Here is a 54,457-nt window from a genome sequence, read left to right as displayed (position 1 = left end):
CGGCGCCGGGCCCGCCGCCTTCGACGGGCGCCGCATCCGGCTCGCCCTCGCGATCTCCCTCGGCGCCGGGCTCGTCCAGTACGCCGCCCAGGACCTGCGCCCGCTCTCCCTGCTCCCCGGTCTGGCCGGCGCCGCGCTGCTCGTGCCCGCCGTGCTGGGGCTGCTCCCGCGCGGCACCTACCGGGCGGCGCGCGGCCTGCCGTCCGTCGTGCTGCTGCGCGGGCTGTCCGCGGGGTCGTACATCGCCGCCGAGTCCTTCGTCCCGCTGATGCTGGTCACCCAGCGCGGGCTGTCACCGACGCTCGCCGGGTTCTCGCTGGCCGCGGGCGGCGGCACCTGGGCGCTGGGCTCGTGGGTGCAGTCCCGGCCGCGCATGGCGCCGTACCGGGAGCGGCTGATGACGGTGGGGATGGTGCTGGTCGCCGCCGCGATCGCCGCCGCGCCCGCGGTGCTCGTGCCCGCCGTGCCGGTCTGGAGCACCGCCGTCGCCTGGGGTTTCGGCTGCTTCGGCATGGGCCTGGTGATCTCCTCCACCAGCGTGCTGCTGCTCCGGCTGTCCGCCCCCGAGGAGGCCGGCGCCAACTCCGCGGCCCTCCAGATCTCCGACGCGCTGTCCGACGCGGTCCTCCTCGCGGCCACCGGGGCGGCCTTCGAAGCGCTGGGCGGCGGCAGCGTGACGTCCGCCACGGCGGGCGCGGCCGGGCCGGCGGGCGGCGGCCATCCCGCGGCGTTCGCGGCCGTCTTCCTGCCCATGGCGGCGGTCGCCCTGGTGGGGGCCTGGGTGACCCGGCGGCTGCACGCCCGGTGAGCCCGTGCCCCGGCCGGCCGAGGGCGGGGACAGCTGCTGTGACGTGAGTCCCACCCGGGGGCGACCCGGGCTCGTTCGCGCGTCGACCGGGGCGGGCCGCCGGTAGGGTGGCCCGGTTGCCCTCCCATTCGACCCTCGTACGGAGACCGTGACTACCACCGCCGCCACCTCCACGCACTCCCACCACCTGTCGCCGGCCTTCCCGGGCCGGGCCCCCTGGGGCACCGCCAGCAAGCTGCGTGCCTGGCAGCAGGGAGCGCTCGAGAAGTACGTACAGGAGCAGCCGCGCGACTTCCTCGCCGTGGCCACGCCCGGCGCCGGCAAGACGACCTTCGCGCTGACCCTCGCCTCCTGGCTGCTGCACCACCATGTCGTGCAGCAGATCACCGTGGTCGCGCCCACCGAGCACCTGAAGAAGCAGTGGGCCGAGGCCGCCGCACGGATAGGGATCAAGCTCGATCCCGAGTACAGCGCCGGCCCGCTCGGCCGGGAGTACGACGGCGTCGCCGTCACCTACGCCGGTGTCGGCGTCCGGCCCATGCTGCACCGCAACCGTGTCGAGCAGCGCAAGACGCTCGTCATCCTCGACGAGATCCACCACGCCGGCGACTCCAAGTCCTGGGGCGAGGCCTGCCTGGAGGCGTTCGAGCCCGCCACCCGCCGGCTCGCCCTCACCGGTACGCCCTTCCGCTCCGACACCAACCCCATCCCCTTCGTGACGTACGAGGAGGACAACGCCGGCATCCGGCGGTCCGCCGCCGACTACACCTACGGGTACGGGTCCGCCCTGTCGGACGGGGTCGTCCGGCCGGTGATCTTCCTCAGCTACAGCGGCAACATGCGCTGGCGCACCAAGGCCGGCGACGAGATCGCCGCCCGGCTCGGCGAGCCGATGACCAAGGACGCGGTCAGCCAGGCCTGGCGGACCGCGCTCGATCCGCGCGGCCAGTGGATGCCGAGCGTGCTGCGCGCCGCCGACCAGCGGCTGACCGAGGTCCGCAAGGCGATCCCGGACGCGGGCGCGCTCGTCATCGCCTCCGACCAGGACTCCGCCCGCGCCTACGCCAAGCTGATCCGGGAGATCACCGGTGACCGGGCCACGCTGGTGCTGTCCGACGACGCCGGCGCCTCGAAGCGGATCGACGAGTTCAGCGCCTCGACGGACCGCTGGATGGTCGCGGTGCGCATGGTGTCCGAGGGCGTCGACGTGCCCCGGCTCGCGGTCGGCGTGTACGCCACCACCATCTCCACCCCGCTGTTCTTCGCACAGGCCGTCGGGCGTTTCGTGCGGTCCCGGCGGCGCGGCGAGACCGCGTCCGTGTTCCTGCCGACCGTGCCCGACCTGCTGACCTTCGCCAACGAGATGGAGAAGGAGCGGGACCACGCCCTCGACAAGCCGAAGAAGGAGGGCGAGGAGGACCCGTACGCCGAATCCGAGAAGGAGATGGAGGAGGCGAACAAGCAGCAGGACGAGGACACCGGCGAGCAGGACATGCTGCCCTTCGAGGCGCTGGAGTCCGACGCCGTCTTCGACCGGGTGCTCTACGACGGTGCCGAGTTCGGTATGCAGGCGCACCCGGGGAGCGAGGAGGAGCAGGACTACCTCGGCATCCCGGGGCTGCTGGAGCCGGAGCAGGTGCAGCTGCTGCTCCAGAAGCGGCAGGCCCGGCAGATCGCGCACAGCCGTAAGAAGCCGGACACCGAGGCGGATCTGCTGGAGCTGCCCGCCGAGCGGCGGCCGGTGGTCACGCACAAGGAGCTGATGGAGCTGCGCAAGCAGCTGAACACCATGGTCAGTGCGTACGTCCACCAGAGCGGCAAGCCGCACGGGGTGATCCACACCGAGCTGCGCCGGGTCTGCGGAGGGCCGCCCAGCGCCGAGGCCACGGCGGGGCAGCTGCGGCAGCGGATCGCCAAGGTGCAGGAGTGGGCCACGCGCATGCGGTGACAGGTGGGGAGTTCCTGGGGGGTGGCCGTATCCGGACGAAGTGCGGCAGGCCGGATATCGCCTTGCCCGGATTCTGGACGAACACTTCCGCTGAGCGAACTGCCTTCGCTACTGTCCCGCTACGCACACGCCCCGTGGCAGCGCCGCCGCGGAGCGCAGCCGTGAAGCGACTTGGTCCGGAGCCGCCGGGCCGTCCTGCCGATCGGCGGCCTCTGAAGCGCGTCGCCGACGGGACTCGGTGACGCATCGACCGCTCGGGGGTCGCCGGCCTCACCACCAAAGGAGTGGGCGTCGTGACCGCGGAGACCTCTCAGACGCTCGACCGGGGACTGCGCGTCCTCAAACTGCTGGCCGATACGGACCACGGGCTGACCGTCACCGAGTTGTCCAACAAACTGGGCGTGAACCGGACCGTCGTGTACCGGTTGCTCGCCACCCTGGAGCAGCACGCTCTCATCCGGCGCGACCTGGGCGGGCGAGCCCGGGTCGGGCTGGGGGTGCTGCGGCTGGGCCGCCAGGTGCATCCGCTGGTGCGCGAGGCCGCGCTGCCCGCCCTGCGCTCGCTGGCGGAGGACATCGGTGCGACGGCACACCTGACGCTGGTGGACGGCGCCGAGGCGCTGGCCGTGGCGGTCGTGGAGCCGACCTGGACCGACTACCACGTGGCCTACCGGGCCGGGTTCCGGCATCCGCTGGACCGGGGTGCCGCGGGCCGGGCGATCCTGTCCGCACGGCAGTCGCCGCCCGAGGGCCCGGGCTACACGCTGACCCACGGTGAGCTGGAGACCGGCGCCAGCGGGGCCGCCGCGCCGCTCGTCGGCGTCACCGGCGTCGAGGGCAGTGTGGGCGTGGTGATGCTGGCGGACACCGTCCCGGAGAAGGTGGGGCAGCGGGTGATGGAAGCGGCCCGCGAGGTCGCCGAGGCGCTGCGCTGAGCCGCTGCCCCCGGCTCCGGCCGGGGTGTCACGTAGATTGATCCCGTGCTCTCACGTCTCACGCGTTCCCAGGCCGTCGCCGTCTGCGCCGTACCCGTCGTGGCCCTGATCGCCACGGCGGTGTTCGCGCCGCTGCCGTTCTCGGTGGCGCAGCCCGGGATGACGGCGAACGTGCTCGGCGAGAACCAGGGCACCCCGGTGATCACCGTCTCGGGGACGCCGGCCCGGAAGACCAGCGGCCAGCTGCGGATGGTCACCATCGAGGCGACCGGGCCGGACACCCGGGTCTCCCTCGGTGACGTCCTCGGCAACTGGTTCCGCACCGACCGGGCCGTGATGCCCCATGACGCGGTCTACCCGAGCGGTCAGAACGTCAAGGAGATCGAGCAGCACAACGCGGCGCAGATGAAGCAGTCCCAGGACGCGGCGACCCAGGCGGCGCTGAAGTACCTCGGGCTGAGCCCCGACAAGGTCAAGGTCACGCTGAAACTCGCCGACGTGGGCGGGCCGAGCGCGGGCCTGCTGTTCACCCTGGGGATCATCGACAAGCTGGACGGCGACGGCAGCGGCGGCGATCTCACGGGCGGCCGGAACATCGCCGGTACCGGCACCATCGACGCCGACGGCAGGGTCGGCGCGGTCGGCGGGGTGGCCCTGAAGACACAGGCCGCCCGGCGGGACGGGGCCACCGTCTTCCTGGTGCCGAAGGCGGAGTGCTCCGACGCCCGCGCCGAGCTGCCGAAGGGCCTCCGGCTGATCCCGGTCACCACGCTGAAGAGCGCGGTCGACTCCCTGGTGGCCCTGGAAAAGGGCAAGGGCCCGCTCCCGAGCTGCTAAGCGGGCACCGCCGCCGCCGGCTGCTGCGCGGCCAGCCGCAGACCGAGTTCGACCAGGGTCCAGCCGACCCGGGTGCGCAGTTCGACAGCGGGCCGGGCCTCGGTGGCGAGCCGGTGGGCGGTGGCCTGTTCCCGCAGGCCGGCGGTGTGCTGCTGGGCGAGCCGGATCTGGGTGTGCATGGCTGAACCTCTCAGTCGGTGTCGATGGGGAACAGGTGCGTGTGGATCCGTACGTGCTCGGCTCCGGGGGCGTCCGGGTCCGTGAGGCGGTCCCGGTAGTCGTCGATCAGGGCGTGCAGCTTCCGGGTCAGCTCGGCGGCCAGCTCGGGGGTGAGCCGCAGCGTCATGTCGCTCATGTCGGCGCCGCGCGCCCAGGCGTCCCCCCAGCTGTCCCGTGAGCCGAGCCAGGTGGACAGCTCGCGGGTGTGCCGGCTCGCGATCTCCTGGAGGAACATCTCGGCCATTCCCCGGACTTCGGGGCCGGCGTCCTCGAAGTCCTCGGTGTCGAAGACGAGTCCCTGGTCCACCGCCCGCCACCAGCGCTCCCGGCCCTTGCCGTGCTCGGGGGCGTCCTCGACGAAGCCGTGGGCGGCCAGCTGACGCAGGTGGTAGCTGGTGGCGCCGCTGGACTCGCCCAGCCGCTCGGCCAGTCGGGAGGCCGTGGCGGGGCCGTGGTGGCGCAGGGTGTCCAGCAGCTGGATCCGCAGCGGATGGGCGAGCCCGCGCAGCGAACGGGCGTCCAGCCGGCGGTGCTTGCGGTCGTCGTGCTCCGTCATGCGTACAAAGATAGCTATGCAAAGACTCCTTTGCAACGTCTTCTTTGCATCGGGTTCTTTGCATCAGGCTTTTTGCATCGGCCCGCGGCAACTCCCGCCCGGCGCCCCTTACTTCACGAACCCCTCCTCCCGCATCCAGTTCAGCGCCACCTGGTGCGGGTCCTGGCCCGAGACGTCCACCTGGGCGTTCAGGGTGCGGGCCACCGTGTTGTCCAGCCTGGCGGTGATGGGGGCCAGGATCTGCGCGATGGCCGGCCACTTCTTCAGGGTTGCGGAGTTGATCTCGGGGGCCGCGTTGTAGTGGGGGAAGAACGTACGGTCGTCCTCCATCACCGCGAGGTTCATGGAGCTGATCCGCCCGTCGGTGGTGAAGACCTCCCCGTACGCGCAACTCCCCTTGCGCACCTGGGTGTAGATGATCCCGGTGTCCATCTGGGTGACGTTCCGCGCGGGCACGGCCATGCCGTACGCCTTCTCCATGCCGGGCAGCCCGTCCGCGCGGTTGGCGAACTCGCCCTCCACGCACAGGGTCACCGCGTCCGGCCGCTTCGCCGCCAGGTCCGCCACGGCCGACAGGGTCCGGGTGCCGTACTTCCGGAAGTTCGCCCGGTTCATGGCGAGCGCGTAGGTGTTGTCCAGCCGGGACGGCGGCAGCCAGGTCAGCCCGTTGCGCAGATCGGCCGCACGCACCGCCTCCCACTGCCGCCGCGGATCGGAGATCGGCTCGGCGTTGCCCTGGTAGGTGATCCAGGCGGTGCCCGTGTACTCGTACATGGCGTCCGCGTCCCCGTTCCGCACCGCCTCCCGCGGCCCGAACGACCCCTGGATCCCGGTCCGGTCCAGCACGTCCGCCCCGGCCGCCCGGAAGGCGATCCCCATCACCGCGCCCAGGATCAGGTTCTCGGTGAAGGACTTGGAGGTGACGGTGAGCCGGGCGCCGGCCAGCGGCCGGCCCGCGCCGACCGTGCCCGGCCGCACGTCGTCCGTCATCGGGGAGCCGCTGGTCAGCCCGCAGCCCCCGGCCGCCGGTACGAGGAGCAGCGCGGCCAGCAGAGCCGTCGTACGGCGGCTCATGTGCCCGCCTCCAGCCCCCGCGGCCGCAGCATCACCTCTGCCAGCGCGGCCAGCCAGTCCACCAGCAGCGCCAGCGCCACGGTGAGGACCGAGCCCAGCACCAGCACCGGCATGCGCTGGTTGGTGATGCCGGTGGTGATCAGCACGCCCAGGCCGCCGCCTCCGCCGAAGGCCGCCAGGGTCGCCGTACCGACGTTCAGGACCAGGGCCGTACGGACGCCCGCGAGGATCAGCGGGACGGCGAGGGGGAGTTCCACCCGGGTCAGCACGCCGAGCGGGGACATGCCGATGCCGCGGGCCGCCTCCAGCAGGGTCGGGTCGTTGGCCTTCAGGCCGGCGATGGTGTTGGCGAGGACCGGCAGGATCGCGTAGACGACGATGCCGATGAGGGCCGCCTTCATGCCCGTCCCCAGCCAGATCACCAGCAGCGCGAGCAGACCGATCGCCGGGGTCGCCTGGCCGGTGTTGGCGAGGGCCAGGGCCACCGGGGTGGCCCGGCGCAGCGGCCGCCGGGTGAGCAGCACGCCCAGCGGGATCGCGATGACCAGCACGAAGAAAGTGGAGATCACCGTCAGTTCGATGTGCTGCCAGAGCGCCTTGGAGACCTGGCCGCCGGACAGCGCGTTCCGCGAGATCGTGTCCAGGTCCGCCTGCCGGAACCACAGCCAGGTGGCGAGGAGCACGGCGGTCAGGAAGGCGGGCAGGACCGTGAGCCGCTGCCAGGTCAGCCGGCGGGCGGGCGGCCGCGGCCGCGGGGGCGGCGACGGGGCCCGCTGCTCCGCCTCACCCGGTCCCGCCTCGCCCTGTTCCGCCCCGCGGAGCGCAAGCGCCTCGGCTTCGTGCCCGTCCTCGGGCCGCAGGCCGGCGCTCACGCCCGCTCCTCCGCCGGCCCGTGCCCCTCCTGGTCGAAGTGGGTCTGCTGGGCGCGGGCCTCCTCCAGCCCGGCCTGTGCCTCCATGGCCTCCAGCCGGTCGGCCTCTAGCAGTTCGTGCACCGAGTTCATGAGCGTCTCCATGTCGACCACGCCGATGTACTCGCCGCGCCGCCCGGTCACCGCGACCCGGCCCGCGTTGTCGGTCAGCACCGCCTCCAGCGCGTCCCGCAGGGTCGCGTCCCGGGTCACCGTGTCGTGCACCAGCGTGCCTGCGCGGGCCAGCGAGCCGCGGGCCCGCATCAGATCGCCGCGCCGCAGCCACTTGTACGGCCGGCCGCGCGGGTCGAGCAGCAGGATCTCGTTGGTGCCGCCGGCGCGCAGCGACCCGAAGATCTGCTGGAGCGGAGTGTCCACCGTCACCGTCGGGTACTCCCGCATCTCCACGTCCCGCACCCGGGTCAGGTTCAGCCGCTTCAGGGCGGCGCCCGCGCCGACGAACCCGGAGACGAAGTCGTCGGCCGGGTTGGTGAGGATCGCCTCCGGGGTGTCGAACTGGGCGATCCGGGAGCGTTCGCGCAGGACGGCGATCCGGTCACCCAGCTTGATCGCCTCGTCGAAGTCGTGGGTGACGAACACGATCGTCTTGTGCAGCTCGTGCTGGAGCCGGATCAGCTCGTCCTGGAGATGGTCGCGGGTGATCGGGTCGACCGCGCCGAACGGCTCGTCCATCAGCAGCACCGGGGGGTCGGCGGCGAGCGCCCGGGCCACGCCGACCCGCTGCTGCTGGCCGCCGGAGAGCTGGCGCGGATAGCGGCCGTGGAACTCGCCCGGGTCCAGCCCGACGAGGTCGAGCATCTCCTCCACCCGCGCCCGGATCCGGGGTTTGGGCCAGCCGGTCATCCGGGGCACCAGGGCGATGTTCTGGGCGACGGTCAGATGCGGGAACAGGCCCGAGGACTGGATGGCGTACCCGACCTTGCGGCGCAGCCGTACCGGGTCGATGCCGGTGACGTCCTCGCCGCCGATCCGGATCCGGCCGCCGGTCGGCTCGATCAGCCGGTTGATCATCTTGAGGGTGGTGGACTTCCCGCAGCCGGACGGGCCGACGAAGACCACCGTCTCGCCCGCCTTGATCTCCATGCTCACGTTGTCCACGGCCGGCTGCTCGCTGCCCGGGTACCGCTTGGACAGGTTCTCCAGCTCGATGGTGGCTCCCGCGACGGAGGACGCCGGCTCAGCCACGGATCCCCCTCGGAATGGTCAGCCGTCCGATCAGGACGTAGACGGCGTCGAAGAGGAGCGCGAGGACGATGATCCCGAGGGTGCCCGCGAGCACCTGGTTCAGCGCGTTCCGGCTGCCCAGGGAGGCCAGTCCGCGGAAGATCTCGTTGCCGAGGCCCGGCCCGGAGGCGTACGCGGCGATCGCGGCGATGCCCATCAGCATCTGCGTGGCGACCCGGATGCCGGTCAGGATGGGCGGCCAGGCCAGCGGCAGCTCCACCCGCACCAGCCGCATCGGCCGGGACATCCCGATGCCCCGCGCCGCGTCCACCAGCGCGGGATCCACCCCGCGCAGCCCCACGATCGCGTTCCGCACGACCGGCAGCAGCCCGTACAGGGTCAGTGCGATCACGGTGGGCGGCACGCCCAGGCCGACGACCGGGACCAGCAGACCGATCATGGCGAGGGAGGGGACGGTGAGGATCGTCGCGGTGGCGGTGGTGGCGAGGCTGCCCGCCCAGTCGCTGCGGTAGGTGACGACCGCGAGCAGCACTCCGAGGAGGGTCGCCAGGACCATGCACTGGAAGACCGCGCTGGCGTGCTGGAAGGCGTCGGTGAGCAGCTGCTCGTGCCGGTCGGCCAGATACTCCCAGAAGGTCACCCGCGCTCACCTCCCGAGGGGTGCCGTCACGTCTCTGCCGCGTCCCGGGACGCCTGCTCCACCAGCGGGATGATCCGCAGCGGAACGGGGTTCTCCATGACGATCGCCGTGGAGGCCCGGACGATGCCATCAAAACCGACAACCCGGTCGATCACCCGTTGAAGATCGGCGTTGGAGCGGGCCACCAGCCGGCACAGCATGTCCCCGCTGCCGGTCGTGGTCAGCAGCTCCAGCACCTCCGGCACGGTCGCCAAGTGCGCCCGGACATCGGCCCCTTGGCCCTGCCGGATCTGGAGCGTGGCGAACGCGGTGACCGGGTAGCCGAGGGCCGCCGGGTCCACCTGCGGGCCGAACCCGCGGATGACTCCGTTCGACTGAAGCCGGTCCAGCCGGGCCTGCACGGTCCCCCGCGCGACCCCGAGCCGCCGGGACATCTCCAGCACTCCGATGCGCGGCTCCCGGGCCAGCAGCACGATGATCCGGCCGTCCAGATGATCGATCGCCATGAGCACCCCTGAGATGGTCATCCTGTACAGAAAGACCGCCGAGACGGCCGTAGCGCTGGTCAGATTGCCCAGCGATAACGCGAACTATTGCGCACCTTGCAGAGCGGAGTCACCCTTCCGCCATGACGCAGACCACACACCACACTCCCGACACCGCACGGCAGGCCGACCCCTTCCCGGTCAAGGGAATGGACGCGGTCGTCTTCGCCGTGGGCAACGCCAAGCAGGCGGCGCACTACTACTCCACCGCCTTCGGCATGCAGCTGGTCGCCTACTCCGGACCGGAGAACGGCAGCCGCGAGACCGCCAGTTACGTGCTCGAGAACGGCTCCGCCCGCTTCGTCCTCACCTCCGTGATCAAGGCGAGCAGCCCCTGGGGCCACTTCCTCGAACGGCATGTGGCGGAGCACGGCGACGGCGTCATCGACCTGGCCATCGAGGTGCCGGACGCCCGCGCCGCCTACGAGTACGCCCTGGAGCACGGCGCGCGCAGCGTCACCGAGCCGTACGAGCTGAAGGACGAGCACGGCACCGTCGTCCTCGCGGCCATCGCCACCTACGGCGAGACCCGCCACACCCTGGTCGAACGGACCGGTTACGACGGCCCCTACCTGCCCGGCTACGTCGCCGCCTCGCCGATCGTCGAGCCGCCCGCCCGGCGCACCTTCCAGGCCATCGACCACTGCGTCGGCAATGTCGAGCTGGGCCGGATGAACGAGTGGGTCGGCTTCTACAACAAGGTCATGGGCTTCACGAACATGAAGGAGTTCGTGGGCGACGACATCGCCACCGAGTACAGCGCGCTGATGTCGAAGGTCGTCGCGGACGGCACCCTGAAGGTGAAGTTCCCGATCAACGAGCCCGCGATCGCCAAGAAGAAGTCCCAGATCGACGAGTACCTGGAGTTCTACGGCGGCGCCGGCGTCCAGCACATCGCGCTGAACACCAACGACATCGTCGCGACGGTACGGGCCATGCGCGCGGCCGGCGTGCAGTTCCTCAACACCCCGGACTCCTACTACGACACCCTCGGCGAGTGGGTCGGCGACACCCGGGTGCCGATCGAGACCCTGCGCGAGCTGAAGATCCTCGCCGACCGCGACGAGGACGGCTATCTGCTCCAGATCTTCACCAAGCCGGTCCAGGACCGTCCGACGGTGTTCTTCGAACTCATCGAGCGGCACGGCTCCATGGGCTTCGGCAAGGGCAACTTCAAGGCCCTGTTCGAGGCGATCGAGCGCGAGCAGGCCAAGCGCGGCAACCTGTAGCCGCACTGTCGGGTTCAGCTGGGCGGCGGCTCCTCCGGGACGTCGCCCAGCTCCCGCAGCGCCGCCCGCGCCGCCGGCACCGCGAGCGGCGAGAAGTACGGGTTGATCCGCAGCGCCTCCGCCAGATGGCGGCGGGCCGGGGCGTACAGGTCCAGCTCCCGCTCGACCATGCCCCGGTGGAAGGCGTACAGCGCGCTGCGCACCCCGCCGCCCTTCGCCGTGTCCGTCGCCAGGACCGCGTAGCCGAGGGCCTCCTGGTCCTCGCCGGCCCGGTGCAGCGCCCAGCCGAGCGCGTCGGCCACCTCGATGCCCGGCTGGCGCCGCCACTCCGCCCGCAGCCGCCGCACCGCGTCCAGCGCGTCCCCGTGGTCCGCCTCGAACCGCCCGATCAGCAGCTCCTCGTCCACCCCGGCCGCCGTCCGCCGCCGTACCAGCGCCTTCAGCCGGTCGTACTGCGCGCCGGCCTCCCGGTCCCGGCCCAGCGACTCGTACAGCTCGCCCAGCTCGACCACGTCAGCCGGGTCCGCGGCCGTGCCCAGCGCCTGCCGGTAGGCGCCGACCGCCGCGCTCGTCCGGCCCTGCGCGGCCAGCACCCGGCCGCGCCCGGCCGCCGCCGCCCGCTGCTCCGGGTCCAGCCGTACGGCCGCCTCGAAGTGCCGCAGCGCGTCCGGCAGATCCCCGCGCTCCCACGCCAGCTGCCCCAGCCCGGTGAGATACGCGGCCTGCTCGGCCGGGGTGCCGGCGGCCGCCGCCGCGTCCGTCAGCTGCGCCACCGCGTCCTCGCGCCAGCCCCGGTCCCGGTACACCGCCGCGGCCCGCGCCATCACCGCCGGCCGCTCGGCCGCGCCGGTGTGCAGCGCCAGCAGCTTGTCCAGGCTCGCGCGGGCCGCCTTGTAGTCACCGAGCCCGGTGTAGGCGTCGATCAGCGGCGGATACGACTGCCAGCGCTTCGGCGCCGCCTTCAGCGCCTGCTCGCCGTACCGTTTCGCCGCCGGGAAGTCGCGGCGCGCGTCCGCCAGCGCGGTCAGCCCGTCCAGCGCCTCGGTGGTGTGCCGCCCGCGCACCCGCAGCGAGGCCCGGAGCGCCCGCTCGGCCCGCGGGAAGTCCGCCGGGTCCGCCGCCCGCCGCCCCCGCTCCACATACGCCGACCCCAGCACCGCCCACGCCCGCGCGTCCCGGGGCCGCTCCCGCACCCGCCGCTCCTGCTCGCCGATCAGCGCCGTCAGCTGCGGCAGCGCCGCCGGCACCCCGGCGGTCACCGCCGTCAGAACCTGTGCCTGTGCCTGTGCCTGTGCCTGCGGCCCCGGCGCGGGCGGTCCCGCCGCCTTCCGGTGCGGCTGCGGGGCGGGCACCAGCATCAGCACCGCGCCCGCCGCCACCCCGCCGCCCAGCGCGGCGACCAGCACCCGCCGCAGCACCCGCCGGCGCCTGCGCGGCACCGGCGGCCCGGCCGTCGCGGACGTGCCCAGTCGGTAGTCCATGGCGCTCACTGTGCGTCAGTACGACGAGCACACCCGGGTGGCCCCGGGGCGGGGCGGCCGGGTTCACACCGATGGCCGCGGGTGCGACCCTGTGATCATGAGCCGCACCGAAGACACTGTGCGAACCGGTAACCTCACCGACCGGCTCCTGGCCGGGCTGCCCGCCGAGGCCGTCCTCACCGACCCCGACGTCACCGCCTCCTACGCCCACGACATGGCGAGCTTCTGCCCGGCGGGCGCCCCCGCCGTGGTCGTGCTGCCGCGCACCGTCGAACAGGTCCAGCACGTCATGCGCACCGCCACCGAGCTGCGCGTCCCCGTCGTCCCGCAGGGCGCCCGCTCCGGCCTGTCCGGCGCCGCCAACGCCACCGACGGCTGCATCGTGCTGTCCCTCACCCGGATGGACCGCATCCTGGAGATCAGCCCGGTCGACCGGATCGCCGTCGTCGAACCGGGCGTCGTCAACGCCACCCTCTCGCACGCGGTCGAGGAACACGGCCTGTCCTACCCGCCGGACCCCTCCAGCTGGGAGATGTGCACCATCGGCGGCAACATCGGCACCGGCTCCGGCGGCCTGTGCTGCGTCAAGTACGGGGTGACCGCCGAGTACGTCCTCGGCCTGGACGTCGTCCTCGCCGACGGCCGGCTGCTGTCCACCGGCCGTCGCACCGCGAAGGGCGTCGCCGGGTACGACCTCACCCGGCTCTTCGTCGGCTCCGAGGGCTCGCTCGGCATCGTCGTACGGGCCGTGCTGGCGCTCAAGCCGAAGCCGCGACCGCAGCTCGTCCTCGCCGCCGAGTTCGGCTCCGCGGCCGCCGCCTGCGACGCGGTCTGCCGGATCATGGAGGGCGGTCATCTGCCCTCCCTCCTCGAACTGATGGACCGTACGACCGTCAAGGCCGTCAACGACCTCGCCCGTATGGGCCTCCCGGAGACCACCGAGGCCCTGCTCCTGGCCGCCTTCGACACCCCCGACCCGGCCGCCGACCTCGCCGCCGTCGGCGCCCTGTGCCGGGCCGCCGGCGCCACCGAGGTGGTCCCGGCGGAGGACGCCGCCGAGTCCGAACTCCTCCTGAAGGCCCGCCGGCTGTCGCTGACCGCGCTGGAGGCGGTCAAGGGCACCACGATGATCGACGACGTGTGCGTGCCGCGCTCCCGGCTCGGGGAGATGCTCGACGGGGTCGAGCGGATCGCCGAGAAGTACCGGCTCACCATCGGGGTCTGCGCCCACGCCGGGGACGGCAACACCCACCCCACCGTCTGCTTCGACGCCGCGGACCCCGAGGAGTCCCGGCGGGCCCGCGAGTCCTTCGACGAGATCATGGCGCTCGGCCTGGAGCTGGGCGGCACCATCACCGGCGAGCACGGCGTCGGGGTGCTGAAGAAGGAGTGGCTGGCCCGGGAGATCGGCCCGGTGGGCCTGGAGATGCAGCGGGCGGTCAAGCAGGTCTTCGACCCGCTGGGCATCCTCAACCCGGGCAAGCTGTTCTGACCGGGGCCGTCCGGCCCTCACCGGGCGAGCAGCTGGTCGAGCGCGTCGTCGATGCCCAGCTGCCCGCCCTCCGTCCCCGGCGGCACCGCCCGCAGCGTCCGCTCCAGCCAGGCCGACACCTGCGGGACCGGCGCCTCCAGCAGCGCGTCCCCGTCGGGCGAACTCAGCGCCATCAGGACGACACTGCGCCCCTCGGTCTTCGTCGGCCACACCCGCACGTCCCCGTGCCCGCACGGCCGGAACACCCCCTCCACCAGCAGGTCCCGGGCGAACGTCCAGTGCACCGGCTGCTCGGAGTTGATGTGGAAGGCGATGTGGACGGCGTACGGGTCGTCGGAGCGGTAGCCGAGCCGGGCCGGGACCGGGACGCTGTGCTCGGGCGACAGGATGAGCCGCAGCTCCAGCTCCCGCTCCACCACCGTGTGATGCATGACGTGTTCCTTTCTCGCCGGGGCCGCTCGGTACGGGCCCACGGCAGGGGAGAGGGGGCGGGGGGCGGCGCATTACGCGGGTTCGGAGAATTTTTTCGCCGGGCGCCGGGAACGGATGCGGCGTTGCCCGGAAAGGATGGGGTCCGGCAGGACTGGCGCTGTGGCATGCCCCGGTCTGATAGATGTGGATCCCCCCATCCCACCCCCGAGCAGATACGGGACGACGGACATGAGCGCCCCAACCCCGGCCCCAGGCGACGACCGGCCCCGCGAGGGCTACTACCCGGACCCGTCCATCCCCGGCTACGTCCGGTACTGGAACGGTGCCTCCTGGGTCCCCGGCACCAGCCGCCCCGCGCCGAAGGACGGCGAGCCGCTCATCCCACCCCCCGGCGTCCGCCCGGCGACCCCGCCCGCAAGCCCGGCGGCGACCCCGGCCGTGGAGGAGACGGGCCCGCACTTCTTCGACGAGGACCCGCAGCCGCAGGCCGCCGCGCCCTGGGGCACCGACCCGCGCGTGCCGGCGGACACCCCGGCCCAGCCCGCCTCCTCGGCCCCCTCCACCGAGGGCACCACGACCGTCCCGCCCGCCGAGAACGACGCCCCCGACCCGGGCACCTTCGTCTTCCGTCGTCCGATCCCCGGCCCGGCCCAGCCGGACAAGGGCACGATGACGTTCCGGCCGGTGCGGGAGAAGGACCAGCAGGGGGCGCCGGACCCCCGTACGGGCTCCCCCTCCGGGGCGTCCGGCGCGCCCGGCTTCGGAGCGCAGGGCCCGGTGGGGATGCCGGGTGCCGTGGGCGCGGCGAGCGGCCCGTATGTCGCGGGCGGGCCCGCCGGTTCCGGCTTCGCCGCGGGCCAGGCCGCCGCCCGCGCCGCCACGGAGCAGCAGCCGGGACAGGCGGCACAGCCGACACCGGCCCAGTCGCCGCAGGCGGCCCAAGGACCGCAGTCCGCCCCGGCCGCCCCCCTGCCGCAGCAACCGCACCCGCAGCAGCCCGGTCCCTACCAGGCCGCCTCCCCGCTCGGTGCTCAGGGCGCTCCCCTCGGCGCTCCCGCCGGGAACCCCCTCACCAGTGGCCCGGGCGGCGGTCAGGCCTCCTGGGCCCAGCAGGTGCACCAGCTGGCCGGCGGGGCGGACGAGCAGCCCGTGGCGCCGTGGAAGCCTCCGGTGGAGGACGTGTTCCAGGCGGCCGCGCGCCGCCAGGCCGCCGCCCGTCCCGCGGGGCTCGGCAAGCGGTTCGCCGCCCGGCTGATCGACACCCTGGTCACCGCCGCCGTCACCGCCGCCGCGGCGGTCCCGTTCGGCATCCAGGCGGCCGACCACATCCGGCAGAAGGTCGACGCGGCCGAGCAGTCGGGCCACACCGTCACCGTCTGGCTGCTCGACGGCACGACCGCCACCGGCCTCGGCGTCGTCCTCGCCGTCCTGCTCCTCTTCGGCGTGGTCTACGAGGTGCTGCCCACCGTCAAGTGGGGCCGTACCCTCGGCAAGAAGCTGTGCGGCCTGGAGGTGCGGGACATCGAGGCGCACGAGCCGCCCACCTTCGGCCCGGCGCTGCGCCGCTGGCTGGTCTACAGCGTGCCCGGGCTGCTCGGCGTCGGCATCGTCGGCGTGCTGTGGTGCCTGTTCGACCGGCCCTGGCACCAGTGCTGGCACGACAAGGCGGCGCACACCTTCGTCGCGGGCTGACGACTACTCCGTACGGCCGCGCGCCGGATGCGGAGCCGGGGCGTTCGGGTTCCACTCGGGCCATGAGCAGCGAACCGCCCCACGGCTCCGGAGAGCAGCCCCCCGAGGACGACCCGTTCAGGAAGCGGCCCCCGTCGGACCAGGGGCCCAGCTCGCCGTACGACGCCCCGTACGGCGGCGGCCCGCAAGGTCCCTACGGGGGCGGCCCCCAGGGTCCCTCCGGCGGCGGCCAGGGCCCCTCCGGCGGTGGTCCGTACGGCGGCGGTCCCTCCGGGCCCGGCGGTGGTGGCCCCTACGGCCCGCACGGCGGCGGCGGTTATCCCACCGACCCGCTGGCCGGGATGCCCCCGCTCGCCGACAGCGGCAAGCGGACGCTCGCGCGGATCATCGACATGCTCCTCGTCGGCGTCGTCGTCTGGCTGCTCACCTGGGCGTTCGGCGTGCGCGAGTACGACGTGAACGGCACGCACATCGAGGCCGGGCGATCCCTCGCGCAGTCCTTCGTCGCGGTCGTCCTCTATGTCGCCTACGACACCTTCATGATCAGCAAGTCGGGCCAGACCCTCGGCAAGCAGTGGCTCAACATGCGGGTGGCCAACCTGGACAACGGCGCCACGCCCTCGGTGCAGACCGCGCTGATCCGTGCCCTGGTCCTCTGGCTGCCGTTCGCCTTCTGCTGCTTCTGCTTCTGGACCGCGATCGCGGGCGGCTGGAGCTACTTCGACAAGCCGTACAAGCAGGGCCTGCACGACAAGGCGGCCAAGACGGTGGTGGTCAGCACCGACTGAGGCGCCGCCCGGCCGTGGCGCCGCCGGGGTCTCACAGGGACGTGGTCACCCGCTCCGCCTCGGCCGCCCGGGCCGGGGCGGCGGCCGTGCGCGGCTTCGGCAGCGGCACCGTCATGGCCACCAGCAGCCCGAGCGCGAGCGCCGCGAGCGCGATGACGACGATGCCGAGTGCCGAACTCGTCTGGGACAGCAGCAGCATGGCGAGCGTCGAGAAGATCACGGTGCACGAACCGTAGACGAGCTGTGCGGCGGTCGGACGAGGCATGGCAATCGTGTCCTCGGAAGTCGGCGGTGGTCGGCGGTAACCGGCCGAAGTCTGCGGGGGCCTGCGGACGTTCTGGGTGCGTGTCTCCTGGCGTGCATGCCCGAGCGGGACGCCCGGTAAGCGTGACCTAACCCACGGTACCGGTGCACGGGGGGCGCACAAGAAGCACGGTCGCTGTAAAGCCAAGGTCAACTTCGCATAGTGCACGCACACTGGCCAAGTCAAGATCTGTCTTTTCTGCTAAACCTCAAGTCAAATTACGTCACTTGAACACGCGCTTGTCATGCGCGCACGGATCCTCTCCATGACCCGGGAACCCCCCTGTCCGTGTGCGCGGCGCGGGGGAGGAACTCAAGTGACCAGCAGATCCTGGACGTTCAGAGCTGCCGCGATCGGGGTGACGCTCGCGGCGGCCTCCGCCACGTTCGCCACCTTCGCCGTCGCGGAGGCCAGCACCCAGACCCGGTCCGCCGCCACCAGCCGGCACGACCCGGCCCCGGTGAAGCAGCGCGCCCACGACCTCGACGGGCCGCTCAGCAAGACCCAGAAGGCCCAGCGCCAGGAGGCGCTGAACCAGCTCATAGCGGGCAAGGCCAAGGCCCAGGAGCGGCACGGCTCCAAGGTCGTCAAGCTCAAGAGCGCCAAGGGCGACGGCAAGTACGTCGAACTCAGCCGTGAGAAGACCGACAAGATCTTCACCATCCTGGTGGAGTTCGGGGACCAGACCGACCCCAAGTACGGCGGCAGCGCCGGTCCGCTGCACAACCGGATCGCCGCGCCGGACCGCACCAAGGACAACTCCACGGCCTGGCAGAGCGACTACAACCGGAAGCACTACCAGGACCTCTACTTCGGCACCGGCAAGAAGACCGAGTCGCTGAAGAAGTACTACGAGAAGCAGTCCTCGGGCCGCTACTCGGTCGACGGCGAGGTCTCCGACTGGGTCAAGGTGCCCTACAACGAGGCCCGTTACGGCAACAACGCCTGCGGCTCCACCAACTGCCCGAGCGTGTGGAACGTCGTCAAGGACGGCCTGAACGCGTGGGTGGCCCAGCAGAAGGCCGCGGGCCGCAGCGACGCCGACATCAAGGCGGACCTGGCCCAGTACGACCAGTGGGACCGCTACGACTACGACAACGACGGCGACTTCAACGAGCCCGACGGCTATGTCGACCACTTCCAGATCGTGCACGCGGGCGAGGACGAGTCCGCGGGCGGCGGCGCCCAGGGCACCGACGCGATCTGGGCCCACCGCTGGTACGCCTTCGGCACCGACGCCGGCGCCACCGGCCCCGCCAACAACAAGCTGGGCGGCGCGCAGGTCGGCGACACCGGGGTCTGGGTCGGCGACTACACCATCCAGCCGGAGAACGGCGGCCTCGGCGTCTTCGCCCACGAGTACGGCCACGACCTCGGCCTGCCGGACGAGTACGACACCAACGGCGGCGACAACTCCACCGGCTTCTGGACGCTGATGTCCTCCGGCTCCTGGCTCGGCACCGGCAAGGAGTCCATCGGCGACCTGCCCGGCGACCTGAACGCCTGGGACAAGCTCCAGCTGGGCTGGCTGAACTACGACACCGCCAAGGCGGGCGTCTCCTCCTGGCACAAGCTGGGCCTGTCCGAGTACAACACCAAGTACCGCCAGGCGGTGGTGGTCTCCCTGCCCGACAAGGAGGTCACGACCCAGATCGTCACCCCCGCGCAGGGCTCGGCCCAGTGGTGGAGCGGCAGCGGTGACAACCTGAAGAACACGCTGACCCGTTCCGTCGACCTCACCGGCAAGGCCTCGGCCGCACTCACCCTCGACGGCTGGTACGACATCGAGAACGGCTACGACTACCTCTACACCGAGGTGTCCACCGACGGCGGCGCCAACTGGACCGCCCTGGACGGCACGGTGAACGGCCAGGCCATCCCGCGCGACGGCTCCGGCAAGCCGGCCCTGACCGGCACGGTCGACGGCTACCGCAAGCTGTCGTACTCCCTGGACGCCTACGCGGGCAAGAAGATCGACCTCCGCTTCCGCTACCAGACCGACGGCGGGGTGGCCCAGAAGGGCTTCGCGGCGGACGAGATCGCGGTGACGGCCGACGGCACCCCGCTGTTCTCCGACAACGCGGAGTCGGCGGACCCCGCGTGGACCGCCTCCGGCTTCTCCCGCATCGGCGCGTCCTTCGCCAAGGACTACAAGCAGTACTACATCGCCGAGAACCGGCAGTACGCGTCGTACGACAAGACGCTCAAGACCGGCCCGTACAACTTCGGTTACACCAACACCGACCGTCCGGACTGGGTGGAGCACTACGCGTACCAGAACGGTCTGCTGATCTGGAAGTGGGACACCTCGCAGGCCGACGACAACACGGGTGCGAAGGACCACCCGGGTGCCGGTCTGATCCTGCCGGTCGACGCCCACCCGAAGGCGCTGCGGTGGTCCGACGGCACGCTGATGCGCAACCGGGTCCAGGCCTACGACTCCACCTTCACCCTGGAGCCGACGGACGCGATCACGCTGCACCAGTCGGGCAAGGCGACCACGATCCGGTCGCAGAAGGGGGTGCGGGTCTTCAACGACCACACCAGCACCTACTACGACCCGGCGAACCCGGCCGCGGGTGTGAAGGTCACTGACACCAACACCAAGATCGTGATCACCAAGGCGGCCAAGGACGGCTCGACGATCGAGCTGGAAGTCGGCCCCGCGATCAAGTAAGCGGTATTTCCGCAGGTCAGAAACGTATCGGCGGCAACCCTCTGGCGGGTTGCCGCCGATCGTGTTTAGGTGCGTCCTGTGACTCGCTTATTGACACCGACCGAAACGGGGATGTGACCGGATGGCCGCAGGAGGCTTCTGCAAGCTGCCGAACGGCATGGTCGTGGTGGCGCTGAACCTGCCCCACGGCGCCGTCGGCGTACGGGTACTCGTGCACGCCCGCAACCGGGCGCGGGCCCTGACCAGGCTCCGCAACCTGGGGCTGCGCGCGGTCTATCTGCGCGGCAACGCGGCACCGCCGACCCCGGACGAGATCACGGCGGTGCTGCACCACCCGGACGGCCTGATATGGCGGACCGACAACGGTGTCAACCCCGGGGAGCTGTGGCACCCGATCAGGGCGCTGCTCCGGGCACCGGTGGTTACGCGTTGACCACCGGCTTGCCGGTCAGCTCGATGCCCGCCTCGCGCATCTCCTCCAGGGCCCGCTCGGTGGTGGCCGGGGCCACCCCGGCCGTCAGGTCCAGCAGGACCTGGGTGCGGAAGCCCTCCCGGGCGGCGTCCAGGGCGGTGGCCCGCACGCAGTGGTCCGTGGCGATGCCCACCACGTCCACCTCGTCGATCTCCCGGGCCCGCAGCCACTCGGCCAGCGGGGTGCCGTTCTCGTCGGCGCCCTCGAAGCCGCTGTACGCCGCCGAGTAGGCCCCCTTGTCGAACACCGCGTCCACCGCGCCGGAGGCGACGGCGGGCGCGAAGTTCGGGTGGAAGCCGACGCCCTCCGTGCCGGCGACGCAGTGCGCCGGCCAGGAGTGGACGTAGTCGGGGTTGTCGGCGAAGTGGCCGCCGGGGGCGATGTGGTGGTCACGGGTGGCGACGATGTGCCGGTACCCGGTGCCGCCCGCCTGGGCGATCAGCTCGGTGATGGCGGCGGCCACGTCCGTACCACCGGCCACGGCGAGGCTGCCTCCCTCGCAGAAGTCGTTCTGCACATCTACGACGATCAACGCGCGGCGCATGGTGGTGTCCTTCGACTATTGGGTTAAGTGTCTGAGCCTAGAGACTTGCGGGCCGGTGCGGGAGGGGTGCGGAGGGGGCGGGCGTCGGTCCGGCTTCAGCTACCCGAGCGCGACGGCAGGTATTCCGTCGGGATGACGGCTTCTCCGCGGGAGAGCTGGGTCGCCGAGAGGGGGAGGTTCGCACGGGCGGCGATGTGCCGTTCCCGGGGCACGTCCAGCGGTTCGCGCGCCACGACCTCACCGCCCTTGACCAGCTCCACCAGCAGCTGGCGGTCGGCCAGCTCCGGCGGTACCGGACCGGTGCCGACGACCTCCGCCTCGGCCACCCCGTCCGCGTCCAGCCGGCGCGCCGCCCACTTGCGGCCCCCGACGGACGCCTTGCCCCCGCTGGACTTCTTCGCGACCGGCACCAGCGGGGCCCCGGGGTCGGCGGAGTCGGCGCGGGCGACCAGCTTGTAGACCATCGAGCAGGTGGGGTGCCCGGAGCCGGTCACCAGCTGGGTGCCGACGCCGTACGCGTCCACCGGCGCCGCGGCGAGCGAGGCGATGGCGTACTCGTCCAGGTCGGAGGTGACGACGATCTTGGTGTCGGTGGCGCCCAGCTCGTCCAGCTGCTGGCGCACCCGGTGCGCGACGAGCAGCAGGTCCCCGGAGTCGATGCGGACCGCGCCCAGCTCGGGCCCGGCCACCTCCACCGCCGTACGCACCGCCTCGGTGACGTCGTAGGTGTCGACGAGCAGGGTGGTGCCCCGGCCGAGGGTGTTCACCTGGGCCTGGAAGGCGTCGCGCTCCCGGTCGTGCAGCAGGGTGAAGGCGTGCGCGGAGGTGCCCACGGTCGGGATGCCGTAGCGGAAGCCGGCGGCCAGGTCGGAGGTGGTCGCGAAGCCGCCCACGTAGGCGGCGCGCGAGGCGGCGACGGCGGCCAGCTCGTGGGTGCGGCGGGCGCCCATCTCGATCAGCGGGCGGTCCCCGGCGGCCGAGGCCATGCGGGAGGCGGCGGCCGCGATCGCCGAGTCGTGGTTGAGGATGGAGAGGATCACGGTCTCCAGCAGCACGCACTCGGCGAAGCTGCCCTCGACGCGCATGATCGGGGAGCCCGGGAAGTAGACCTCGCCCTCGGGGTAGCCCCAGATGTCACCGGTGAACCGGTAGTCGGCGAGCCAGTTCAGGGTCTCCTCGTCGACGATCTTCCGTTCGCCCAGGAAGCCGAGGACGCCGGCGTCGAAGCGGAAGTTCTCCACCGCGTCCAGGACACGTCCGGTCCCGGCCACGACGCCGTAGCGGCGCCCCTCCGGCAGTCGCCGGGTGAAGACTTCGAACACGCTCCGCCGTTCGGCCGTACCGGCCTTCAACGCGGCCTGAAGCATGGTCAGCTCGTACTGGTCCGTGAAGAGCGCCGTCGAGGGAACATCCACCGGCAGCCCAAGGTCCGCTGTGTTCATGACCAAGGAGCATACTCCCTTTTCGTCGGTGTGACGATTTCGAAGCTCCGTGGCAGCATGGGCAGTGTGACGTCACCCGCGCCCCTGGAGATCGAACGCACCGAGTCGGCGGAGCAGGCATTCGCCGTTCCCGAACCCGACGTCCCGTGGGTGACGATCGTGCACAACGACCCGGTCAACCTGATGAGCTATGTGACGTACGTCTTCCAGACGTACTTCGGCTACACCAAGGACAAGGCCACCAAGCTCATGCTCGACGTCCACCACAAGGGCCGGGCGGTCGTCTCCAGCGGTACCCGCGAGGAGATGGAACGCGACGTGCAGGCGATGCACGGTTACGGCCTGTGGGCCACCCTCCAGCAAGACCGGAAGTAGCGAAGCCACTTACATGCCCGGACTTTTCGAACCGCTTTCCGGCGGCGGCGCGGCCGTCGCGCTCGACGACGTCGAGGTCTCCATCATCCGGTCGCTGGCCGTCCAGCTCCTGGAGCTGATCGGCCCCGGGCCGGGCGCCGACGCCTCCGAGGACCCGCTGGCCGAGCTGTTCGCCGAGGGGCCGAGCGAGCCGCCCGCCGACCCGGTGCTGCGCAGGCTCTTCCCGGACGCCTACAGCGACCCGGAGAAGGTGCCCGACTCGCCCGGCGAGATCGAGGAGCGGCGGGCCCGCTCCGCCGAGTTCCGCCGCTTCACCGAGAACGACCTCAGGGCCGGCAAGCGGGAGAACGCGCTGGCGGTGATCCGCACCCTGGACGCGCTCGCGCCGGTGGACGACAGCGGGGCGGTGCTGAAGCTGTCCCCGGCGGAGTCCCGGCAGTGGCTCGGTGCCCTCAACGACCTGCGGCTGGCGATCGGCGCCCGGCTGGAGATCACCGCCGAGGACGACACCGACCTGCTCTACCGGCTCCCGGACGAGGACCCGCGCAAGCCGATGGTCATGGCGTACCTGTGGCTCGGCGGCCTCCAGGAGACCCTGGTGGCGACTCTGCTGCCGTAAGGGCGGATACGGAACGGAATCTTCCGGTGCACGGATGTTCGCTCAGCGGACGCTCAAATCCGGATAACGATCCCGTCACCGTTGCGGCCTGGTTTGTCGCGTTCGGGCGTTCTTTGTCCGCTTTTCCCTGTGTGGTGTGTCACATCGCCTTTGTGTGATCAGTATTGCGGCCGTGATACATCTTCACGACCGCCCGGCCAACACCACCCACGTTCGGCCGGGTGCGCCACCGAGCCGACGACCGTCGGCCAGGCAACAGCTCCAGCAATCCGGGGGGATCGAGACCCGATCCGAGGCCGACGCAAAGGCCCGGGTCGGCATGGAGAAAGGCGCACCACACATGACCTCAGCGCAGGTCGACCGGCAACACGACGGCAATGAGGCCGTGCAGGTCACGGACGGCGAGGCGGGCGAGGGGTACCACCGCGGACTCGGGTCCCGGCAGATCCAGATGATCGCCATCGGCGGTGCCATCGGAACCGGCCTGTTCCTCGGCGCGGGCAAGGGCATCTCCAAGGCCGGACCCAGTCTGATCCTGGCGTACGCCATCGCGGGCGTCGTCATCTTCCTGATCATGCGCGCCCTCGGCGAGCTGCTGATGTACCGCCCGGTGTCGGGCTCCTTCTCGGAGTACGCGCGCGAGTTCATCGGCCCCTTCGCGGGCTTTGTCACCGGCTGGACGTACTGGCTGTTCTGGGTGGTCACCGGCATCACCGAGGTCACCGCCGCGGCCAAGTACATGACGTACTGGTTCGACATCCCGCAGTGGATCTCGGCCCTGGTCTTCACGATCGTCCTCTACGGCGCCAACCTGATCTCCGTGAAGCTCTTCGGTGAGCTGGAGTTCTGGTTCTCCATGGTCAAGGTCACCGCGATCATCGGCATGATCCTGATCTGCGCCGGCATCCTGACGATCGGCTTCTCCGACGCCGGCGACACCGCCTCCGTGGCCCACCTGTGGAACGACGGCGGCTTCTTCCCGCACGGCGTCGGCAACACGCTGATGACCCTCCAGATGGTCATGTTCGCCTTCCTCGCCGTCGAGCTGGTCGGGGTGACCGCGGGCGAGTCCAAGGACCCCGAGAAGGTGCTGCCCAAGGCGATCAACACCGTGCCCTGGCGGATCGCCGTGTTCTACGTCGGCGCGCTGATCATGATCCTGTCGGTCGTGCCGTGGACCAGCTTCCAGCCGGGCGTGAGCCCCTTCGTGGCCGCCTTCCAGAAGATGGGCCTGGCCGCCGGCGCCGGCATCGTCAACTTCGTCGTCCTGACGGCCGCGCTGTCCTCCTGCAACTCCGGCATGTACTCCACCGGCCGGATGCTGCGCGACCTCGCCCTCAACAACCAGGGCCCGCAGGTCTTCACCAAGCTCACCCGCAGCGGCACCCCGCTCGTCGGCACCAGCTTCTCCGCCGCGCTGATGCTGGTCGGCGTCTGGATCAACTACCAGTGGCCGGGCAAGGCGTTCGACTACGTCGTCTCCTTCGCGACCATCTCCGGCATGTGGGCCTGGATCGTCATCCTGCTCTGCCAGCTCCGCTACCGGGCCAAGGCCGACCGCGGCGAGCTGCCGCAGAGCAGGTTCCGGGCGCCCGGAGCGCCGTACACCAGCGTGTTCGCCCTGCTGTTCATCCTCATGGTGATCGTGCTCATGGGGATCGACAAGGACGCCCGGGTGTCGCTGTACTGTGCCCCGCTGTGGGGCGCGATCCTCGGCGTGGCGTACGCGGTGCTCAAGCGCCGCAACCCCGAGGCGGCGGCCTTCAGCAAGCGCTGAGCCGCATCGAGGCCACCGGAAAGGGACGTCCGGCCGGCGAGGATACTCGTGGCATCCTCGCCGGCCGCCGCTCAGGGCGTCCGGCATGTGGGCCGTCCCGTACCATCCCTCGGTACGGGACGGCCCCTTTGCTTATCCTGGCCGACATGCTGACCATCACCCAGGCCCTGCACGACCAGATCGTCGCCCACGCCCGCAAGGACCACCCCGACGAGGCGTGCGGCGTCGTCGCGGGGCCGGCGGGCTCGGACCGCCCGGAGCGCTTCATCCCGATGCTGAACGCGGCCATGTCGCCCACCTTCTACGAGTTCGACTCGGGCGACCTGCTCAAGCTCTACCGCGAGCTGGACGACCGCGACGAGGAGCCGGTGGTCATCTACCACTCGCACACCGCGACCGAGGCCTACCCCTCGCGCACCGACATCTCCTACGCCAACGAGCCCGGCGCGCACTACGTCCTGGTGTCCACCGCCGACACCGACGGCCTCGGCGAGTTCCAGTTCCGCTCGTTCCGGATCGTGGACGGAGAGGTGACCGAGGAGGAGGTCACCGTGGTGGAGGCCTACTGATCTCACCAGTCGGTCGGTTTTCGTCCGTCATGTGGGATCACACTCCGGGACCGGGTTCGGGAATCGATACGATGAGCCCATCGTTCTGTGACTGTGGTGCGTGCCCGCTGCTGACGTACCGAGCCCGCCGTTCCGACGACACCTTTGACAGGAGCCCGCGACCATGGCCATCGAGGTCCGCATCCCGACCATCCTCCGCACCTACACCGACGGTCAGAAGGCGGTGGAGGGCCAGGGGGACACCCTCGCCGAGCTGTTCGCCGACCTCGACACCCGGCATGCGGGCATCCAGGCCCGCATCGTGGACGGCGGCCAGCTGCGCCGCTTCGTGAACGTCTACCTGAACGACGAGGACGTCCGCTTCCTGGACGGCATCGAGACCAAGCTGTCCGACGGCGACAACGTGACCATCCTGCCGGCCGTCGCCGGCGGCATGCGCTGATCGGTCCACGGTCAGCGATGCGCTACGACTCCCCGCTGGCCGCGGTGGGCAACACCCCGCTGGTGCGCCTGCCGCGGCTCTCGCCGTCCGCCGACGTCCGGATCTGGGCGAAGCTGGAGGACCGCAATCCCACCGGCTCGGTCAAGGACCGCCCCGCGCTGCACATGATCGAGCAGGCGGAGAAGGACGGCCGGCTGACCCCGGGCTGCACCATCCTGGAGCCCACCTCCGGCAACACCGGCATCTCCCTGGCCATGGCCGCCAAGCTCAAGGGCTACCGCATGGTGTGCGTGATGCCGGAGAACACCTCCCAGGAGCGCCGCGACCTGCTCGGCATGTGGGGTGCCGAGATCATCCCCTCGCCGGCCGCGGGCGGCTCCAACACCGCCGTCCGCATGGCCAAGGAGCTGGCCGCCGAGCACCCCGACTGGGTGATGCTCTACCAGTACGGCAACCCGGACAACGCGGGCGCCCACTACGCCACGACCGGCCCGGAGATCCTCGCGGACCTGCCCTCCGTCACCCACTTCGTCGCGGGCCTCGGCACCACCGGCACGCTGATGGGCGTCGGCCGCTATCTGCGCGAGCACAAGCCGGACATCCAGATCGTCGCCGCCGAACCGCGCTACGACGACCTGGTCTACGGCCTGCGCAACCTCGACGAGGGCTTCGTCCCCGAGCTGTACGACGCCTCCGTGCTGACCAGCCGATTCTCGGTCGGCTCGGCCGACGCGGTCACCCGCACCCGGGACCTCCTCCAGCAGGAGGGCATCTTCGCGGGCGTCTCCACCGGCGCCGCCCTGCACGCGGCGATCGGCGTCGGGAAGAAGGCGGTCAAGGCCGGGCAGTCCGCCGACATCGTCTTCGTCGTGGCCGACGGCGGCTGGAAGTACCTCTCCACCGGCGTCTACACCGCGGCCACCACGGAAGAGGCCATCGAGACCCTCCAGGGCCAGCTCTGGGCCTAGCCGGCCCCGGACCGCCCCGCTTCAGCCCCCTCCTGGGATGCCTATGAGGGGGCTAAGTGCTTCCTATGGTGAAGCAAAGAAATGCTTTGGGCACTGCCGGTGAAGCCTGGGCCACGGATACGTTCCTGACCGCACCCTGACATGTCACGTTCACCGACATTCAGGGCGTCTGTGAGTGTCATGCTCATGACTGCGCGGTTCGCCGCCGCACGCGCGTCACGGGCCTGCCCACCCAGTGCGAGAAACCCCACTTCCCCATGGAGGCAGTACCCCATGCGTGAGTCACGCCCGCGCGGGCGCGGACAGAACCTGCGAAGAGCTCTGGCCGTCGCCTTCCCCGCGCTCGCCCTCACCGTCACCGGGCTCGTCGCGGCGCCGACCGCCGGCGCCCAGCCCGTCACGGCGCACCCGCACACCACCAAGGTCACGCAGAACGCCAAGGCCCTGACGGACCCGAAGCGGCAGACCTTCCACACCACCGGCAGGGCCGGCCAGAAGGTGCCCACCCAGCACCTGTGCGCCACCGCCGAGCCGGGCCACGCGTCCTGCTTCGCGCAGCGCCGCACCGACATCAAGCAGCGCCTGGCCAACGCCGTCGCGGCCGCCACGCCCTCCGGCCTCTCCCCGGCCAACCTGCACAGCGCCTACAACCTGCCCACCACGGCCGGTTCGGGCATGACGGTCGCCATCGTCGACGCGTTCAACGACCCGAACGCGGAGGCCGACCTGGCCACCTACCGCTCCACCTACGGCCTGTCCTCCTGCACCAAGGCCAACGGCTGCTTCAAGCAGGTCAGCCAGACCGGCTCCACCACCTCGCTGCCGACCAACGACACCGGCTGGGCCGGCGAGGAAGCGCTCGACCTCGACATGGTCAGCGCCACCTGCCCGAACTGCAACATCATCCTGGTCGAGGCCAACTCCGCCAACGACACCGACCTCGGCATCGCCGAGAACGAGGCCGTCGCGCTCGGCGCCAAGTTCGTCTCCAACAGCTGGGGCGGCTCCGAGTCCTCCACGCAGACCAGCGAGGACACCCAGTACTTCAAGCACCCGGGTGTCGCCATCACCGTCTCCGCGGGCGACTCCGCCTACGGCGCCGAGTACCCGGCGACCTCGCAGTACGTGACCGCCGTCGGCGGCACCGCGCTCACCCAGTCCTCGACCTCGCGCGGCTGGAGCGAGTCCGTCTGGCACACCAGCTCCACCGAGGGCACCGGCTCCGGCTGCTCCGCCTACGACCCGAAGCCGAGCTGGCAGACCGACACCGGCTGCTCCAAGCGGATGGAGGCCGACGTCTCCGCGGTCGCCGACCCGGCCACCGGTGTGGCGGTCTACGACACCTACGGCGGCTCCGGCTGGGCGGTCTACGGCGGCACCAGCGCCTCCGCCCCGATCATCGCCGGCGTCTACGCCCTCGCGGGGACCCCGGGCTCGACCGACTACCCGGCGAAGTACCCGTACCAGCACACCGGCAACCTGTACGACGTCACCAGCGGCTCCAACGGCTCCTGCTCCACGGCGTACTTCTGCACCGCCGAGACCGGCTACGACGGCCCGACCGGCTACGGCACCCCGAACGGCACCGCCGCCTTCACCTCCGGCACCAGCACCGGCAACACGGTGACGGTCACCAACCCGGGCAGCCAGTCCACCACGACCGGCGGCTCGGCCAGCCTCCAGATCAAGGCCACCGACAGCGCGGGCGCGGCCCTGACCTACAGCGCCACCGGCCTGCCGACCGGGCTGTCCATCAACAGCTCCACGGGTCTGATCTCCGGCACCGCCTCCACCGCGGGCACCTACCAGGTCACGGTCACCGCGAAGGACTCCACCGGCGCCACCGGCTCGACCTCCTTCACCTGGACCGTCGGCTCCTCCGGCTCCACCTGCTCGTCCTCGCAGTTGCTGGCCAACCCGGGCTTCGAGTCGGGCAGCACCGGCTGGACCGGATCCAGCGGCGTCATCACCAACGACACCGGTGAGGCGGCCCACGGCGGCTCGTACAAGGCCTGGCTGAACGGCTACGGCTCGGCCCACACCGACACGCTGTCCCAGTCGGTGACCATCCCGGCCGGCTGCAAGGCCACGCTGAGCTTCTACCTGCACATCGACACCGCCGAGACGGGCAGCACCGCGTACGACAAGCTGACCGTGACCGCCGGTTCGACCACCCTGGCGACGTACTCGAACGTCGACGCCGCCTCCGGTTACGTGCAGAAGACCTTCGACCTGTCCTCGCTGGCGGGCCAGACGGTCACCCTGAAGTTCAACGGCGTGGAGGACTCCTCCCTCCAGACCAGCTTCGTCGTGGACGACACCGCCCTGACGACCAGCTGAGCCATACGGAGCAGTGACCCGGTCCCGCACGCGGAAGGAAACCTTCCGCGTGCGGGATCCTTTTGCGCCGGTGGTACGTCACATCTGCACCAGGCGGCCGGTCGTCCGGCCACAGCAGAAAGGCAGAACCCCCATGCGCCGTACGACCCTCTGTGTCCTCGCCGGAGCAACGGCCCTGCTCCTCGCCGGCTGCGGCTCCCAGAGCGGCAAGGACACCGCGAGCAGCGGCAAGGTGCACTCCTCGCCGACCGCGAGCGGCACCGGCTGTGCCCACCAGGTGGAACTGAAGGCGGCCGACAGCGGCCGTACCGTCTGTGTGGCCAAGGGCGGCGAGGTGCGGATCACGCTGGACGGCACCAAGACCCGCCCGTGGAAGCCGGTCATGGCGAGCGGCACCGCGCTGAAGGCGATCAACACCGGGTTCGTCATCCAGCCGGGCGACGCCACGGCCGCCTACCAGGCGGTGGCCGCCGGCACGGAGAAACTGACCTCCACCCGCCCCCTGTGCCCCCAGTCCACCGACCCCGGCCAGGTCTCCTGCAAGGGCATCCAGTCCTGGACGGTGACGGTCGAGGTCCGCTAGCCGGCCAGGTGCCGTACCTGGTCCCACAGGACCGGGTCGACCACACCCACCCGGCGCCGGAAATCGCCGAACGGCACCTCGCGCAGCTCGTCCGTCTCCAGGAAGCTCGGCCGGCCCCCGGCGTCGCCGACCGCGCCGGGCGGCAGCGGGATGACCCCGGCCCGCTCGTCGCGGTACTTGCTGGTGATCTTCGCGACCGTGGCCCGGTCGCCCCGCACCGTCAGCACCAGGCAGGGCCGGTCCTTCAGCCCGGGCCGGTCCTCGTAGGGGACGTTCGCCCACCAGATGTCCCCGGGGGCCGGCCGCAGGGCGTGCGGCGCGCGGGTGCCCGGCCGGCCCGGCGGCCTGAGGTGCCGCGCGGCGGCCCGGCGGCCGCGGCCCCAGCCGTCGACGAGCGTGGCGACCAGGGCGAGCAGCACCACCGCCGCGAGCGCCAGCCACCAGGACGTGTCCATACACACGACGTTACCGGCGCGCGGCACGCCCCGCGCGCCCTCTGTCGAACCTGATGCGCCCCACGTCCAGCCGAACCGGTGACAGCACAGGTGAGTTCGCCCACAACGGCCCCTGGCAAAGGAGCGACCCGCGCTTTCCCGCCTTACGCTCGACGGACCGTACGACCACCGTCAGTCCGCACCCCCGCCCGCATCGTTTCCCGCCAACGGAGGTTTCTGCTTCATGAAGCTCACCGTCGTCGGCTGCTCGGGGTCGTTCCCGTCCGCGGATTCGGCCTGCTCGAGCTACCTCGTCGAGGCCGACGGCTTCCGGTTGCTGCTCGACCTGGGCAATGGCGCCCTCGGCGAGCTGCAACGCCACTGCGGTCTCTACGACCTCGACGCCATCTTCCTCAGCCATCTGCACGCCGATCACTGCATCGACATGCTCGCGTACTTCGTGGCGCGCTACTACCGCCATGACGGCGGCCGCTGCGCACCGATCCCCGTCTACGGCCCCGAGGGCACCGAGCACCGTCTGACCACGGCCTACGCCGACACCCCCTCCGCCTCCTCCATGAGCGAGGTCTTCGACTTCCGCACGGTCAAGCCGTCCACCTTCGAGATCGGACCGTTCACCGTGCACACCGAGCGGGTCCGGCACCCGGTGGAGGCGTACGGCATCCGGATCGAGCACGCGGGGAGGTCGCTGACGTACTCCGGCGACACGGGGGTCACCGAGGCGCTGGACCAGCTGGCCCGGGACACCGACCTGTTCCTGTGCGAGGCCGCGTTCACACACGGCAAGGAGAGCATCCCCGACCTGCACCTCAACGGGCGCGAGGCGGGGGAGACGGCGGCACGCGCGGGGGCGCGCCGTCTGCTGCTCACGCACATTCCGCCGTGGACCGATCCCGAGATCAACCTGCGGGACGCGCGCGAGGTGTACTCCGGGCCGGTGGATCTGGCCGTACCGCGGGCCAGCTACGAGATCTGAGCCGGCTACGAGGTGTGAAAGCGGGAATTCCCCGGGCCGCGCGGAGGCGGCCCGGGGAATTCCGGTGCTGGCGGGTTTGTCCGAGCGCCTTACTTGGCCTCGGCCTTCTGGAGCTCGGCGAGTTCCTCGTCCGACTCCCGGCCCGGCGTGGGCAGGTTGAACTTGGTGATCGCGAAGCGGAACACGACGTAGTAGACCGCGCCGAAGCAGAGGCCGACCAGGGCCAGGCCCCACGGGTTGTGCGCGATGCCCAGGTTCAGGAAGAAGTCGATCGCACCGGCGGAGAAGCCGAAGCCGTCCTTCATGCCCAGCGCCCAGGTCAGCGCCAGGGAGACACCGGTGAGCACCGCGTGGATGGCGTACAGGGCCGGCGCGATGAACATGAAGGTGAACTCGATCGGCTCGGTGACGCCGGTGACGAAGCTGGTCAGCGCGAGCGAGAGCATCATGCCGCCGACGACCTTGCGGCGCTCGGGGCGGGCGCAGTGCACGATGGCGAGGCAGGCGGCCGGCAGGCCGAACATCATGATCGGGAAGAAGCCGGTCATGAACTGGCCCGCGCTCGGGTCGCCGGCCAGGAAGCGCGCGATGTCACCGCTCTTGCCGTGGTACTCGCCCGCCTGGAGCCAGGGGAAGGAGTTCAGCAGGTGGTGCATGCCGATCGGGATCAGCGCACGGTTGGCGGCACCGAAGAGGCCGGCGCCGACGGCACCCGAACCGACCAGCCACTCGCCGAAGTTGTGCAGACCGGTACCGAGGAAGGGCCAGATGTAGCCGAAGACGATGCCGAGGACCAGGCCCGCGAAGGCCGACAGGATCGGCACCAGCCGGCGGCCGCCGAAGAAGCCCGCCCAGTCGGGCAGCTTGGTGCGGTAGAAGCGCTGGTAGATCAGGGCGACCGCGAGGCCCATCACCACGCCGCCGAGGACCTTGGCGTCCGCGGGGGCGTCGGCCATGACTATCTTGCCGTCGACGACCGTGGCCACCTTCGGCAGGCTCTTGTCGGTGAAGGTGCCCAGCACGTTCTTGAACACGAGGTAGCCGACGACCCCGGCGAGTGCGGTGGAGCCGTCCGACTTCTTCGCGAAGCCGATCGCGATGCCCACGGCGAACAGCAGCGCCATGTTGTTGAGGATCGCGTTGCCGCCGGCCGCCATGAACGACGCGATCTTCGTCAGGAAGGCCGGGAAGTCCGGGCGGCCCAGCATGTCGTCGTTGCCGAGGCGGACGAGGAGTGCGGCGGCCGGCAGCACGGCCACCGGCAGCATCAGGCTGCGGCCGATGCGCTGGAGCACCGCCATCACTCCGGCGCCCTTCTTCTTCTGGGCCGCGGGAGCGGCGGTCGCCGTGGTCACAAGTTCCTCCAAGGGCAAGGCGCCGCCCGGGAACCATGGAAGGGGACGGCAGCGTCTCTGGTCTACACCACCCAGTGGTGTAGACCTGTTGTAGCACGATGAAGGCGGGATAAGGAACCACGAAATCCGCGACGAAAGGGCTACGCGCCGTAGGCCCGGCGGAAGGCGGTGGAAGGCCTCAGACCTTGGTCACGTCCTCGACGTCCTCGGCCGGTTCCCGGCCCGGGGTCCTCAGGTCGAACCTGGTGATGGCGAAGCGGAACACGGCGTAGTAGACGGCCGCGAAGCACAGGCCGATCGGGACGATGGCCCAGGGCCGCGTCGCCAGCTGCCAGTTGATCACGTAGTCGATCAGACCGGCCGAGAAGCTGAAGCCGTCGTGCACCCCGAGCGCCCAGGTCACCGCCATCGACACACCCGTCAGCAGGGCGTGGACCGCGTACAGCGCCGGCGCGATGAACAGGAACGAGTACTCGATCGGCTCGGTGATGCCGGTGACGAACGAGGTCAGCGCGACCGACAGCATCAGACCGCCGACCTCCTTGCGCCGCTCGGGCCGGGCGGTGTGGGTGATCGCCAGTGCGGCGGCCGGCAGCGCGAACATCATGATCGGGAAGAAGCCCGAGGTGAACTGGCCCGCGTGCGGATCGCCCGCGAGGAACATGTTGATGTCGCCGTGCACCACCGTGCCGTCCGGCTTGGTGTAGCTGCCGAACTGGAACCAGATGGGCACGTTCAGGAACTGGTGCAGGCCCACCACCAGCAGCGCCCGGTTCGCCACCCCGAACAGCCCGGCGCCCCAGGAACCGGCGTCCCGAAGCCACCCGCTGAAGGTCTCCAGGGCGCTGCCGACCGGCGGCCAGACCCACAGGCACACCACGGCGAAGAGGATCGCCACGAACGCCATCAGGATCGGCACCAGCCGGCGGCCGTTGAAGAACCCGAGCCAGTCCACCAGCCGGGTGCGGTGGAACCGGGCCCAGAGGTAGGCCGCCAGCAGGCCCAGCACGATGCCGCCGAACACCCCCGGGTTCTGGAAGGTGAAGGCGCTCACCGTGCCGTCCGCCGCCTGGCAGCCCGTCTCCACGACCTTGGCTCCCGCCGGGCAGGTGTGCGGGAACTGGTGCAGTACGCCGTAGTAGACGAGGAAGCCCGCCACCGCCGCGAGCGCCGTGGAGCCGTCCGACTTCTTCGCCATGCCGATCGCGACCCCCACGCAGAACAGCAGCGGCAGCCCGATCGAACCGTCGAGCAGCGCGCCGCCCGCGCCGCTCATCACCCTCGACACATTGGTCCAGCCCAGGCCGTCCTTGCCGAACACGTCCGGCTGGCCGAGCCGGTTGAGGATGCCCGCGGCCGGCAGCACCGCGATGGGCAGCTGAAGACTGCGGCCCATCTTCTGCAACCCCTGGAACAGCCGGTTCCAGCGCTCCCGCGCCGGGCTCACCGTGCTCTCGGAGCTGCTGGCGCTCTCCGCGCTCATGGGCGCCTCCCGGCCACTCGACTCGGACGCGGTTTGGCGACCGTCCCCGGGGTGGTGTAGACCAGTTGGCGGACGGTTCCGCTGTCGTGATCGCCATCATTCGGCACGGACGGCATGACCGCTCGCGAAGATGGGCCAACTGTGGGTTACTGCGACAAAGCGGTTCGGATCAGGGAGAAGGAACATGGCCAGCAAGGCTGAGAAGATCGTCGCCGGCCTCGGCGGAATCGACAACATCGAGGAGATCGAGGGCTGCATCACCCGGCTGCGCACCGAGGTCTCCGACCCCTCGCTGGTCGACGAGACCGCCCTGAAGGCCGCGGGCGCCCACGGCGTCGTGAAGATGGGCACCGCCGTGCAGGTCGTCATCGGCACCGACGCGGACCCGATCGCCGCGGAGATCGAAGACATGATGTGAGCCGCTCCGGCTCACCCCGGGCCGCTGCGGCTCACCCCGGAGGGGGCTCTTCCCGATGCGGGAGGAGCCCCTTCCGTATAGGGGACTAGGCTCATGCGCATGTCTCGCATCGACGGCCGTACCCCCGAACAGCTCCGCCCGGTCACCATCGAACGCGGCTGGAGCAAGCACGCCGAGGGCTCCGTCCTCGTCTCCTTCGGCGACACCAAGGTCTTCTGCACCGCCTCCGTCACCGAAGGCGTCCCCCGCTGGCGCAAGGGCAGCGGCGAGGGCTGGGTCACCGCGGAGTACGCCATGCTGCCCCGCGCCACCAACACCCGCGGCGACCGCGAGTCCGTCAAGGGCAGGATCGGCGGCCGGACCCACGAGATCTCCCGCCTCATCGGCCGCTCCCTGCGCGCCGTCATCGACTACAAGGCGCTCGGCGAGAACACCGTCGTCCTCGACTGCGACGTCCTCCAGGCCGACGGCGGCACCCGCACCGCCGCGATCACCGGCGCCTACGTCGCCCTCGCCGACGCCGTCGCGTGGGCCCAGGGCAGGAAGCTGATCAAGGCCGGCCGGCAGCCGCTCACCGGCACCGTCAGCGCGGTCTCCGTGGGCATCGTCGGCGGCGTCCCGCTCCTCGACCTCTGCTACGAGGAGGACGTGCGCGCCGAGACCGACATGAACGTCGTCTGCACCGGCGACGGCCGCTTCGTCGAGGTCCAGGGCACCGCCGAGGCCGCGCCCTTCGCCCGCGACGAGCTGAACGCCCTGCTCGACCTCGCCGTCACCGGCTGCGCCGAGCTGACCGCCCTCCAGCGCACCGCCCTGGAGGCCACGCTCGCCAAGTAAGCGGGAGTGAAACAGGCGGGAGACCGGAAAGGAGCTGCGGCGGCGCAACCCCCGCACCCTTACCCGCGTCCTACCGGTACGGGCGTACGGCCCAGTGTCGTACGCCCGTTCTGCCGTCCAGGGGAGGGAACCACCATCATGGCCGCCAGCCGACGCCGGGGCCGCGTCACCGCCATCGCCGCGACCGTGGCCGTCGCCGTGCTGACCGCCGGGCTCACCACCGGCTGCGACGCCGTCGACAAGGCCCTGGACTGCGTGCAGACCGCCGACTCCGTCGCCGACAGCGTCACCGACCTCCAGCAGGCCGTGGAGAACGCCTCGAACGACCCGACCCAGGCCGACACCGCCCTCGACCAGATCGAGAAGGACCTGAAGAAGATCGGCGACAAGACCGACAACGCGGACGTCAACAAGGCGGTCGACGACCTGAACAAGGCCGTCGGCAACGTGCGGACGGCCCTCAAGAACGGCGACCGCACCCCGGACCTCAGCCCGGTGACCGACGCGGCCGGGGAACTGACCAAGGTCTGCACCAGCTGACCGGCCCGGCGCCCCGGCTCAGGGAGCCGCCTTCTCCGCGTACATCCGGGCGATGACCGCCTCGATGTCCGGTTCCCGGACCGACAGGTCCACCAGGGGGTACTCCGCCGCCAGTCGCGCCACGAGCGGGGCCGCCGACTGGCCGGCGGGGAACGCCAGCCACTGCCGCGGCCCCTCCACCCGTACCACCCGGGCCGACTCCACCTCGACCGGCGGCAACTCCCGCTCCAGGTCCACCACGAGCGTCCGCTCGCTCTCCCCGGCCTCGTGCAGCCCCTCCAGTGGGCCGTCGTACACCAGGCGCCCGTGGTCGATCACCATCACCCGCGAGCACAACTGCTCGATGTCGGTCAGGTCGTGCGTGGTCAGCAGCACGGTCGTGCCGCGCTCCGCGTTCAACTCCCGCAGAAAGCCCCGCACCTTGGCCTTGGACACCACGTCCAGGCCGATCGTCGGCTCGTCCAGGTACAGCACCTCGGGGTCGTGCAGCAGCGCCGCCGCGATGTCCCCGCGCATCCGCTGGCCCAGCGAGAGCTGGCGTACCGGCACGTCCAGCAGGGCGCCCAGCTCCAGGAGTTCGACGCACCGGTCCAGATTCTCCCGGTAACGGGCCTCCGGGATGCGGTACATGCGGTGCGCCAGCCGGTAGGAGTCGATCAGCGGCAGGTCCCACCAGAGCGTCGTACGCTGCCCGAACACCACCCCTATCCGGTGCGCGAGGCGGTGCCGCTCGCGCGAGGGATCGATGCCCGCCACCCGCAGCCGGCCGCCGCTCGGCGTCAGGATCCCGGTCAGCATCTTGATGGTGGTCGACTTCCCGGCGCCGTTCGGCCCGATGTACCCGACCATCTCCCCGCGCGCCACCGTGAAGGAGAGCGAGTCCACGGCCCGCACCTCGCGCCGCTCCCGTTTCAGGAACCCGGTCTTCCTGCGGACCTGGAAGACCTTCTCCAGCTGCTCCACCGTGATGAAGTCACTCATGCCACTCAGCTCCCCGTGCTCCGGTACGAACGAAGTCCCGCCCGCCAGGCCAGCCCCGCGAGCGCACAGCACCCCACCGCCACCGCCGGCGACAGGAACGCCGTCCACTGCGGCAGGCCCAGCGGACGCGGCCGGTCCAGCACATAGGCCGCGGGCAGCCAGTTGACGAAGGCCAGCGGCAGGACGAACGTCACCCCGCGAACCAGCTCCCGCGCGAACACCGTCGGCGGATACTGCAACAGCGTCGTACCGCCGTAGGTGAAGGCGTTCTGCACCTCGGAGGCGTCCTGCGCCAGGAACTGGAAGGCGGCACCCACCACGAACACGGCGCAGAAGATCCCGCAGCCGCTCACCAGCATCACCGGCAGCAGCAGCACCTTCAGCGGCGTCCAGTCCACCTCCAGCCGGGTCAGCGACCAGGCCAGCACCAGCGCGCCCTGCGTCACCCGGCCGAGCCGCCGCAGCGCGAACCGGTCGGCCGCCACCTGGGCCAGCACCGGCACCGGCCGCAGCAGCAGGGTGTCCAGCGTGCCGTCCCGCAGCCGCGCCCCCAGCTTCTCCATCGGCCCGATGACCAGGTCGGCCAGCCCGAACGCGGTCGCGGAGACGCCGTAGAGGAAGGCCACCTCCGGCAGCGACCAGCCGCCGAGGGCGTGCACCCGGGAGAACATCAGGACGATCGCGACGAAGTCCAGGAAGGTCGCGGCGAAGTTGCCGATGGTGGTCATCGCGAAGGAGGCCCGGTAGGCCATGGTGGACCTGACCCACATCGCGGCGATCAGCAGATAGGCCCGCAGCCCCTCCCGCGCCCGGCCGGTGACGTGCTCAGCCACCCTGGACCACCACCCTGCGCGTCGCCGCCGACTGGAGCAGCCGCCCGGCACCCAGCAGCACCACCGCCCAGGCCCCCTGGAACAGATAGGTGCCCAGCGGGTCCGCGTGCCCCAGCAGGATCTGCGCCGGCGCCTGGAGCAGCGAGGACCAGGGCAGCAGCCGTACGACCTCGCCGAGCGTCCCCGGGAAGATGTTCAGCGGCAGCAGCATGCCCGAGCAGAAGTAGCCCAGCAGCCAGGACATCTGCGTCACCCCCATGCCGTCCATCAGCCAGAACGCGCTGAGTGCCACCAGGTACCTCAGGCCGAACCCGACGATCATGGCGAGCAGTACGGCGACGAGGAAGGCGATCCAGGTGCCGGCGTCCCTCGGTAAGTACATCGGGAAGCACAGGGCGCCGAAGAGGAAGGGGACGACACCCCGCCCCAGCAGCTGGAAGAGCGCCCGGCCCAGGTCGGTGGCGAGCCACCACAGCTGAAGATCGGCCGGCCGGTACAGGTCGATCGCCACGTCCCCCGTACGGATGCGTTCCATCAGCTCCCCCTCGACGCCCCCGCCGCCGATCGCGAGCGTCGACAGGAACGCCTGTCCCAGCCACACGTACGTCACGACCTGTGCCTGGTCCCACCCGCCGAGGTGCGGCCGCTGGTCCCACACCGCGCGGTAGGTGTAGACGAGGATCAGCCCGAAGACGGTGTTGGTGAAGACCCCTGCCGCAGTGGCGGCGCGATACGTCGCGTACCGTCGGAATCCCCCCGCCGCGACGGCCGCGTACAACCGTCCCGCACCCATGTCAGTCGACCTCCCCGGACAGCTCGACACCGAAGCGCAGGAGCCTAGTCCGGAGGCCCGGCGGCCGGCCACGCATTTTGTGCCCGAAGTGTGCCGGGATCCGGGAACGGAACGCCAGGTGCGAGAGTCTTCACACCAGGGGGCGCAGAAGCGTACGAGGCGTACGGGAACGTACGACGCGAAACAGGAGTCCGTGCACGACATGAGCGACGAGCCGCAGCCGCAGCAGCCGAAGGAAGGCGCCGCGCCGGAAAAGCCGCTGCCGGCTGAGGGGCCCGGAAACCCCGGGGGCCGCGAGGAGACGGCCCCCGACAAGGCGGAGGGGGCTGCACAGCCGAGCGAGCCGAAGAACGCAGACGGGCCGAAGAGCACCGGCAAGCCGTCCGGTGCTTCTGCCGGGAAGGGGAAGGCGCCGGACGCCGGAGAGGACCGGGACGGCGAGCGGACGGCTGCCCAGGACCGTACGGCCTCCATCGCGCGCGCCCGCCAGGCCGCTCGCGGCGGCAAGGGTGCGGGTGCCGACGCTGCTTCCGGTGGCAAGGGTGCGGATGCTCGCGCTGCTTCCGGTTCCGGTGAGCCGGGCGCCCCGGCGACCCCGCGCGACTCCGAGCAGCCGCCGTCGGCCGAGAGCACCCAGGTGCTGCGCCGCATCACGCCGCCCGGCGAGACCCGGGCACCGGGTCAGGGCAAGGGCCAGGGCAAGGGTGAGGGCCAGGGCCAGACCCCGGGCAAGGCGCAGGGCAAGAGCCCGGCCCCGTCGCCCGGCCAGGCCCCCGAGACGACCCAGGTGCTGCGCCGCGTCAACGCGCCCCGCTCCGCGGGCTCCGGCGCCGCGTCCGCCGCGGCGAAGGGTGCCGCTGCTGGTGCCGGTGCGGCCGCAGCCAAGGGTGCCGCGGGAGCGGCCGGAGCCGCGGCGGCCGCCGCGGGTGCTGCCGGTGCTGCCAAGGGTGCCGCCGGAGCCGCAGCAGCGGGTGCCGCGGGCGCCGCCGCCTTCGGTGCCTCCGGCACCCCCCGCCCGACCGGCACCCCCCGCCCGACCGGCACCACCCGCCCGACCGGCACCACCCGCCCGACCGGCGCCACCGGCGCCACCGGCTCGACCGGTAAGCCGAGCGCCCCCGGCACCCCCGGAGGCCCCGGCACCCCCGCCGCCCCCGGATCCACCCCTGCCCCCGAGCCCGAGATCGCCGTGCTCAGCGGCGCCGCCGACGGGGAGGGCAAGAAGGGGAAGAAGGGCAAGAAGCCCAAGCGGACCGGATGGCGGCGGCTCATCCCGACCTGGAAGATGGTGCTCGGCACCTTCCTCGTCGGCATACTGCTGATCATCGGCGTCTTCTTCATCGGCTACTCGATGGTCCAGATCCCGCCGGCCAATGCCCTCGCCACCAAGCAGAGCAACGTCTATCTCTACGCCGACGGCTCCCAGCTGGCCCGCGACGGCCAGATCAACCGCGAGAACGTGAGCCTCGCGCAGGTCTCCAAGGCCGCCCAGCACGCCGTACTGGCCGCCGAGGACCGCGACTTCTACAGCGAGTCCGCCGTCGACCCCAAGGCGATGCTCCGCGCCGCCTGGAACACCGCGACCGGCAAGGGCAAGCAGTCCGGCTCGACGATCACCCAGCAGTACGTGAAGAACTACTACCTGGCCCAGGAACAGACGGTCACCCGTAAGGCCAAGGAGTTCTTCATCTCGATCAAGCTGGACCAGCAGAAGACCAAGGACCAGATCTTCGAGGGCTACCTCAACACCAGCTTCTTCGGCCGCAACGCCTACGGCATCCAGGCCGCCGCCCAGGCGTACTACGGCGTGGACGCCGAGAACCTCGACCCGGCCCGCGCCGCCTACCTCGCCGCGCTCGTCAACGCGCCCAGCGAGTACGACGTCGTCGCCCACCCGGAGAACAAGTCCGCGGCCCTCGCCCGCTGGAACTACGTCCTGGACGGCATGGTCAAGAAGGGCTGGCTCAGCCAGTCCGAGCGCACCGGCCTGAAGTTCCCGATGCCGAAGGAGCAGACGGTCTCCACCGGCCTGTCCGGCCAGCGCGGCTACCTCGTCGAGGCGGTCAAGCACTACCTGACCACGAACAACATCATCGACCCCGACAAGCTCGCGCTCGGCGGCTACCGGATCACCACCACGATCCAGAAGAACAAGCAGAACGCCTTCGTGAAGGCGGTGAACGACCAGCTGATCTCCCAGCTGGACAAGAAGAACCGCAAGGTGGACAGCTACGTCCGCGCGGGCGGTGCCTCCGTCGACCCGAAGACCGGCAAGGTCGTCGCGATGTACGGCGGCATCGACTACGTGAAGCAGTACACCAACGGCGCGACCCGCGGTGACTTCCAGGTCGGCTCCACCTTCAAGCCCTTCGTGTTCACCTCGGCGGTGCAGAACGGCTCGACCACCCAGGACGGCCGCACCATCACGCCGAACACCATGTACGACGGCACCAACGAGCGCCCCGTGCAGGGCTGGAGCGGCGGCGGCTACGCCCCGCAGAACGAGGACCAGAAGTCGTACGGCCAGATCACCGTCACCAAGGCGACGGACCTGTCCGTGAACTCGGTGTACGCGCAGATGGCCGTCGACGTCGGCCCGTCCAAGGTCAAGCAGACCGCGACCGACCTCGGCATCCCCGCCGACACCCCGGACCTCCAGCCGTACCCGTCCATCGCGCTCGGCACCGCCACCGCCAGCGTCCTGGACATGGCGGAGGCGTACGCCACCCTCGCCAACCACGGCAAGCACGGCACGTACACCCTGATCGAGAAGATCACCAAGGACGGCACGGAGGACGTCACGCTGCCCGACGAGCCGGCCAAGCAGGCCGTCAGCCGGGAGGCCGCCGACACCACCACCTCGGTGCTCCAGAGCGTGGTCGACCACGGCACCGCCACCGCCGCGCTCCAGGCGGGCCGCCCGGCGGCCGGCAAGACCGGCACCGCGGAGAACGACACCGCCGCCTGGTTCGCCGGCTACACCCCGGACCTGGCCACCGTGGTCTCCGTGATGGGCCAGGACCCGGTGACGGCCAAGCACATGCCGCTGTACGGCGCGCTCGGCCAGGTGCGGATGAACGGCGGTGGCCCGCCCACCCAGATCTGGGCGCAGTACACGCGTGACGCGCTCAAGGGCAAGGCGGCCGCCGACTTCGACCTCCAGCTGGAACAGGGCGCCGACCAGCCGCAGGCGCCCGGCTCCACCGCCCCGTCCGCGCCGGCCGCCACCGGTGCCCAGGACAACGGCGGCACCACCGGCACGCCCAGCGACGGCGCCAGCACCCCGGGCACCGACGGCACCACCACCGGCACCCCGGGCACCGACGGCACGACCACGGACGGCACCACGACCGGCGGCGGGACGACGACCGGCGGGACCACCACGGGCGGTGGCGGGACCACCGGCACGGACACCACCGGCGGCACCACCGGCACGACGGGGACGACCACCGGCCCCAGCACCACCGGCGGGTCCACGACGACCGGCGGCGGAGGCACCGGTGGCGGCGGCGGTACGGGCGGTGGCACCGGCGGCGGCACGGGCGGCGGCGCGGGCGGCCCCGGAGGAGGTCCGGGAGGTCTCTGATCTCCGAGCCGTGACGGGCGGCCCTGACGGTTCAGTGACCGCTGGTCGCCTTCAGACCCACGACGGCGACCAGCAGCAGGACCACGAAGAACACCCGGGCGGCGGTGACCGGCTCACCCAGCACCACCATGCCGAGCACCGCCGCCCCGGCCGCGCCGATGCCCACCCACACGCCGTACGCGGTACCGATGGGCAGGGTCTTCGCGGCGTACGACAGCAGCACCATGCTCGCGACGATGCCGGCGCCGGTGAACAGACTCGGGACCAGCCGGGTGAACCCCTCGCTGTACTTCATCCCGATCGACCAGCCGACCTCGAGCAGACCGGCGACGAGCAGCAGAACCCAGGCCATGACAGGCACCTTCCGAGACGGGAGACGACTCTTCTTCGGTGCGTCGTCTTTGCCTGCATCCCGGTACGGCGCGTCTCGTCGGGCTCCCTTACGAAGCTAGCAAAGGGAACGCGGAAGGGGCCGGTGACAACCGTCACCGGCCCCTTCCGTCGTCAGGCCCCTACAGGTACAGGCCGGTCGAGTCCTCCGAGCCCTCGAACCGGTCCGCGGCCACGGCGTGCAGATCCCGCTCGCGCATCAGTACGTACGCGACGCCCCGCACCTCGACCTCGGCCCGGTCCTCCGGGTCGTACAGGACCCGGTCGCCCGGCTCCACGGTCCGCACGTTCTGGCCGACCGCGACGACCTCGGCCCAGGCCAGCCGCCGGCCGACCGCCGCGGTCGCGGGGATCAGGATGCCGCCCCCCGACCGCCGCTCGCCCTCGCCGGACTCCTGCTTGACCAGGACCCGGTCGTGCAGCATCCGGATGGGCAGCTTGTCGTGCTGAGGGGTGCTCTGCTCGTTTCTGTTGGCGCTCACGCCTTGAACCTACCTGCCTTCGTCCCGCCCGTCGGCGTCCGGGTCAGTTCCTGCGTCCGTCCTTGCGTCGGTTCCCGGGTCAGTTTTTGCGGCGCCGGGAGCCCAGGGCGAAGAGCCCCACGACACCGACGGCGAGCAGCGCGACCGGTACGACCCGCTCCACGCGCAGCGTGCCGGTCTCGTCCACGAACTGCGCCCGTACCTCGCTCACCACACGGTTGACCTGGACGTACGCCCGGCCGGCGGTGTGATCCACATGCGCGGCGAGCTTGGCCTTGGCATCCCCGACGATGGTCTTCGGGTGCACCCGCACCCCGATCTCGTCCAGCGTCTCGGCCAGCACTTCGCGGCGGCGCCTGATGTCCGCCTCGATCTGCGCCGGGGTTCTGGTGTCCGACGTGTCCGCCACCGTACGGCCTCCGAAGTCTTCTGATGCTGTCCCGAACAGTCTGTCAGCTTCTGCTGCCAGCGCACCGCAAGGCCCCCCGGTTACCCTGGCCCGATGAGCGAGCGACTCCAGCCGGGGGACGTGGCCCCCGCCTTCACCCTCCCCGACGCCGACGGCAACCAGGTCTCCCTTGCGGACCACAAGGGCCGCAAGGTCGTCGTCTACTTCTACCCGGCCGCACTGACCCCGGGGTGCACCAAGCAGGCCTGCGACTTCACCGACAACCTGGAGGTGCTGGCCGCCGCCGGCTACGACGTCATCGGCATCAGCCCCGACAAGCCGGAGAAGCTCGCCAAGTTCCGCGAGCAGGAGTCCCTCAAGGTGACCCTCCTCGCCGACCCGGACAAGCAGGTCCTGGAGGCCTACGGCGCCTTCGGCGAGAAGAAGCTCTACGGCAAGACGGTCGTCGGCGTCATCCGCTCCACGGTGATCGTGGACGAGGAGGGCAAGGTCGAACGCGCCCTGTACAACGTGAAGGCCACCGGCCACGTGGCCAAGATCATCAAGGATCTGGGCATCTGAACGCGCCGCCCGGCCGCTAGCATGGCCGGGCAGCACCAGGCGGCCGTGGTGGAACTGGCAGTCACGCTGGGTTTAGGTCCCAGTGGGGTAACTCCCGTGAGGGTTCGAGTCCCTCCGGCCGCACCGCAGTAAGCCCTAGCCGAGCAGCTCCCGCACCACCGGCACCAGGGCGCGGAACGCCTTGCCACGGTGGCTGATCGCGTTCTTCTCGGCCGGGCTCAGCTCGGCGCAGGTCCGGTTCTCGCCCTCGGGCTGGAGGATCGGGTCGTAGCCGAAGCCGTTCGTGCCCGCGGGCGCGTGCCGCAGGGTTCCGCGCAGCTGCCCCTCGACCACCCGTTCCCGGCCGTCCGGCAGGGCGAGCGCCGCCGCACACGCGAAGTGGGCGCCGCGGTGCTCCTCCGCGATGTCGGCGAGCTGGGCCAGCAGCAGCTCCAGGTTGGCCCGGTCGTCGCCGTGCCGCCCGGCCCAGCGGGCGGAGAAGATCCCGGGGGCGCCGTGCAGCACGTCCACGCAGAGCCCGGAGTCGTCGGCGACGGCCGGCAGACCGGTGGCCTGAGCGAGAGCGTGCGCCTTGAGCAGGGCGTTCTCGGCGAAGGTGACGCCGGTCTCCTTGACGTCGGGGACATCCGGGAAGGCGTCCGCGCCGACGAGTTCGTGCGGCAGTCCGGCCTCGGTGAGGATCGCCCTCAGCTCGGTGATCTTTCCGGCGTTACGGGTGGCGAGGATCAAGCGACTCATGCGCCCCAGTATTCCCCGCCCCACCCCGACAGCTCCGGCCCGCCCCGCTACAGCTCCGCCCTCCTGGTTCCGGCTCCGCCCGGGCCGGCCCCGGTGCCCGTCCCGCTATGGCTCCGCCCTCCCGGCCCCGCCGTCGCCTCACCAGGCTGGTTGTGCCGGCCGTCCCCGGCTCTCGCCGCCCCGCTACGGCCCCGGCTCGCGCGGTGCGCTACAGCTCCGCCTGGCCGGCGTTCTTCAGGAGGTTCAGGTTGAAGACCTGGGCCATTGTGGCGAAGCCCAGGTCGCTGGGGTGGAGGTGGTCGCCGGAGTCGTAGGCGGGGCGGAGCCGGTGGGGGGCGTAGGGGTCGCGGAGGGCCTGGTCGAAGTCGACGACCGCGTCGTACACCCCGCCGGCCCGTATCTCCGCGTTGACCTGCTGCCGTACCGCCTCCTTGGCCGGGGTCCAGCCGCGGTGGCCCTCGACGGGCATCAGGGTGGCGCCCACGACCTTCAGCCCGCGGGCGTGCGCCTCGCGGACCAGGGTGCGCAGACCGGCGGTGACGCGGTCCGGGGCGGGGGGTGTGCGGTGGCGCAGGATGTCGTTGACGCCGAGGTCGACGACGACGACCCGGACGCCGGTCCGGGAGAGCACGTCGCGGCCGAAGCGGCCGAGCCCGCTCTGGTTCTCGGCGGGCCTGCCGAGTCCGTCGGTGAGCACCTCGTTGCCGCTGATGCCCTCGTTCACCACGCTGTAGCGCGGCAGCCGCCACCCGCCGCGGAGCGCGCCGCGCAGCCGCCCGGCGAGGACGTCGGTCCAGCGGTGGTTGGCGCCGATGGTGGAGGTGATGCCGTCGGTGATGGAGTCGCCGAAGACGACGACGGTGCCGTCGGCCTCCTCGCCGAACACGTCCAGCGCGGTCACATAGCGCCAGTACGGCGTCCGCCCGGTGTACGGCAGCCCGGTGGAGTCCTCGGTACGGTCCCCGGCGGCGACGTACGAGATCTGCCGGGCGTGCGGATGGAAGGTCACCGGGCCGGACGCGACGGGGGAGTAGGTGGTGACCAGCACATCGCTGCCGGCCGGGACGGCGAGGCGCACCGAGTCGCTGACGACCTCGTGGCCGGCGGGGATGGTGACGCCGGTGGCGCCGTCGAAGGTGAGGCGCCGCATGCTCTCCGTGTCGGCCGCGGCGGTGCCGTCGCCGGCGGAGAGCGCGAGCGTGGCGTGCGTGATCGTCAGCGGCGACTGGCCGTACAGGTTGGACAGCGTGATCCGGGCACTCGTACCGCCGATGGCCGCGTGCACGACGTTGCGCACCGAGCGCCCCGCCAGCCCGGCCGCCTCGGTGCCGGGTTCGCCGCCGACCGGCGCGGTGGACCAGGCGGTGGCCCAGCTGCCGGTGGAGGCGGGCGCGGCGGAGGAGCCGCGGTGCGGGCGGTTGTCGGCGAGGCTGCCGCCGACGGGGCCGCTGTCACCGGCAGCCGCGATGAGCCAGATCGCGCTGCACAGTGCGATGACGAGCGCGCCGAGCGCACTCAGTACGGCATAACCCTGACGCTTGGTCACGCTGGTGTCGTTCTCCTCGGGAGACGGGAGTCCGTTCTCCTCGGGAGAGGGGACTCCGAGGCTCCGACCTTGATGGGTCCATGATGCGACAGGGGCCGGGGAGAGCTGACAGGGCCCTGTCCAAACCCCCGTTCCGACAGACGCCGGGAACTCCTGTTCCGTTCCGGGAGTCGGTCAGGAAGGGACAATTGTGTGCGGGATCACCGACGGGTGGAGCTGATGGAACCGACCGAGACCGAGACAGCGCCGGGGCGGGGAGTGTCGTACCGGACCATGACGGCCTTCACCCCGGCCGACGAGGAGCGCCGGCGCGGGGTGCGGCGCATGAAGCTCACGGCGACCGGCATGCTGCTGTTCGTCGCGGTGGTCTACGTCCTGGCCAGGCTGGCCGGGCACGAGGGCGCCGGCCCCTGGGCGGGCTATGTGGCGGCCGCCGCCGAGGCGGGCATGGTCGGCGCGCTGGCCGACTGGTTCGCGGTGACGGCCCTGTTCCGGCACCCGCTCGGCCTGCCCATCCCGCACACCGCGATCATTCCCACCAAGAAGGACCAGCTGGGTATCTCGCTGGGCGAGTTCGTCGGGGAGAACTTCCTCTCCCAGGACGTCGTACGACAGCGGCTGCGCGCCGTCGGCATCGGCAGCCGGTTGGGCGCCTGGCTCGCCGAACCGGCCCACGCCGACCGGGTCACGGCCGAACTCGCGACGGCCCTGCGGGGCGCGCTGACCGTGCTGCGGGACACCGACGTGCGGGCGGTGGTGAGCGAGGCGATCACCCGGCGGGCGGACGCCCAGGAGATCGCACCGGGCCTCGGCAAGCTGCTGGACCGGATCGTCGCCGACGGCGGGCACCGGCGGGTGGTCGACCTGGTGGTGGGCCGCGCGCACGACTGGCTGGTGCTGCACCGCGCCGATGTGATGGACGCCGTGGAGGGCGGCGCGCCCGGCTGGACCCCGCGGTTCGTGGACAAGAGGGTCGGCGAGCGGGTCTACAAGGAGCTGCTGCGGTTCGTCACCGAGATGCGGGACATGCCCTCGCACCCCGCGCGCGGCGCCCTGGACCGCTTCCTCACCGACTTCGCCTCCGACCTCCAGTCCGACACCGACACGCGCGCGCGGGTGGAGCGGCTCAAGGGCGAGGTGCTGGGCCGGGGCGAGGTGCAGGACCTGATCGGCTCCACCTGGTCGGCCGTACGCTCGATGATCGTCGCGGCGGCCGAGGACGAGCGCAGCGAGCTGCGGATGCGGGTGCGGGCCGCGCTGCTCTCGCTGGGTGCGCGGATGGCGCGCGAGCCGAAGGTGCAGGGCAAGGTCGACAGCTGGGTGGAGGGTGTCGCGGTGCACATCGTGACCACGTACCGCCGCGAGATCACCTCGCTGATCACGGACACCGTGGCCGGCTGGGACGCCGAGCACACCACCCGGAAGATCGAGGCGCACATCGGCCGCGATCTGCAATTCATCCGGATCAATGGCACGGTGGTGGGATCCCTGGCGGGACTGCTGATCTACACGGTGTCGCGGATGGTGGGCGGCTGACGCACCGGGGGGCCGGGTGGCTGACGTGCGGGGCGCGCCGGGCGCCGGGCGCCTGAAACCGCGCAAGGCGGGCACTTGTTCCGCTGTCCTTCACAGGGACGTCCTTCAAGGAGGAGGGAGCCCATGGCCGCAGCCGAGACACCGACGCCGTACTCCGGACAGCCCGCAGACACCGGTCGGACGATCACCACCGACATCCCCGCCCGCCTCGACCGGCTGCCCTGGTCGCGCTGGCACTGGACGATCGTGATCGGCCTCGGCACCGTCTGGATCCTGGACGGCCTGGAGGTCACGGTCGTCGGCAACATCGCGAGCCGGCTGGCGGAGCCCGGCAGCGGTCTGTCGATCACCTCGGGCCAGATCACCGGCACCGCGGCCGCGCTCTATGTGGCCGGCGCCTGCTCCGGAGCCCTCTTCTGGGGCCGGCTCACCGACCGCTTCGGCCGCCGGAAGCTCTTCATGATCACCCTGGCGGTCTATCTCGCCGCGACGGCGCTCACCGCGGTCTCCTGGGAGGCCTGGTGGTTCTTCCTCTTCCGCTTCCTCACCGGCTTCGGCATCGGCGGTGAGTACGCGGCGATCAACTCCGCGATCGACGAGCTGATCCCGGCCGACTACCGCGGCCGGGTCGACCTGATCATCAACGGCAGCTTCTGGCTGGGCGCGGTGGGCGGCTCCCTGCTGTCGATCGTCGCCCTCGACACCTCCCTGCTGCCCGCGGACGTCGGCTGGCGCCTGACCTTCGCCCTCGGCGCCGTCCTCGCCCTGGTCATCCTGCTCGTACGACGGCATGTCCCGGAGAGTCCGCGCTGGCTGCTGATCCACGGCCGGGACCGGGAGGCGGCGGAGATCGTCACCGACATCGAACGCCGGGTGGCCGAGGAGAAGGGCGTACGGCTGCCCGAGCCGGAGGGCCGGCTGGAGATCCACCAGCGCCGCAGCATCACCTTCCGGGAGATCGCCCGCACGGTCTTCGGCCAGTACCGCCGGCGGGCCGTCCTCGGCTTCTCCCTCTTCATCGGCCAGGCGTTCCTCTACAACGCGATCACCTTCGGCTTCGGCGCGATCCTCACCAAGTTCTTCGACGTGCCGGCCGACCGCACCGGCTACTACTTCGCGGTGATCGCGGTCGGCAACTTCTGCGGCCCGCTGCTGCTCGGCCACCTCTTCGACACGGTCGGCCGGCGCGTCATGATCTCCTCCACCTATCTCCTGTCGGGCCTGCTGCTCTTCGGCACGGCCTGGCTGTTCGGCCGGGGCGTGCTCGGTGCGGGCACCCTGACGGCCTGCTGGTGCGCGGTGCTCTTCTTCGCCTCGGCGGGCGCCTCCAGCGCGTACCTCACCGTCTCCGAGATCTTCCCGATGGAGACCAGGGCGATGTCCATCGCCTTCTTCTACGCCCTCGGCACCGCCGCCGGCGGCATCAGCGGTCCGCTCCTCTTCGCCGACCTCACCGGCACCGGCCGGGTCGGCGACACGGTCCTCGCTTTCCAGATCGGGGCGGCCCTGATGTGCGTGGCCGGTCTGGTCGCCGCCGCGCTGGCGGTACCGGCGGAACGCCGCTCCCTGGAGGACATCGCCCGCCCGCTGACGGCTGCGGCGAGCCGGACAACCCCGGCACCCCAGGGCTTTTCGGCAGAGTGACGAGAAGCCCCTGAAGATCGGCTAGAGTATCCGCCCGTGGCACCCGGCCCACGGGCGGTCCCGCGTCGGCGTGCCCCTGTTTGACGGATCTTCGGGGGAGTCTCGGCGCTCATGAATCCACTGTCCGGTTTCGGCGATTTCTTCAGGTGGCTGAACAGTCTGGCCCGCCACGAGGACCGCGTGTCGGACCCGCTCATCTCGGGCCTCCAGGCCTTCCGTACGACGCTGGGGCTGGCGGCCACGGTGTGGCTGCTGGTGGCGTACCCGCTGGCGGAGAACTCGGAGGAGTTCGTCCTCGGCAAGGCGCAGGACCTGGCCATCAGCGGCGGGCTCACCCTCGCCGTCGCCGTTGTCGCGATGACCGCGTTCATCGCCGCGGCCCGCGCACCGCTGAGCGGGCGCTACGCCGCCCGGCTGGTCGGTCCGGCCCGCTCGCTGGGCCTGATCGTGCTGGGCGCGGGGCTGGTGTGGCTGCTGGTGGAGCTGATGATGGGCAATATCGTTTCGCCGTATGACTTCGGGCACCACGGCATTGCGCTCAGCCTGCTGATACTGGCGGCCTTCGGCATCGGCTGGGTGGTGTGCCTGATCTGGCTGGTCTGCGCGGTGGTGGCCACGCTCCTCGTGCTGATCCAGGGCGTGAACTCCTGCTTCGCCCTCGGCGAGGTGCACGAGATACTGCCGGCCCTGGTCTCCCCGCTGCTGGTCTGGACCCTGCTGGCCATCAACCTCTTCGAGGGCCCGGACGTGGCGGCCCCGCCCTCGGTCCTCTACACCTTCCTGCTCGGCGGCCCGGTCTCGGTGACGCTGCTGTCGGTGTGGGAGATACGCCGGCTGCGCACCCGGCACGGGGTGACGCTGCGGGTGGCGCTGGGCCGGTAGAGCCGGGCTCGGCGCCCGGATTGCCGTGGGCGCCGCAGCCCAGGCTTTGTGAAGTCGGGGCCGGTGCCTCAGCCGCGCCGGTCCGCCACGGCCCAGGAGGCGAGGGCGACGGCGCCGGCCACACCGAGGACGGACGGCCAGGCCCCGATCTTCTTGGCCAGCGGATGCGACCCGGCGAACGCACCGACGTACGCGGCGGTCAGCGCACCGGCGGCCACCCCGCCCGCCTGCCGGCGCCACTGCTGCGCGGCGGCGACCCCGGCGACGGCGAGGACGGCACCGCCCAGCTGACGCTTCTTCGTCCAGCGGGCGACGCCGTACCCACCGACGAGTCCGCTCGCGGCGACGACCGCGCTGGGGACCTTGGCCATACCTGCCTCCTCGATCTCTGATCTCTCTCCGCTCAAGGCTCTTGAGGCTAACGCGCACACCGACAGCCGCCCGGCCATGAGCCCAGCCTTGTCAACTTTCCAGCTGCGAGCTATATAAGAACGCGAGGGACAAGAACCCGTAGGGCATCGCACCCGGTAATTCCTGAGGAGAGGAGTGACTGTGATGCTCATGCGCACCGACCCCTTCCGCGATCTCGACCGGCTCGCGCAACAGGTCCTCGGCACCAACGCCCGGCCGTCCGCGATGCCGATGGACGCCTACCGCAGCGGCGAGGACTTCCTGGTCCACTTCGACCTGCCCGGCGTCGACCCCGAGACGATCGAACTGGACGTCGAGCGCAACGTCCTCAACGTCCGCGCCGAGCGCCGCAGCCCCGCCCCCGAGGAGGCGGAGATGCTGGTCGCCGAACAGCCCACGGGCACCTTCACCCGCCAGCTGTTCCTGGGCGACACCCTGGACACGGACCGCATCGACGCGTCGTACGACGCAGGCGTTCTGACCCTGCGCATCCCCATGGCCGAACAGGCCAAGCCGCGCCGCATCCAGATCTCGGGCGGCGCGGGCGACCGCAAGCAGATCAGCGGCTGATCCCGGCCGGCCCCGCGGGACGGCCCGCCCGCGGGGCCGGCGGCACCGGAGCCGAGCCGCGCCCCCATGTACCCACCCCGACGCGCCCCCCGGAGGAGGAGCCAGCACGATGACCGTGACGACCGCCCAGGCGCAGACGAGGCCCGCCGAATCCGCCTTGTCCCCCGATGCCGCCCGCTGGGAGCAGCTGACCGAGGCGGTGCGTGAGGCGGGCCGTTACCCGACGAGAGCGGAAGCGGAGCGGGTGACCCGGATCGTCCTGTCGGCACTCGGCGGCCATGTGACCGGCGAGGAGCGCGTGGCCCTCGCCCAGGCCCTGCCCCGCGAGGCGGGCCGGCTGATCGCGTCCCAGATCCCGGCCACCCGCCCCCTGACGGCCAGGGAGTTCGTGGAGTCGGTGGCGGCCCGTATCGAGGGCGCCACGTCCGCGACGGCCCGCTGGGACGTCAGCTCGGTCCTGAGCGTGCTGGCGGAACAGGCGGGCGAGCCCCTGACAACCCGCCTCCTGGCCCAACTCTCGCACGGTTACGCCCTGTTGTTCGGCCGAGTGGACCTGGCCCCGGCCCTCTGACCGCGTCCCCGCCAGGGCGCCGCACGCCCTGTCCCGCTGCGGCCCCCTGGCGGAGACCCGCGAAGCACTGGCCCCTCGCCTCACACCCGCTCGAGCGGCCGCTGCTCCCCTTCCGGAAGCTCGACCCGTATGACATCACCGGGCCGCACCGCACCCCCGCGCAGCACGACCCCCATGATCCCGCCGCGGTACTGGACCTCGCCATCCTCGCCACGCCGTACGACCTGCTTCAGCAGCCCCTGCTGGAAGTTGTCGATCTGCGCACAGGGATTCCGCAGCCCGGTCACCTCCACGACGGCCTCCTCCCCGATCAGCAGCCGCGCCCCCGTGGGCAACCCGTGCAGATCGAGCCCCCGGGTGGTGATGTTCTCCCCCAACTCCCCGGCCCGCACTTGGAACCCGGCCTCGGCGACCTCGGCGAACAACTCCTCGTGCATGAGGTGCACCTGCCGCAGATTGGGCCGCGTCGGATCCTGCCTCACCCGCGACCGGTGCTTGACCGTCACCCCGGCATGCACATCCCCCTCCACCCCAAGCCCGGCCAGCAGATTGATGCTCTGCCGGTTCGGCTTGGTGAAGGAGTAGTCGTTGTTGCTGCTTACGGCGACGACGAATCCGTCCATGACGCCGCCCCCCTTTCTTCGAAGACTCGTACGATCCGAGATCGGTGCCGAGCCTAACGAGTGCTGACCTGCGCCGGCAGAGCCCACCTTCAGTCGGCTGCCAGGCGCCCGGGACGTCACCCCAGTGCTGCCCGCAGCAGGGCGCCGGCGTCGTCTGCCGCACCTTCCTCGTGCAGTTCCAGGGCCACCGCCATAACGTCCTGCTGAGGATCTCAGGTGGATGTCCGGGAGTTCCTGAAGCCTGGCGGTATTCCCAACCCCGGGATTAAAAGAGGGGATCTGAGCCTGCTGGCGGGTGGTGTGCCGTGCCCGCCTTTCTCGCTGGCGGGCAAGCGGCTGGGGAAGGATGATGAGCGCGATCTTTTCCCGGATGCTCTGAGGATTATCGATGAGCTGATGCCGGAGGCGGTCATGATCGAGAATGTCCGGGGAATTCTGGAGCCCCCGGAGGTTTTCATCGACTACCGCAGGGACATTTTGCGTGAGCTGCGCGAACTTGGATACGCGGTTCCGGAAATCAAGAGCAGCTGGTCAGCCGCGAAGCAGGACCGTGTCATGCGGAAGGTCTGGCGTAGGATCGATGCCAGCAATTACGGTGTCCCCCAGCTGCGTCCCCGGGCCATCCTGGTGGTGATTCGCCAGGATGTGCTTGAAAGGTCCGGTACGGAATTTGTGTGGCCGTCCAAGATTAAGGGCAAGCAGGCGACGGTAGTCGAGGAGCTTTCCGTCAGCATGGAAGAGCGCTGCCAAAAGTACTGGACGAAAAACAAGTACGGAGAGCAGGCGGAGCCCGGCGAGCGTACCGGAAAAGACGTCTACCAGGAATGGCTCGACAAGGCCACCAAAGCGGCCGAGCTGGGCAGGGGTGTCGCTCCGACCCTGGTGGGAGGTTCGAGGAAGCATGGCGGGGTCGACCTCGGACCCACTAGGGCTAAGCGGGCCTGGGCAGCTCTGGGTGTCGACGGTATGGGTGTTGCCAACGACCCTGAGAAGTGCGACCCCGAGCGGGATCTCTTCCGTCCGGCAGGTCCCATGCTCACTGTAGAGCAGGCGGCGATCATCCAGGGATTCCCGCAGGGATGGAAGTTCCAAGGCCGGAAGACGGCGCAGTACCGGCAGGTCGGAAACGCGTTTCCGCCGCCTGTTGCCGAAGCGATTGGACGCGCTATTGCCGCGGTCCTTCGTCCCGAGTGCCGTGACGAGATCCTTCGTGATTACGAACCGGACGGCGAACACTCTGCCGCAGAACCGCCACAGCAAGAGCAGATGGAGATCCCGGTTTCAGTCAGGCCGGATGTCGATGCCGCGTCGCTTCCTCACGACCCTAGCGATCTTATCGGCGCAGGCGCCTGATGATTCGTGCTCCCAGAAGCGGAGCACGAGCCATCCTGCTTCCATGAGGCGCTGGTCGGTGTCACGGTCACGTGCCATGTTGCGCAGGACTTTGTCCGACCAGTATCCCGAGTTGGTTTTCGGCGGGACATAATGCTCCGGGCAGCCGTGCCAGTAGCAGCCGTCAATGAGCGTTTTCAGCGTTGTCTCTCCAGGGTGAGGACAGCTTTGGTGATGACGGTCATGCGGTTGGGGCTGATCCGGGACCTGCGGAAGATCTGCCAGGACTTCAGCCGTGCCATGCCGCGTTCGACTGGTGCTCTCGCCGCGGCCAGGGCCCGATTGACGGCGCGCTGGGTGAGGGTGAGTTCACCTCCCGGTGGCCGTTTGAGTCCGGTGGTGACCCAGGGGCCGGCGCCTTGGTAGGCGCGGTCGGCGAGGATGGGGACGCCCTGGCGTTCGCAGATCCGGATGATGCGGTGGGTGCGGGCTGCGGTCAGGTCGTGGGTGCGCCCCGGTAGCGCGGGCGAGATCCACAGGACCTCACCGGCGGGATCGGTGACGACCTGGACGTTCACGCCGTGGCGGCGGTGCTTGGCCG

The 54,457-nt window shown here is 71.1% G+C and carries 56 protein-coding genes, 1 tRNA gene, 1 pseudogene and 1 riboswitch (1 of these 59 cut by a window edge); of the genes and pseudogenes, 31 read left to right on the top strand and 27 right to left on the bottom strand.

What is annotated here, in order from left to right; genetic code table 11:
• The 4 genes from ACWCV9_RS35845 to ACWCV9_RS35830 form a co-directional block, all read left to right on the top strand.
• Positions 1 to 808, top strand: partial view of an MFS transporter gene (locus ACWCV9_RS35845; RefSeq protein WP_450792981.1) — the 3' portion only. It extends 641 nt beyond the left edge of the window; the window shows 808 of its 1,449 coding nt (coding positions 642-1,449); its start codon lies off the left edge, out of view; the stop codon is at positions 806 to 808.
• A gap of 148 nt (positions 809 to 956) precedes the next feature.
• Positions 957 to 2,756 (top strand): DEAD/DEAH box helicase, encoded by a 1,800-nt coding sequence (locus ACWCV9_RS35840; RefSeq protein WP_450792979.1) that lies wholly within the window; start codon positions 957 to 959, stop codon positions 2,754 to 2,756.
• A gap of 293 nt (positions 2,757 to 3,049) precedes the next feature.
• Positions 3,050 to 3,691, top strand: a complete 642-nt coding sequence (locus ACWCV9_RS35835; RefSeq protein WP_385843595.1) for an IclR family transcriptional regulator — start codon at positions 3,050 to 3,052, stop codon at positions 3,689 to 3,691.
• Between the two features lie 45 nt (positions 3,692 to 3,736).
• Positions 3,737 to 4,528 carry a S16 family serine protease gene (locus ACWCV9_RS35830; RefSeq protein WP_450792977.1) on the top strand — a complete coding sequence of 264 codons (792 nt, stop codon included), beginning with the start codon at positions 3,737 to 3,739 and terminating at the stop codon, positions 4,526 to 4,528.
• On the opposite strand, the gene ACWCV9_RS35825 is transcribed toward ACWCV9_RS35830, so the two are convergent.
• The 7 genes from ACWCV9_RS35825 to ACWCV9_RS35795 form a co-directional block, all read right to left on the bottom strand.
• A complete protein-coding gene (locus ACWCV9_RS35825) occupies positions 4,525 to 4,707 on the bottom strand; it encodes a hypothetical protein (protein WP_450792975.1) in 183 nt (60 codons plus the stop codon). The genes ACWCV9_RS35830 and ACWCV9_RS35825 overlap by 4 nt on opposite strands.
• An 11-nt stretch (positions 4,708 to 4,718) precedes the next feature.
• The gene (locus tag ACWCV9_RS35820; protein WP_450792973.1) at positions 4,719 to 5,303 is read right to left on the bottom strand and encodes an ArsR/SmtB family transcription factor; all 585 of its coding nucleotides are present in this window, start codon (positions 5,301 to 5,303) and stop codon (positions 4,719 to 4,721) included.
• Between the two features lie 108 nt (positions 5,304 to 5,411).
• On the bottom strand, positions 5,412 to 6,377 hold the full coding sequence (locus ACWCV9_RS35815) for a glycine betaine ABC transporter substrate-binding protein (protein ID WP_450792971.1): 966 nt from the start codon (positions 6,375 to 6,377) through the stop codon (positions 5,412 to 5,414).
• Positions 6,374 to 7,249, bottom strand: a complete 876-nt coding sequence (locus tag ACWCV9_RS35810; protein ID WP_450792969.1) for an ABC transporter permease — start codon at positions 7,247 to 7,249, stop codon at positions 6,374 to 6,376. Before ACWCV9_RS35810 ends, ACWCV9_RS35815 begins: the two co-directional genes overlap by 4 nt.
• Complete coding sequence (locus ACWCV9_RS35805; RefSeq protein WP_450792967.1) at positions 7,246 to 8,493, bottom strand: betaine/proline/choline family ABC transporter ATP-binding protein; 1,248 nt, start codon at positions 8,491 to 8,493, stop codon at positions 7,246 to 7,248. The genes ACWCV9_RS35810 and ACWCV9_RS35805 overlap by 4 nt, the downstream gene beginning before the upstream one ends.
• Positions 8,486 to 9,133 (bottom strand): ABC transporter permease, encoded by a 648-nt coding sequence (locus ACWCV9_RS35800; RefSeq protein ID WP_450792966.1) that lies wholly within the window; start codon positions 9,131 to 9,133, stop codon positions 8,486 to 8,488. Before ACWCV9_RS35800 ends, ACWCV9_RS35805 begins: the two co-directional genes overlap by 8 nt.
• 26 nt (positions 9,134 to 9,159) lie before the next feature.
• On the bottom strand, positions 9,160 to 9,639 hold the full coding sequence (locus ACWCV9_RS35795) for an Lrp/AsnC family transcriptional regulator (protein WP_385843849.1): 480 nt from the start codon (positions 9,637 to 9,639) through the stop codon (positions 9,160 to 9,162).
• Between the two features lie 122 nt (positions 9,640 to 9,761).
• Between ACWCV9_RS35795 and hppD the strand changes: the two genes are divergently transcribed.
• Positions 9,762 to 10,907, top strand: coding sequence for a 4-hydroxyphenylpyruvate dioxygenase (hppD, locus tag ACWCV9_RS35790; protein WP_450792963.1), 1,146 nt, complete (start codon positions 9,762 to 9,764; stop codon positions 10,905 to 10,907).
• Positions 10,908 to 10,921: 14 nt separating this feature from the next.
• Here hppD and ACWCV9_RS35785 read toward each other — a convergent pair whose 3' ends face one another.
• Positions 10,922 to 12,388, bottom strand: coding sequence for a tetratricopeptide repeat protein (locus ACWCV9_RS35785; RefSeq protein WP_450792961.1), 1,467 nt, complete (start codon positions 12,386 to 12,388; stop codon positions 10,922 to 10,924).
• Between the two features lie 97 nt (positions 12,389 to 12,485).
• Here ACWCV9_RS35785 and ACWCV9_RS35780 point away from each other — a divergent pair, with 97 nt between their 5' ends.
• Positions 12,486 to 13,880: an FAD-binding oxidoreductase gene (locus ACWCV9_RS35780; RefSeq protein ID WP_385843611.1), complete on the top strand. Its 1,395-nt coding sequence runs from the start codon at positions 12,486 to 12,488 to the stop codon at positions 13,878 to 13,880.
• 17 nt (positions 13,881 to 13,897) lie between these two features.
• On the opposite strand, the gene ACWCV9_RS35775 is transcribed toward ACWCV9_RS35780, so the two are convergent.
• Positions 13,898 to 14,311, bottom strand: coding sequence for an SsgA family sporulation/cell division regulator (locus ACWCV9_RS35775; protein WP_450792959.1), 414 nt, complete (start codon positions 14,309 to 14,311; stop codon positions 13,898 to 13,900).
• A 229-nt stretch (positions 14,312 to 14,540) separates the two neighbouring features.
• On the opposite strand from ACWCV9_RS35775, the gene ACWCV9_RS35770 reads away from it, so the two are divergent.
• Positions 14,541 to 16,004 (top strand): RDD family protein, encoded by a 1,464-nt coding sequence (locus ACWCV9_RS35770; protein ID WP_450792957.1) that lies wholly within the window; start codon positions 14,541 to 14,543, stop codon positions 16,002 to 16,004.
• A 62-nt stretch (positions 16,005 to 16,066) separates the two neighbouring features.
• Positions 16,067 to 16,792 (top strand): RDD family protein, encoded by a 726-nt coding sequence (locus ACWCV9_RS35765; protein WP_450792955.1) that lies wholly within the window; start codon positions 16,067 to 16,069, stop codon positions 16,790 to 16,792.
• A gap of 31 nt (positions 16,793 to 16,823) precedes the next feature.
• On the opposite strand, the gene ACWCV9_RS35760 is transcribed toward ACWCV9_RS35765, so the two are convergent.
• On the bottom strand, positions 16,824 to 17,057 hold the full coding sequence (locus ACWCV9_RS35760) for a hypothetical protein (protein WP_450792954.1): 234 nt from the start codon (positions 17,055 to 17,057) through the stop codon (positions 16,824 to 16,826).
• 355 nt (positions 17,058 to 17,412) lie between these two features.
• Here ACWCV9_RS35760 and ACWCV9_RS35755 point away from each other — a divergent pair, with 355 nt between their 5' ends.
• Both ACWCV9_RS35755 and ACWCV9_RS35750 read left to right on the top strand, forming a co-directional pair.
• Entirely contained in the window at positions 17,413 to 19,773 is a 2,361-nt protein-coding gene (locus tag ACWCV9_RS35755; protein ID WP_450792952.1) for an immune inhibitor A domain-containing protein, read from the top strand.
• A gap of 121 nt (positions 19,774 to 19,894) precedes the next feature.
• Positions 19,895 to 20,206, top strand: a complete 312-nt coding sequence (locus tag ACWCV9_RS35750) for a hypothetical protein (protein ID WP_385843619.1) — start codon at positions 19,895 to 19,897, stop codon at positions 20,204 to 20,206.
• On the opposite strand, the gene ACWCV9_RS35745 is transcribed toward ACWCV9_RS35750, so the two are convergent.
• Complete coding sequence (locus ACWCV9_RS35745; protein WP_385843621.1) at positions 20,196 to 20,789, bottom strand: nicotinamidase; 594 nt, start codon at positions 20,787 to 20,789, stop codon at positions 20,196 to 20,198. The genes ACWCV9_RS35750 and ACWCV9_RS35745 overlap by 11 nt on opposite strands.
• A gap of 95 nt (positions 20,790 to 20,884) precedes the next feature.
• Entirely contained in the window at positions 20,885 to 22,231 is a 1,347-nt protein-coding gene (locus ACWCV9_RS35740; RefSeq protein WP_450792949.1) for a nicotinate phosphoribosyltransferase, read from the bottom strand.
• A 57-nt stretch (positions 22,232 to 22,288) separates the two neighbouring features.
• On the opposite strand from ACWCV9_RS35740, the gene clpS reads away from it, so the two are divergent.
• From clpS to ACWCV9_RS35700, 8 genes are all read left to right on the top strand, one after another.
• A complete protein-coding gene (gene clpS / locus ACWCV9_RS35735; RefSeq protein WP_385843623.1) occupies positions 22,289 to 22,606 on the top strand; it encodes an ATP-dependent Clp protease adapter ClpS in 318 nt (105 codons plus the stop codon).
• A gap of 13 nt (positions 22,607 to 22,619) precedes the next feature.
• Positions 22,620 to 23,225, top strand: a complete 606-nt coding sequence (locus ACWCV9_RS35730; RefSeq protein ID WP_450792947.1) for a DUF2017 domain-containing protein — start codon at positions 22,620 to 22,622, stop codon at positions 23,223 to 23,225.
• Between the two features lie 340 nt (positions 23,226 to 23,565).
• Positions 23,566 to 25,002 (top strand): amino acid permease, encoded by a 1,437-nt coding sequence (locus ACWCV9_RS35725; RefSeq protein ID WP_450792946.1) that lies wholly within the window; start codon positions 23,566 to 23,568, stop codon positions 25,000 to 25,002.
• A 146-nt stretch (positions 25,003 to 25,148) separates the two neighbouring features.
• Positions 25,149 to 25,571, top strand: coding sequence for a Mov34/MPN/PAD-1 family protein (locus ACWCV9_RS35720; protein WP_450792944.1), 423 nt, complete (start codon positions 25,149 to 25,151; stop codon positions 25,569 to 25,571).
• Positions 25,572 to 25,734: 163 nt separating this feature from the next.
• On the top strand, positions 25,735 to 26,013 hold the full coding sequence (locus tag ACWCV9_RS35715; RefSeq protein ID WP_385843629.1) for a MoaD/ThiS family protein: 279 nt from the start codon (positions 25,735 to 25,737) through the stop codon (positions 26,011 to 26,013).
• 17 nt (positions 26,014 to 26,030) lie between these two features.
• On the top strand, positions 26,031 to 26,981 hold the full coding sequence (locus tag ACWCV9_RS35710; RefSeq protein WP_450792941.1) for a PLP-dependent cysteine synthase family protein: 951 nt from the start codon (positions 26,031 to 26,033) through the stop codon (positions 26,979 to 26,981).
• A 273-nt stretch (positions 26,982 to 27,254) separates the two neighbouring features.
• Positions 27,255 to 29,321, top strand: coding sequence for a putative Ig domain-containing protein (locus ACWCV9_RS35705; RefSeq protein ID WP_450792939.1), 2,067 nt, complete (start codon positions 27,255 to 27,257; stop codon positions 29,319 to 29,321).
• Between the two features lie 133 nt (positions 29,322 to 29,454).
• The gene (locus ACWCV9_RS35700) at positions 29,455 to 29,904 is read left to right on the top strand and encodes a hypothetical protein (protein WP_450792937.1); all 450 of its coding nucleotides are present in this window, start codon (positions 29,455 to 29,457) and stop codon (positions 29,902 to 29,904) included.
• Here ACWCV9_RS35700 and ACWCV9_RS35695 read toward each other — a convergent pair.
• On the bottom strand, positions 29,901 to 30,359 hold the full coding sequence (locus ACWCV9_RS35695) for a type II toxin-antitoxin system PemK/MazF family toxin (protein WP_450792935.1): 459 nt from the start codon (positions 30,357 to 30,359) through the stop codon (positions 29,901 to 29,903). The genes ACWCV9_RS35700 and ACWCV9_RS35695 overlap by 4 nt on opposite strands.
• Positions 30,360 to 30,582: 223 nt before the next feature.
• Between ACWCV9_RS35695 and ACWCV9_RS35690 the strand changes: the two genes are divergently transcribed.
• Entirely contained in the window at positions 30,583 to 31,335 is a 753-nt protein-coding gene (locus ACWCV9_RS35690) for an MBL fold metallo-hydrolase (RefSeq protein WP_450792934.1), read from the top strand.
• Between the two features lie 89 nt (positions 31,336 to 31,424).
• Here the strand turns inward: ACWCV9_RS35690 and ACWCV9_RS35685 are convergent, their stop codons facing one another.
• Both ACWCV9_RS35685 and ACWCV9_RS35680 read right to left on the bottom strand, forming a co-directional pair.
• Entirely contained in the window at positions 31,425 to 32,690 is a 1,266-nt protein-coding gene (locus ACWCV9_RS35685) for a PTS transporter subunit EIIC (RefSeq protein ID WP_450792933.1), read from the bottom strand.
• Between the two features lie 178 nt (positions 32,691 to 32,868).
• Positions 32,869 to 34,173 carry a PTS transporter subunit EIIC gene (locus tag ACWCV9_RS35680; RefSeq protein WP_450792931.1) on the bottom strand — a complete coding sequence of 435 codons (1,305 nt, stop codon included), beginning with the start codon at positions 34,171 to 34,173 and terminating at the stop codon, positions 32,869 to 32,871.
• 184 nt (positions 34,174 to 34,357) lie between these two features.
• On the opposite strand from ACWCV9_RS35680, the gene ACWCV9_RS35675 reads away from it, so the two are divergent.
• From ACWCV9_RS35675 to ACWCV9_RS35665, 3 genes are all read left to right on the top strand, one after another.
• Positions 34,358 to 34,591 (top strand): glucose PTS transporter subunit EIIB, encoded by a 234-nt coding sequence (locus ACWCV9_RS35675; RefSeq protein ID WP_385843640.1) that lies wholly within the window; start codon positions 34,358 to 34,360, stop codon positions 34,589 to 34,591.
• Positions 34,592 to 34,690: 99 nt separating this feature from the next.
• The gene (gene rph, locus ACWCV9_RS35670) at positions 34,691 to 35,428 is read left to right on the top strand and encodes a ribonuclease PH (protein WP_450792929.1); all 738 of its coding nucleotides are present in this window, start codon (positions 34,691 to 34,693) and stop codon (positions 35,426 to 35,428) included.
• Between the two features lie 138 nt (positions 35,429 to 35,566).
• Complete coding sequence (locus ACWCV9_RS35665) at positions 35,567 to 35,968, top strand: hypothetical protein (RefSeq protein WP_385843643.1); 402 nt, start codon at positions 35,567 to 35,569, stop codon at positions 35,966 to 35,968.
• 18 nt (positions 35,969 to 35,986) lie between these two features.
• On the opposite strand, the gene ACWCV9_RS35660 is transcribed toward ACWCV9_RS35665, so the two are convergent.
• The 3 genes from ACWCV9_RS35660 to ACWCV9_RS35650 are packed head-to-tail and all read right to left on the bottom strand — an operon-like array spanning position 35,987 to position 38,575.
• Positions 35,987 to 36,949: an ABC transporter ATP-binding protein gene (locus ACWCV9_RS35660; protein WP_450792926.1), complete on the bottom strand. Its 963-nt coding sequence runs from the start codon at positions 36,947 to 36,949 to the stop codon at positions 35,987 to 35,989.
• Positions 36,950 to 36,954: 5 nt separating this feature from the next.
• Positions 36,955 to 37,782, bottom strand: coding sequence for an ABC transporter permease (locus ACWCV9_RS35655; protein WP_450792924.1), 828 nt, complete (start codon positions 37,780 to 37,782; stop codon positions 36,955 to 36,957).
• The gene (locus ACWCV9_RS35650; protein WP_450792923.1) at positions 37,775 to 38,575 is read right to left on the bottom strand and encodes an ABC transporter permease; all 801 of its coding nucleotides are present in this window, start codon (positions 38,573 to 38,575) and stop codon (positions 37,775 to 37,777) included. Before ACWCV9_RS35650 ends, ACWCV9_RS35655 begins: the two co-directional genes overlap by 8 nt.
• Positions 38,576 to 39,758: 1,183 nt before the next feature.
• Between ACWCV9_RS35650 and ACWCV9_RS35645 the strand changes: the two genes are divergently transcribed.
• A complete protein-coding gene (locus ACWCV9_RS35645; protein ID WP_450792999.1) occupies positions 39,759 to 42,161 on the top strand; it encodes a transglycosylase domain-containing protein in 2,403 nt (800 codons plus the stop codon).
• A gap of 31 nt (positions 42,162 to 42,192) precedes the next feature.
• On the opposite strand, the gene ACWCV9_RS35640 is transcribed toward ACWCV9_RS35645, so the two are convergent.
• From ACWCV9_RS35640 to ACWCV9_RS35630, 3 genes are all read right to left on the bottom strand, one after another.
• Entirely contained in the window at positions 42,193 to 42,513 is a 321-nt protein-coding gene (locus ACWCV9_RS35640) for a DMT family transporter (RefSeq protein ID WP_385843649.1), read from the bottom strand.
• Between the two features lie 37 nt (positions 42,514 to 42,550).
• A riboswitch (guanidine-III (ykkC-III) riboswitch) is annotated at positions 42,551 to 42,615 on the bottom strand.
• Positions 42,616 to 42,673: 58 nt separating this feature from the next.
• Positions 42,674 to 43,033 carry a GroES family chaperonin gene (locus ACWCV9_RS35635; RefSeq protein WP_385843650.1) on the bottom strand — a complete coding sequence of 120 codons (360 nt, stop codon included), beginning with the start codon at positions 43,031 to 43,033 and terminating at the stop codon, positions 42,674 to 42,676.
• 79 nt (positions 43,034 to 43,112) lie between these two features.
• A complete protein-coding gene (locus tag ACWCV9_RS35630; protein ID WP_450792920.1) occupies positions 43,113 to 43,442 on the bottom strand; it encodes a DUF3618 domain-containing protein in 330 nt (109 codons plus the stop codon).
• Between the two features lie 93 nt (positions 43,443 to 43,535).
• Here ACWCV9_RS35630 and bcp point away from each other — a divergent pair, with 93 nt between their 5' ends.
• On the top strand, positions 43,536 to 44,003 hold the full coding sequence (bcp, locus tag ACWCV9_RS35625; RefSeq protein ID WP_385843653.1) for a thioredoxin-dependent thiol peroxidase: 468 nt from the start codon (positions 43,536 to 43,538) through the stop codon (positions 44,001 to 44,003).
• Positions 44,004 to 44,042: 39 nt separating this feature from the next.
• Positions 44,043 to 44,126, top strand: a tRNA-Leu gene (locus tag ACWCV9_RS35620).
• A 12-nt stretch (positions 44,127 to 44,138) separates the two neighbouring features.
• On the opposite strand, the gene rdgB is transcribed toward ACWCV9_RS35620, so the two are convergent.
• Together rdgB and ACWCV9_RS35610 are read right to left on the bottom strand one after the other, a co-directional pair.
• Positions 44,139 to 44,741 (bottom strand): RdgB/HAM1 family non-canonical purine NTP pyrophosphatase, encoded by a 603-nt coding sequence (gene rdgB, locus ACWCV9_RS35615; protein WP_450792918.1) that lies wholly within the window; start codon positions 44,739 to 44,741, stop codon positions 44,139 to 44,141.
• Positions 44,742 to 44,949: 208 nt separating this feature from the next.
• Positions 44,950 to 46,287, bottom strand: coding sequence for an SGNH/GDSL hydrolase family protein (locus ACWCV9_RS35610; RefSeq protein ID WP_450792916.1), 1,338 nt, complete (start codon positions 46,285 to 46,287; stop codon positions 44,950 to 44,952).
• A 219-nt stretch (positions 46,288 to 46,506) separates the two neighbouring features.
• On the opposite strand from ACWCV9_RS35610, the gene ACWCV9_RS35605 reads away from it, so the two are divergent.
• The 3 genes from ACWCV9_RS35605 (at position 46,507) to ACWCV9_RS35595 (ending at position 50,349) form a co-directional block, all read left to right on the top strand.
• Positions 46,507 to 47,823 (top strand): DUF445 domain-containing protein, encoded by a 1,317-nt coding sequence (locus ACWCV9_RS35605; protein ID WP_385843658.1) that lies wholly within the window; start codon positions 46,507 to 46,509, stop codon positions 47,821 to 47,823.
• Positions 47,824 to 47,946: 123 nt separating this feature from the next.
• Complete coding sequence (locus ACWCV9_RS35600) at positions 47,947 to 49,467, top strand: MFS transporter (protein WP_450792914.1); 1,521 nt, start codon at positions 47,947 to 47,949, stop codon at positions 49,465 to 49,467.
• Between the two features lie 111 nt (positions 49,468 to 49,578).
• A complete protein-coding gene (locus ACWCV9_RS35595; protein ID WP_450792912.1) occupies positions 49,579 to 50,349 on the top strand; it encodes a hypothetical protein in 771 nt (256 codons plus the stop codon).
• Between the two features lie 68 nt (positions 50,350 to 50,417).
• Here ACWCV9_RS35595 and ACWCV9_RS35590 read toward each other — a convergent pair whose 3' ends face one another.
• A complete protein-coding gene (locus ACWCV9_RS35590) occupies positions 50,418 to 50,720 on the bottom strand; it encodes a hypothetical protein (protein ID WP_450792911.1) in 303 nt (100 codons plus the stop codon).
• Positions 50,721 to 50,904: 184 nt separating this feature from the next.
• On the opposite strand from ACWCV9_RS35590, the gene ACWCV9_RS35585 reads away from it, so the two are divergent.
• Positions 50,905 to 51,330, top strand: coding sequence for an Hsp20/alpha crystallin family protein (locus ACWCV9_RS35585; RefSeq protein ID WP_450792909.1), 426 nt, complete (start codon positions 50,905 to 50,907; stop codon positions 51,328 to 51,330).
• Positions 51,331 to 51,439: 109 nt separating this feature from the next.
• Positions 51,440 to 51,901 (top strand): DUF2267 domain-containing protein, encoded by a 462-nt coding sequence (locus ACWCV9_RS35580; RefSeq protein ID WP_450792907.1) that lies wholly within the window; start codon positions 51,440 to 51,442, stop codon positions 51,899 to 51,901.
• Positions 51,902 to 51,981: 80 nt separating this feature from the next.
• On the opposite strand, the gene ACWCV9_RS35575 is transcribed toward ACWCV9_RS35580, so the two are convergent.
• On the bottom strand, positions 51,982 to 52,524 hold the full coding sequence (locus ACWCV9_RS35575; RefSeq protein ID WP_450792906.1) for an MOSC domain-containing protein: 543 nt from the start codon (positions 52,522 to 52,524) through the stop codon (positions 51,982 to 51,984).
• A 216-nt stretch (positions 52,525 to 52,740) separates the two neighbouring features.
• Here ACWCV9_RS35575 and ACWCV9_RS35570 point away from each other — a divergent pair, with 216 nt between their 5' ends.
• On the top strand, positions 52,741 to 53,877 hold the full coding sequence (locus ACWCV9_RS35570) for a DNA cytosine methyltransferase (RefSeq protein ID WP_450792904.1): 1,137 nt from the start codon (positions 52,741 to 52,743) through the stop codon (positions 53,875 to 53,877).
• On the opposite strand, the pseudogene ACWCV9_RS35565 reads toward ACWCV9_RS35570, so the two are convergent.
• Both ACWCV9_RS35565 and ACWCV9_RS35560 read right to left on the bottom strand, forming a co-directional pair.
• Positions 53,806 to 54,045: pseudogene (locus tag ACWCV9_RS35565) on the bottom strand (very short patch repair endonuclease); the annotation flags it as partial. The gene ACWCV9_RS35570 and the pseudogene ACWCV9_RS35565 sit on opposite strands and share 72 nt — an antisense overlap.
• Positions 54,046 to 54,053: 8 nt before the next feature.
• The coding region (locus tag ACWCV9_RS35560) for a transposase family protein (protein ID WP_450792902.1) at positions 54,054 to 54,457 on the bottom strand (404 nt) is incomplete at its 5' end.

The organism is Streptomyces sp. NPDC001606 (genome assembly GCF_053596835.1).
Note: the sequence above shows the minus strand (reverse complement) of the source record. Positions and strands in the feature narration are given on the sequence as shown.

Coding starts and splice junctions, on each gene's coding strand:
- ACWCV9_RS35825 (WP_450792975.1), bottom strand. CDS start 4,707: ATGCACACCCAGATCCGGCTCGCCCAGCAGCACACCGCCGGCCTGCGG.
- ACWCV9_RS35820 (WP_450792973.1), bottom strand. CDS start 5,303: ATGACGGAGCACGACGACCGCAAGCACCGCCGGCTGGACGCCCGTTCG.
- ACWCV9_RS35815 (WP_450792971.1), bottom strand. CDS start 6,377: ATGAGCCGCCGTACGACGGCTCTGCTGGCCGCGCTGCTCCTCGTACCG.
- ACWCV9_RS35795 (WP_385843849.1), bottom strand. CDS start 9,639: ATGGCGATCGATCATCTGGACGGCCGGATCATCGTGCTGCTGGCCCGG.
- hppD (WP_450792963.1), top strand. CDS start 9,762: ATGACGCAGACCACACACCACACTCCCGACACCGCACGGCAGGCCGAC.
- ACWCV9_RS35785 (WP_450792961.1), bottom strand. CDS start 12,388: ATGGACTACCGACTGGGCACGTCCGCGACGGCCGGGCCGCCGGTGCCG.
- ACWCV9_RS35780 (WP_385843611.1), top strand. CDS start 12,486: ATGAGCCGCACCGAAGACACTGTGCGAACCGGTAACCTCACCGACCGG.
- ACWCV9_RS35775 (WP_450792959.1), bottom strand. CDS start 14,311: ATGCATCACACGGTGGTGGAGCGGGAGCTGGAGCTGCGGCTCATCCTG.
- ACWCV9_RS35770 (WP_450792957.1), top strand. CDS start 14,541: ATGAGCGCCCCAACCCCGGCCCCAGGCGACGACCGGCCCCGCGAGGGC.
- ACWCV9_RS35765 (WP_450792955.1), top strand. CDS start 16,067: ATGAGCAGCGAACCGCCCCACGGCTCCGGAGAGCAGCCCCCCGAGGAC.
- ACWCV9_RS35760 (WP_450792954.1), bottom strand. CDS start 17,057: ATGCCTCGTCCGACCGCCGCACAGCTCGTCTACGGTTCGTGCACCGTG.
- ACWCV9_RS35750 (WP_385843619.1), top strand. CDS start 19,895: ATGGCCGCAGGAGGCTTCTGCAAGCTGCCGAACGGCATGGTCGTGGTG.
- ACWCV9_RS35745 (WP_385843621.1), bottom strand. CDS start 20,789: ATGCGCCGCGCGTTGATCGTCGTAGATGTGCAGAACGACTTCTGCGAG.
- ACWCV9_RS35740 (WP_450792949.1), bottom strand. CDS start 22,231: ATGAACACAGCGGACCTTGGGCTGCCGGTGGATGTTCCCTCGACGGCG.
- clpS (WP_385843623.1), top strand. CDS start 22,289: ATGGGCAGTGTGACGTCACCCGCGCCCCTGGAGATCGAACGCACCGAG.
- ACWCV9_RS35730 (WP_450792947.1), top strand. CDS start 22,620: ATGCCCGGACTTTTCGAACCGCTTTCCGGCGGCGGCGCGGCCGTCGCG.
- ACWCV9_RS35725 (WP_450792946.1), top strand. CDS start 23,566: ATGACCTCAGCGCAGGTCGACCGGCAACACGACGGCAATGAGGCCGTG.
- ACWCV9_RS35720 (WP_450792944.1), top strand. CDS start 25,149: ATGCTGACCATCACCCAGGCCCTGCACGACCAGATCGTCGCCCACGCC.
- ACWCV9_RS35715 (WP_385843629.1), top strand. CDS start 25,735: ATGGCCATCGAGGTCCGCATCCCGACCATCCTCCGCACCTACACCGAC.
- ACWCV9_RS35710 (WP_450792941.1), top strand. CDS start 26,031: ATGCGCTACGACTCCCCGCTGGCCGCGGTGGGCAACACCCCGCTGGTG.
- ACWCV9_RS35705 (WP_450792939.1), top strand. CDS start 27,255: ATGCGTGAGTCACGCCCGCGCGGGCGCGGACAGAACCTGCGAAGAGCT.
- ACWCV9_RS35700 (WP_450792937.1), top strand. CDS start 29,455: ATGCGCCGTACGACCCTCTGTGTCCTCGCCGGAGCAACGGCCCTGCTC.
- ACWCV9_RS35695 (WP_450792935.1), bottom strand. CDS start 30,359: ATGGACACGTCCTGGTGGCTGGCGCTCGCGGCGGTGGTGCTGCTCGCC.
- ACWCV9_RS35690 (WP_450792934.1), top strand. CDS start 30,583: ATGAAGCTCACCGTCGTCGGCTGCTCGGGGTCGTTCCCGTCCGCGGAT.
- ACWCV9_RS35680 (WP_450792931.1), bottom strand. CDS start 34,173: ATGAGCGCGGAGAGCGCCAGCAGCTCCGAGAGCACGGTGAGCCCGGCG.
- ACWCV9_RS35675 (WP_385843640.1), top strand. CDS start 34,358: ATGGCCAGCAAGGCTGAGAAGATCGTCGCCGGCCTCGGCGGAATCGAC.
- rph (WP_450792929.1), top strand. CDS start 34,691: ATGTCTCGCATCGACGGCCGTACCCCCGAACAGCTCCGCCCGGTCACC.
- ACWCV9_RS35665 (WP_385843643.1), top strand. CDS start 35,567: ATGGCCGCCAGCCGACGCCGGGGCCGCGTCACCGCCATCGCCGCGACC.
- ACWCV9_RS35660 (WP_450792926.1), bottom strand. CDS start 36,949: ATGAGTGACTTCATCACGGTGGAGCAGCTGGAGAAGGTCTTCCAGGTC.
- ACWCV9_RS35650 (WP_450792923.1), bottom strand. CDS start 38,575: ATGGGTGCGGGACGGTTGTACGCGGCCGTCGCGGCGGGGGGATTCCGA.
- ACWCV9_RS35640 (WP_385843649.1), bottom strand. CDS start 42,513: ATGGCCTGGGTTCTGCTGCTCGTCGCCGGTCTGCTCGAGGTCGGCTGG.
- bcp (WP_385843653.1), top strand. CDS start 43,536: ATGAGCGAGCGACTCCAGCCGGGGGACGTGGCCCCCGCCTTCACCCTC.
- rdgB (WP_450792918.1), bottom strand. CDS start 44,741: ATGAGTCGCTTGATCCTCGCCACCCGTAACGCCGGAAAGATCACCGAG.
- ACWCV9_RS35605 (WP_385843658.1), top strand. CDS start 46,507: ATGGAACCGACCGAGACCGAGACAGCGCCGGGGCGGGGAGTGTCGTAC.
- ACWCV9_RS35600 (WP_450792914.1), top strand. CDS start 47,947: ATGGCCGCAGCCGAGACACCGACGCCGTACTCCGGACAGCCCGCAGAC.
- ACWCV9_RS35595 (WP_450792912.1), top strand. CDS start 49,579: ATGAATCCACTGTCCGGTTTCGGCGATTTCTTCAGGTGGCTGAACAGT.
- ACWCV9_RS35590 (WP_450792911.1), bottom strand. CDS start 50,720: ATGGCCAAGGTCCCCAGCGCGGTCGTCGCCGCGAGCGGACTCGTCGGT.
- ACWCV9_RS35585 (WP_450792909.1), top strand. CDS start 50,905: ATGCTCATGCGCACCGACCCCTTCCGCGATCTCGACCGGCTCGCGCAA.
- ACWCV9_RS35580 (WP_450792907.1), top strand. CDS start 51,440: ATGACCGTGACGACCGCCCAGGCGCAGACGAGGCCCGCCGAATCCGCC.
- ACWCV9_RS35575 (WP_450792906.1), bottom strand. CDS start 52,524: ATGGACGGATTCGTCGTCGCCGTAAGCAGCAACAACGACTACTCCTTC.